This window comes from Nocardioides halotolerans DSM 19273 (assembly GCF_000422805.1).
GTDB lineage: Bacteria > Actinomycetota > Actinomycetes > Propionibacteriales > Nocardioidaceae > Nocardioides > Nocardioides halotolerans.
In genome coordinates this window covers 215327-270191 of the sequence record NZ_KE383922.1, presented here as the reverse complement: position 1 = coordinate 270191, position 54865 = coordinate 215327, and the positions used below count along the sequence as shown (strand labels likewise).

Sequence of the window (54865 nt, the reverse complement as noted above, 5' to 3'; positions counted from 1 at the left end):
GGGGTTGGACAGCGTCGGGGCGGTCGTGTCGACCAGCACCGTGTGGGCGGTCGCGTTGTCCGCGCTCGCGTTCCCGGCCTCGTCGACCGCGTGGTAGTAGACGGTGTTGGTGCCCTGCGGGAGCGTGATCGCCACGCCGTTGCCGACCTGGGTGTACGGGCCGCTGGTGCCGAGCCGGTACTCCACGTAGGCCACGCCGCTCCCGGTGTCGGCGGCCGTGATCGTCAGCTGGTTCGACGACCGCCAGACGGTGGTGCTGCTGGCGGGAGTCACCGTGGTGATCGACGGGTTCGTCTTGTCGAGCTTCACGGTGTAGGTGCGCACCGGCGACTCGAGGTTGCCGGCGACGTCGGTGGCGAAGACCTCCACGTCGGTGACGCCCTCGGCCGACACCGCGAGGGTGTACGGCGCCACGGTCAGCGCCGTCCAGCCGCTCCACGCGCCCGCGTTGACCCGGGTGCGGTACTGCACGTTCTTGATGCCGCTGCCGGGGGTGGCGTCGGTCGGCGCGAGGGTGAGCGTGGTGTTGGCCTTGATCCAGCCGTTGGCGTTGGGCGTCTGGCTGCTCGTGATGGCTGTCGTCCCGGGCGGCGTGGAGTCGACCTTGATGCCGGTGACGGTCACCGGGTCGCCGACGTTGCCGGCCGCGTCCACGGCCCGGGCCGTCACGGAGTGGGTGCCGTCGGCGAGCACGAAGCTGACGCCGTTGGCGCCGGAGGTGTACGCCGGCGCGCCGTCGATCTTGTACTCGACGTGGTCGACGCCGCTCGTCGCGTCAGTGCCGGAGACCGTCACCAGACCGGACGTGCGCCACCCGTCGGCGTTCGGCGCCTGGCTCAGCACGATGCTCGCCGTCGGCTTCACGCCGTCGACGCGGATCGTGGCGTTGACCGGGGTCGCGGACGTGCTCTTGCCGGCCACGTCGGTGGCGTAGGCGAAGACCGTGTGCACGCCGTCGGCAAGCGCGGGCGGCGAGACCGCCACGCCGTTGGTGGCGGGCAGGTCGAGGTAGCCCGCGGCGTCGACCTTGTAGGACACGTGGTGGATACCGCTCAGCGCGTCGTCGGCGGTGATCGACCAGGCACCCGTGCTGCGCCAGGCGCTGCCGCTGGGGCTGATGACGACCGAGAACGGCTCGACGGTGTCGAGGGTGACGACGAAGCCCGCGGAGGCGGCCGAGGTGTTGCCGGCGGCGTCGGTCGCGGTGGCGGTGAAGGTGTTGGTGCCGAGGGTGAGCGTGACCGGCCCGAAGGAGAAGACGCCCGAGCCGTTGGCGGTGGCCGTGCCGAGCACGGTGGCCCCGCGGCGGACGGTGACCGTGCTACCGGCCTCCGCACTCCCGGTCAGGGTCTGCGAGGCGGCGCTGGTGATCCGGTCGGTCGCGGACGCGCCGGTGTCGGAGCTGATGCCGGTGAAGGCCGGGGCGGCGGGCGCGGTCACGTCGGTGGTGACGGTCGCGCTCTTGGCGCTCTCGGCGCCGCGCCAGTTCGTCGCGAAGACCGGGGTCACGGTGTAGCGCCAGACCCCGTCGGGGACGCCGTTCTCCACGCAGGAGGTCGCGGCCAGCGTGCCGGCGCACCCGGGCAGGACGGTCTGGGCCGCCGAGGTGGTGGCGTCGTACCGCTTGACCAGGTAGCCGTTCACGGGCTGCCCGTTGGCCAGGGTGGTCGCGGCCCAGCTCACGGTGACGTTCGACGCTGACGCGCTGGCGGTGGGCGTCGCGCCCTGGTTGACCGTGGTGGCCGTGGCCGTGCCGTTGCTGCCCGCGACCGAGCCGGCGCTCCAGTAGGCCCACGCGGACGCGGCGACGAGGGTCAGCACGACCGCCGCGGCGAGGGTCATCAGGTGCCGCTTCATGACGCCACCCTCAGGTAGACGATGAACGCCGCACCCTGGCAGGCGTTGGCCGCGTTGGCGGCCATCGACAGCGCGTGGATGAGCGTGACGGAGATGGTCGAGCTGGCGGGGACGGTCCACCCGGCGCCGCCGTTCGTCTGCGTGGTGAAGGACAGTGCCGAGAGGGCGCAGCCCGCGTGGGCGCCGTCGACGGCGAACCCGCCCGCGCCCTGCGTCGTGTCGAGCGCCAGCGAGCCGATCGCGACGGTCGCGGCGTTCGGGTTGGTGACCGTGAGCGTCATCGACGCCTGGCCGCCCGGGTAGAGCGGGGCGGACGGCGAGCCGGGGCTCAGGGTCAGCGCCGAGGTGGTGCCGGTGGCCGCCGCCGCGGAGCCGGCGCCAGTGGCACGCCAGTAGGCCGCGGCGACGCCGGACACCAGGAGCACGAGCACGACGACGGCGGCGACGAGCGGCGCTCGCCTGCGCCTCGCGTGGGTGCGGACGGTGGTCACTTCCTCAGCCCCCGAGCCTTGAACCTGAGCCGCAGCTCAGCGCCCTTGCAGCCGTCCTGGTTGACGGGCCGGTCGAGCATCACCAGCACCGGCCAGTCCGAGACCGGCAGGCGCAGGGTGTTGAGGTCGACGGTCCGCCTGGCCGGCAGGTGGAACACGCGCCGTGACATCTGCCGGACCGCGAAGTCCGCGGTCGTGCATGCGTGCGTGGCGTCGGCGTACGGCGCGGTGATGCTGACGATCTTCACCCGGACCCGCTTCATCTGGACCAGTCGCCGGTTCGGGTTCTTGAAGGTGAGGAGGACCGGTGCCGTCGAGCCGGGCCTGAGCTGGCCCTGGGCCGTCCCGGTGACCTTCACCTTGACGCCGCGGTGGAGCTGGTGCGGACGGTGCACGACCCGGTGCTCGGCGCCGCCGAAGTGCTGGACGTCGGCGACCTTCTGCCAGTCGACGGCGGGCAGGGCGCCCGCGAGCGCGACCGGCAGCGCCAGTAGACCGACGAACATCCCCGCGGTTCGTGGGCGTCGCATGCGGTGTCCTCCCTCAGTGAGCGTGCCGTGACCGTGCAGTGACCGTGCAGACCTTCAGTGACAGGTGCCGCGTGGCGGCCCGGGGATCCCGGGCCGCCCGCGACGGGTCGTCAGTTGCTCGAGTAGACGAGCGGAACCGTGACGCCCTTGCAGTTGTCCTGGTTGGCGCTGCTGTTGGTGAGCGCGATCGAGCCGCCGCCCCACGTGCTGCCGGTGGTGACCTCTGCGTGGGTCGCCGTGGGCTGGACGAGGACGTAGTCGCCGGCCGTGCAGGCGGGCTTGCCGGAGTCGGCCTGGGCACTCCACCCGGCGGCGATCGACACGGTGACCTGCTCGACGAAGACCGGGCCGGAGTTCGAGTTGGTGAAGGTGCCGGACAGCGCCTTCGACGGCCCACCCGGGTAGAGGTCGGCGGCGGAGCTGGTCTGGTTGATCGTGATGCCGGTGACGGTGCCGGTCGTGGCCGAGCCGGTGCCGGAGCCGCCCGCGGTCCACCAGGCGAACGCCGCGCCGCCGGCGACGACGAGCGCCGCGGTCAGGGCAGCGACCTTGACGGCCCGCTTCTTCGTCTTGCTCTTCGTGTCTGCCTGAGCAGCCATGATGGTTCCCTTTCCCAAGGGGGAGGCCCCCCTCCCCTAGCGTGCCGAGATCGTTGATCGATCAACCGGCTTGGTGAAAACGCTAGGGACCGCGGGAGGCGGTACTCCCGCTTGTTACCGACCTGAGGAACCTGCGTGGACGTGACTGTTCGTACGTCGACGGACGGCATGACCCGTTCGGGCCATGCCGGAGTAGCCCGGGCGGCAGAATTCGCAGGTCACGACCCCAGCACCGGCACCAATTTGTGGATGGTCGATGGGTCAGCAGCGGTAGTCGAGGCCGCTGAGACCCACGCGGATGGTGCGGACGGTCGACGTCGAGGAGCGCCAGCCCCCGGTGGGCAGGTAGCCGCGGACGAAGACCTCCGCGGTGCCCGACCAGAGGAACGGCCGGTTGAGCTGTGAGTGCTCGATCTCGAGCTGGGTCGCGGTGAGCGTGAAGCTGGCCAGCAGGACCGGGTTGGTGAGCAAGGTGTCCTTGGTCCACACCTCGACCTGGTAGCCGTAGCCCGCGGGCGCGCCCGCCGGAGCGGCCCACGACAGCGTGAGCTTGCCGCTGCCCGCCGATCCGTTGGCGCACCCGACCTCGCCCGGCGGGCTGACGAGCTTGTACACCGCGAGGGACGGGCCCGTCACCGCTGCGCTGTCGCCCCAGCCCACCGCCAGCGCGCGCGGGGCACCGGCGACGCCGATGCCTGCCACGGCGACCGCCATCAAGGTGCCGCCGACGAGCAGGCGCGGCGTCGCGCGGCGTCGACCACCCCCGCGGTGCCGGGGCCGGGGCCCGGTGGCCGGCGCAGGCACCCCGCTCACCAGGCGACGCAGCAGCCACAGGACGTAGACCGCGCCGAGGAAGAGCCCGGCAGGACCGCCGATGCCGCCGAGGGCGTAGCCCACCCACGGTGCCGAGGCGACGACGCGCTCGGCGGACCCGACGCGGTAGAGGGAGGGGTCGGCGACGCGGTTCGCGTCGCCCTTCAGCTGCAGCATCGCCACGCCCTCACCGCGGGTGAGCTGCACGATCCGGTGGGTCACGAAAGTGTCACCGCTCGGCACCGTGACCACGTCGCCGACCTGCAGCTCGGCCGCAGGCACCCGGTGCACCAGCGCCGCACCGCCCGTCGGGATCGTCGGCGACATCGAGCCGGAGCGGAACGCCACCGGACGGGTGTGCGTGGCCCCGAGGACGACGAGCGCGACGGCCACCAGGGCGCCCAGCGCCGCGCTGACGGTGAGCGGGAGGTCCCGGCGGCGGGCGGTGACCCCTGAGGTCACGTCACGTCCGAGGTGGCCGTGAAGGCGAAGGCGACGCTGGTGGTCGCGCCCTGCAGGGACGACGCGGCCGTGGCGGGGAGGGTGACCTGGACGCACAGCGTCTCGGAGGCGCCGGCCGCGACCAGGCGGCCGGTGCCGACGAGGCCGCCGCCGAACGTCGTACCGGTGCCGGCGAGGGCGGTCCCGCCGCAGGTGGCCGAGGGCGCCGCGCCGGTGACGGCGGCCGCGCCGGTGACCTTGACGGTCAGCGCCGCGCCGAGGCCCTTGCCGTCGGCGTTGCCGGCCGTGGTCGTCGCCGTGTACTTCAGCGGCGCCGTCCCGGCGTTCTTGACGGTGAGGACGCCGGCCATGGTGTTGCCGGGCACCATCGTGGCCAGGTTGAGGTCGGTGTAGGCCGCGACGGAGTCCTGGCCCTGCACCTTCAGGTCGATGGTGCCGGCGGTGAACGTCGTCCCGGTCACCGGGACCGAGTCGGTCCACGCGGCGAACGTCGTGCCGGTCGCCCCGAGCACGCCGACCACGCCGAGGGCGAAGAGCGCGCGGAGCCGGACCGAGCCGACCCGGCGCCACAGCGGCACGTGGGCGGCGTGTGCGCGGGACCTAGCCCGCGAGCGGCGGGACCTGGACATGAGCCACCTCCTGGCTCCGGCGGCGCCTCCCGAGGAGGGCGCGGTCGAACATGATCAGTGCGTAGGCGGCCAGCAGCCCCGCGGCGGCGTAGACCGCGAGCTGGTGCTGGTGCCCGGTGAGGACGGTGTTGGCCCGGCCCAGCATCGGGACCGAGTACCAGGTGGTGCCGCGGACCTGCACCGGGCGCACCCAGCGCTCGTCGGCGACGTCGTTCGCGTCGCCCTTCGTCTGGAAGAGCCTGCGGCCGGCGCCGTCGACGGCGGTCGCGACGATGCGGTGGGTGACGACGGTGGGCTCACCCGACCGGAGCTGGTAGGTCACGACCGCGCCGACACCGAGATCGTCGGTGTCGGCCGGCCGGACCACGACCAGGGTGCCGGGGGGCATGCCGGGTCGCATCGACCCGGTCTCGATGGTGTACGGCGTGGCGCCGCCCACCCGAGGGACCAGGACCGCGACCGCGAGCACCCCGAGGGTCGCCAGCAGGACGGCCCAGGCGAGCGTCTGCACGACGCCCCGCCCGAGCCGGCCCGCGACGGTGTGCTCCGAGGACACGGTGGCGCGATGGATCAGGACGCGTCGTGCGTCTGGGTCGCTGTGATCGCCACTGTCTGCAGCGCGGCGCTGAGGTCCTGGGTGGTGTCGAGGGCCTTCTGGTCGAAGACGACCTCGATCGTCGCGTGGATCTCGCCGGTGCCGGTGTCGTCGACCGAGCGGATGTGGGTCGTCGTCTCGCCGTTGACGGTGAACACCGCGGTGGCGTCGAGCTCGGCGGTGAGGTCGTTCTCCTCGGCCCAGGTGGGGTTGCCGATGGCCAGCTCGGCGCCGAGGTGGGCGCCGGTGGCGGTCAGGTCGATGGTGCAGTCCTTGGTCAGGACATCGCCCGGCACGATCTTCTGGGTCGTGAACGGCGCGCCGCCGTCGAGCACCCAGCCGGGGCCGCAGTCGGGCGTGCCCAGGTCGAGCCGGCCGCTGGTCACCGAGACGCCAGGCATGGCCTCGGAGTCGTTCCAGTAGGCGAGCGAGCCCACGCCCCCGAGCAGGAGGATGGCGGCGGCGAGGGCGGCGAGCGAGCCCTTGAGAGAGTTCTTCACGGGATGTGGTTCCACTTTCGGGGGAGGGTGCTGGGGTCTCGCACCGAGGGACGATGTCCTTCCCATGAAAGCGTTTACGCAGCCCGGAGTCATCCAAGGATCAACCAAATGACCTGGTCTAGCCCCCTTTCCTGACCGAGCGGTCGGGAAGGGTCCCCGCCGGGTGAGCCGGACGTCCGCCGACGGGTCAGCCCGAAGGGGTGAGCCGGGCTCGGGCGGGTCAGCCCGAGGGGGTGAGAGGCGTGGCTACCAGCCGCGCTCGGCGAGGCGGTGCGGCTGCGGGATCTCCTCGACGTTGATGCCGACCATCGCCTCACCGAGGCCGCGCGAGACCTTCGCGACCACGTCGGGGTCGTCGTGGAAGGTGGTGGCCTTGACGATCGCCTCGGCGCGCTGCGCGGGGTTGCCGGCCTTGAAGATGCCCGAGCCGACGAAGACGCCCTCGGCCCCGAGCTGCATCATCATCGCGGCGTCGGCCGGCGTCGCGATGCCACCGGCGGTGAACAGCACCACCGGGAGCTTGCCGCGGCGCGCGACCTCCTTGACCAGGTCGTACGGCGCCTGCAGCTCCTTGGCCGCGACGTACAGCTCGTCGTCCTCCAGGGCGCCGAGGCGGCGGATCTCGCGGCGGATCGTGCGCATGTGCGTCACGGCGTTGGACACGTCGCCGGTGCCGGCCTCGCCCTTGGAGCGGATCATCGCCGCTCCCTCGGTGATGCGGCGCAGCGCCTCGCCGAGGTTGGTGGCGCCGCACACGAACGGCACCGTGAACGCCCACTTGTCGATGTGGTTCTCGTAGTCGGCGGGCGTGAGCACCTCCGACTCGTCGACGTAGTCGACGCCGAGGCTCTGCAGCACCTGCGCCTCGGCGAAGTGGCCGATACGCGCCTTCGCCATCACCGGGATCGAGACCTGCTCGATGATCCCGTCGATCATGTCGGGGTCGCTCATGCGGGACACCCCGCCCTGGGCGCGGATGTCGGCCGGCACCCGCTCGAGCGCCATCACGGCCACGGCCCCGGCGTCCTCGGCGATCTTCGCCTGCTCCGGCGTGACGACGTCCATGATCACGCCGCCCTTGAGCATCTCGGCCATGCCGCGCTTCACGCGGGTGGTGCCGGTGACGGGCGCCTCGGAGGTGTCGTCGGCGTGGGTCTCGGGGCGGGTCTCGGGGTGCTGCTCGGCCATGGCTCGATGCTAGTCGGCGGCAGGCCTCAGAGCCGATTCGATGTCAGGCGCCGTGACGCTCGGAACGTCCTCGCCTGTCGAGCAATTTCCGAGGTGGGGATGCCGGCCGCACCGATCTGCGGAGGAATCCCGGCACCAGGTGCCGGCAGGTCTCCCAAGACCGCGCGCGGGCGGCGGAGGAGCGTGGGGTGAGCAGCGGAGACGTGGCCGACGAGGAGGGCCGACGAGGAGGGCCGACGAGGAGGGCCGACGAGGAGGGCCGACGACCGTGGCCGGCGCCTACTCCGCGGTGGGGGCCTCGGGAGCGGCGGGAGCGATCGGGGCACGCGAAGCGAGGGCCTGGCGCCGCACCTTGAGGATGCGCTGCAGGACGGTGACGGTGCTGAGCACGGCGAGCAGCCAGAGCGCGACCTCGTAGAGGATCGGCAGGTCGAGCAGGTCGCCGAAGAACGTCGGCACCAGCAGCCCGACCAGCCGGTCGGGGCGCTCGGCGAGGCCGGTCTTCGCGTCGAAGCCGAGCTGCTCGCCCTTGCTCCGGGCGTACGACGTCACCGAGCCCATGGCGAGGCAGACGAGCGCGAGGACGAGGTAGAGCCGGTCCTCGGCCTGCCAGGCGAAGAACATCGCCATGCCGCCGAACAGCGCGGCGTCGGCGACCCGGTCGAGCGTGGAGTCGAGGAAGGCACCGAAGGTGTCGGTGCGGCCGATCTTGCGGGCCATCGCGCCGTCGACCAGGTCGCTGAACACGAAAGCCGTCACGACCAGCACGCCCTGCCAGAGCATGCCCTGGGGGAAGAACACCAGTGCGCCCGCCGAGACGCCGAGGGTGCCGACCAGCGTCACGGCGTCGGGGCTGATGCCGAGCCTGATGAACAGGTTGATGAACGGCGCGAGGGCCTTGCCCTGCCAGAAGGCCTTGAATCGGTCGAGCATGGTGGCCGCAGGTTAGTCGCCCGCGCCGACCCACGTGACATCACGATGCATGGGGCGGGCGTAGGGTCGGCCCACGGAGCCACCCAGGCAACCGATAGCGGAGAGATCCCGCATGAGCGACAAGTCGCCTCGTCAGAGCAAGACGCCCAAGACCGGGAAGTCCATCAAGGAGAAGCGCGCCGAGAAGCGCGTGGCGGCGTCGAAGAACGGCGCCGGCTCGATGACCGACCTCACCGGCAAGAAGCGCTAGCCAAGAACCGGTCGGGTCAGTCCCAGGCCGATGCCAGCAGCGCGCGGGTGTCGGCGAGCAGCTCGGGCAGCGTCTTGGTGCGGCCGATGATCGGCATGAAGTTCTGGTCGCCGGGCCAGCGCGGCACGACGTGCTGGTGCAGGTGCGCGGCGATGCCGGCACCGGCGATGTGGCCCTGGTTCATGCCGATGTTGAAGCCCTCCGCGCCGGAGACCCCGCGGATCACCGACATGGCGCGCTTGGTCATCGCGGCGATCTCGGCGGCCTCGGCGTCGGTGGTCTCGGTGTAGTCGGCGAGGTGGCGGTAGGGGCAGACCATGAGGTGGCCGGGCGCGTAGGGGTAGAGGTTGAGCACGGCGTACGCCGTCTCGCCGCGGTGCACGACCAGGCCCTCGACGTCGCTCAGCGTGGGCACGCGGCAGAACGGGCACTCCCCCGACGTCGCGTCGGCCGGCTTGTTCTCGCCGCGGATGTAGGCCATCCGGTGCGGGGTCCAGAGCCGGTCGAGATCGTCGGCCCGTCCGACGCCCGACTGGAAGATCGTCCCGCCCTCCTCGCGGCTCTCGTCGGCCGCGCTCACCCTGGCGCCCCGTCGAGCGCCGCCTCCAGCAGCGCCTCCACCGGCACGTCGGGGTCGAGCTCCACTCCCCGGCCCGACGCCATGCCGGCGATCTGCAGCCACACCGCCTCTGTCACCAGCTCGACGAAGCTCTCGCGGTCGGGCCGCTGGTCGGGCCGCGAGAGCCAGCGCCGGGTCGAGGTGAACACCGCGCCCACCAGCCCGAAGACCAGCGGGTCGAGCGCGGCCACGTCGTCCTCGGTGAGCCGGACGTGCAGCACCTCCACGCCGACGTTGATGAGGTCCTCGATCTGGCCGGCGATCTGCTGGATCGCGGTCTCCATCTGGCCCGGCCCCGGCCCGGGCGGGTCCTGCTGGGCGAACTCGTGGAGCGACGGGTGCTCGCTGGCCCACCCGACGTACGCCGAGACGATCCGCCGGATGATGTCGACCGGCGTGCCCTCGAACGACAGCGCCGGCACCAGCTCGGCGCGCAGGAGCTCGAGCGCCCGGCCCTGCACGGCGGCGTCGAGGTCGGCGCGGTCGGCGAAGTGCCGGTAGACGACGGTCCGGCTCAGCCCGGCGCGGTCGGCGATCTGCTGGACGTGCACCTCGGCGCCCGGCTCGGCGTCGGCGAGCACGCCGATGGCGGCGTCGAGGATGTGCTGCCGGCGCGCCTGGTTGTGGCTGTCCCAGCGCAGCTGCCGCCCGTCGGTCTTGCCCGCCATGCGGTCAGCGTATCCGTGACACCGCGTCCCGCCGGCGCTCCGGCACCCCGGCGTCGAGGTCGTCCAGCAGCATCGCCACGGTCTCCTCGGCGCACGACTTGTTGGTGCCGATGAACCCGCTCGGTCCGCGCTTCGCCCAGCCCACGACGTAGAGGCCCGGCCGCACCCGCCCGCGGTCGTGCTCGACGGTCGTCCACTCGTGGCCGATCGCGGTGACGACGAGGTCGGCGTCGAGGGCGGTGCCGTCGGCGAGGCGTACGCCGGACGCACGCGTGGTGCCGACCACCTCGGCGACCGGTGCGTGGAACTTGAGCACGATCCGCGGCCGTCCCTCGCGAGGCACGCGCCGGGCCAGGTCGGCCAGCAGCCGTGCGCGGACGCCGGTGCCCGCGGGCGGGTCGCCGTCGAGGAGGACGTCGACGTCGCGCAGGCCGGCGAGACCGATCAGCTCCGGCGTCGTGAACGCCGCGACGTCGGCGCCCCGTCGGCCGAGCACGACCACCTGGCGGGCGCCCACGAGCGGGCCGGTTAGCAGGCGCGCCATGTCGAGCGCGACGTTGCCCGCGCCGACCACCACGACGCGGCTGCCGGCTGGAGGCAGCTCGAGGTCGGGGAGGTCGGGGTCGCCGTTCGACCACCGCGCGAGCGCGGTCGCGCCGACCACGCCCGGCAGGTCCGCTCCGGGGACGTCCAGGCGACGGTCGGCGCTGGCGCCGGTCGCGTGGACGACGGCGTCGTACTCCCCGGCCAGCTGCTCGTGCGACACGTCGCGCCCGACGTCGAGCCCGAGCCGGTAGCGGAAGCCGGGCTGCCGCGCGATCGCCTCGAGCAGCCGAGCCACCTCGCGGGTCCGCTCGTGGTCGGGCGCGACGCCGTAGCGGACCAGGCCGTGCGGCGCCTCGCGCCGGTCGATCACGTCGACGGCGACCTCGGGGTGCTTGAGCAGCTCGTCGGCGGCGTAGAGCCCCGAGGGACCGGCGCCCACCACCGCCACCCGGAACGGACCCCGGCGCCGGAGCCGCCGCTGCCGCGGCACGAGCGCCACCGGGGTGCGGTCGGCGTGCGGGAACGTGTCGTAGTACTCCGCCGCCAGCGCCTCGAACGGCCGCTCCTCCTCGGAGAGCACGACGTCCGGCACGATCGCGCCGGCCGGGCACGCGGTGACGCACGCGCCGCAGCCCACGCAGGTCGAGGCGTCGATGTGGAGCATCTCCGCCTGGCCGAACCCCGGCTCGCCCGGCGCGGGGTGGATGCAGTTGACCGGACACGCGACCACGCACGACGCGTCGCTGCAGCACGACTGCGTGACGACGTACGGCATCGCTCAGGCGGCGGCGGACGACGGCTGGCTACGGAACCGGGAGGGCCGGCCCTCGATCTTCAGCAGCTTCCAGAGCACGCGGGACGCGCGGTTCACGAGGCCGGCGCGCTCGGCGAGCATCCGGACGTCGGCGAACAGGTCGCGCAGCATCTGCCGCGACTCCGGACGGCGCCAGTAGACCTCCCGGACGACCGACCGCGGGATGCCCATGTCGCGCCGCGCCTGGCGGCTCGGCACCAGGATCGCGTCGGCCAGCCACCGCATGATGACCGGGAACGCCAGCGCCAGCACGAACCGCTGGTGGCGTCTGAGCCGCGGCGCACGGTGCTCGACGTACTGGTGCGCGAACCCGATGTGCCGCGCCTCCTCGGCGACGTGGATCTGCATGATGCGGCCCAGCAGCGGGTGGATCTCGTTGCCGGAGCGGAGGATCGCCTTCTGCACGTGGTCGATCGGCTCCTCGCCGGCCAGCACCCCGATGAAGAACCCGACCGGCACCCGCCGGGCGGCCAGCGGCAGGAACGGTCCCAGCGCCCGGAACAGCCGTGGCGCCCCCGCGACGTCGACCCCGGCGCGGTTCACGAACTCCTGGAACATCTGCGTGTGGTGGCACTCCTCGGTCGCCTCGTGCGTCGCGTAGCGGAACTCGGGGCTGCCGTTCGGCAGCGCGAACGCGAAGTTCATCAGCCCCGCGATGAGCACCTGCTCGAACTGCAGCCCGACCTTGGTGACGTTCGCCTGCCGGTAGAGCCCGACCTCGATCTGCCGCTCCAGCGGCAGCGACCGGTACCACTCCGTGCTGCCCAGCACGTCGGCCTGCGGCAGCACCCACCGCTCGTCGCGCGGGTCGACGGCGTACGCCGGGTCGTCCCACGCGATGTCGACGAACGCGTCGAAGTGCTGCTCCACCGACGCCTCGCTGAGCGTCCGCAGCGTGTCGTGATAGCTCACCCGATGAGAGGTCGCGGTCATCCCCCTATTACTGCGACACCGTGTCGCATTGTCAAGGGATACACGCGACACGACGTCACATCACGACGGCGGCTGAGCTGCGAGGAGCCCCAGCGACGAGCCTCGAGGCCACCGCAAGGAAGGCACCCGCTCCCCCCGCTGGTTGAGGAGGTCGCGCTAGCGACCGTCTCGAAACCACCGCAAGGAAGGCACCCGCTCCACCACCGCGGATCGAGCCTGTCGAGATCCTCGCAAGGAAGGCACCCGCCGGACCCCCGCGGATCGAGCCTGTCGAGATCCCCGCAGGGAAGGCACCCGCTCCACCACCGCTGATCGAGCCTGTCGAGATCCCCGCAAGGAAGGCACCCGCCGGACCCCCGCGGATCGAGCCTGTCGAGATCCCCGCAGGGAAGGCACCCGCTCCACCACCGCTGATCGAGCCTGTCGAGATCCCCGCAAGGAAGGCACCCGCCGGACCCCCGCGGATCGAGCCTGTCGAGATCCCCGCAAGGAAGGCGCCCGCCGGGCCACGGCCGTACGCACACCTCGCCCTACAGGTTCCGGAAGTAGTCCCCCAGCTCGGACTCCGTCCCCGGACACGTGATGTTGCGATCACGGCCGTCCTCGACCCACTGCGCGAGCGCGGCGATCCCGCCCTGGATCAGCCAATCGCTGCCGCAGCGGGTCAGCGCCTCCTCCCGGGAGGTCTGCCCGGCCGCCCGCCACTCGGGCACACCCAGGCTGAGGTCGCCGACGAGGCCCGCCCAGATCGCCGGCGTCGAGTAGACGCCGACCCGGTAGCCCGCCTCGGCGTACCCGCGCGCCGCCCCCAGCACCACCTCGGCGTTCGCAGCCGTGCTCGTCGACCACTCGTAGAACGGGACCTGCTCGACGTCGAGCCAGATGATCGGCGAGTCGAGACCGGCGGCTTTCATGGTGCGCAGGTTGAACTCCGCCTGCGCCTGGCCGGCCTCCTGCAGTCCGCCGTACGTCGCCTGGGCCGCCTCGTCGGGCCAGCTGATCACGGAGTACGCCGCCACGAGCAGCCCGCGCTCGCGCGCGTAGGCGACCTGGTCGGCCAGGCAGGGGTTCGGGTGGAAGCCCGGCCCGTTGGTGAGGCCGAGGATGAGGTACTCGGTCTCCCCCGGGCCCTCCAGCGGCATCGGCTGGCCGGACGACTCCTTGTGGGGGATGCCCATCCCCGGCGGGCACTGCGGCCAGCTGACGTCCGCGCCGAGCACCGGCCCCTCCTGCGGCGGCACCAGCCCGCCGGCGGCGTTCAGCTCCGCGGCGGCCTCCTGGGCGCGCAGCGCGAGCGCGGTCAGCTCCTTCAGCCGCGCGAGCTCGGCCTCGTCGACGGCGGGGGCGGTCGGCGCCGACGCGGTCGGCTTCGACGTACGCGCGCCGTCGTCCCCCACAGGGCCGCCGCCGCACCCGGCGAGCAGCACCACGACCGCGGCGAGCGCCGCGCGCCTCACTCCTTCTCCCACACCGAGACGTGCGAGGGGCTGGCGGCGGTGAACGGCGAGCGGTCCCACCACGCCCACCGCTCGCGCAGTCGCATCCCCGCCAGCCGCGCCATCAGGTCGAGCTCCGCCGGCCACGCGTAGCGGAACGGCACGCTGTTGCGCCGGTAGGTGCCGTCGTCGGTGCGCGTGTAGTGGTGCGACCACATCAGCTGGGTGACCGGGTCGTACTCGTCGATGCCGTGGTGCTCGTCGGCGTGGTGGAACACGCGGTAGCGGTGGTCGTGCTGCGCGGCCAGGACGCCGGGCACCCCGGTCTCGACGACGAAGCAGCCGCCGGTGCGCAGGTGGCGGGCGGCGTTCGCGAACGTGGCGACCTGGGCGTCCTGGCTGGCGACGTTGCCGATGGTGTTGAAGACCAGGTAGACGAGGTCGAGGTCGCGCGCCCCCGCGTCGGCGGTGCTGAAGTCGCCGATGGTCACCGGCAGGTCGGCCCCGCCCGGCTTCGCCCGCAGCTGCGAGACCATCGCCTCCGACAGGTCGATGCCGCGCACCTCGACGCCGCGGGCCGCCAGCGGGAGCGCCACCCGGCCGGTGCCGATGGCGAGCTCGAGCGCCCGTCCCCGGTCCCCCGCCAGGCCGGCGAGGAACGCCGACTCGAGCGCCAGGTGCCGCTCGCCGAACCGGACGTCGGTGTCGTCGTCGTACGACGCCGCGACAGGCTCGCCGAAGAAGTCCTCGGGCACGGCTCAGACCTGCTCGCGCGACTCCACGGCGGCAACGACCCGGGCGATGGCGTCCTCGATCGACACGCCGTTGTCCTGGTGCCCGTCGCGGTAGCGGAACGAGACCGCACCGGCGGCCACGTCGTCGTCTCCCGCGATCATCATGAACGGCACCTTCTGGAGCTGGGCGTTGCGGATCTTCTTCTGCATCCGGTCGCCGGACTCGTCGACCTCGACGCGGATGCCCGCCTTGGTGAGCCGCCGCGCAACGTCGTACAGGTAGTCGACGTGCCGCTCGGCGATCGGGATCCCCTGGACCTGCACCGGCGACAGCCAGGGCGGGAACGCGCCGGCGTAGTGCTCGACCAGCACGCCGTAGAACCGCTCGAGCGAGCCGAACTTCGCGGAGTGGATCATCACCGGCTGCTGGCGCGACCCGTCGGGGGCTTGGTACTCCAGCCCGAAGCCGGCCGGCTGGTTGAAGTCGTACTGGATCGTGGAGAGCTGCCAGGTGCGGCCGATGGCGTCCTTGGCCTGCACCGAGATCTTCGGCCCGTAGAACGCCGCGCCGCCCGGGTCGGGCACCAGCTCGAGCCCGGTCTCGTGCGCGGCGTCCTCGAGGATGCGGGTGGCGGTCTCCCACTGCTCGTCGGAGCCCATGAACTTGTCGTTGGCGTCGTCGCGGGTCGACAGCTCGAGGTAGAAGTCGTCGATCCCGAAGTCGCGGAGCAGGCTCAGGCAGAAGCCGAGCAGGTGCTTGATCTCGTCGCCGGCCTGCTCGGGCATGCAGTAGGAGTGCGAGTCGTCCTGGGTCATGCCGCGCACGCGGGTCAGGCCGTGCACGACGCCGGACTTCTCGTAGCGGTAGACGCCGCCGAACTCGAAGAGCCGCAGCGGCAGCTCGCGGTAGGAACGCCCGCGGGAGCGGTAGATCAGGTTGTGCATCGGGCAGTTCATGGCCTTGAGGAAGTACCGGCTGTTCTCCAGCTCCATCGGCGGGAACATCGTGTCCTCGAAGTACGGCAGGTGCCCGGAGGTGTGGAACAACCCCTCCTTGGTGATGTGGGGGGTGCCGACGTACTGGAAGCCCTCCTCGATGTGCCGCTGCCGGACGTAGTCCTCCATCACCCGCTTGATGACGCCGCCCTTGGGGTGGAAGACCACCAGGCCCGAGCCGAGCTCGTCGGGGAAGGAGTAGAGGTCGAGGTCGCGCCCGAGCTTGCGGTGGTCGCGGCGCTCGGCCTCCTCGAGCCGGTGCAGGTGCGCCTCGAGCGCCTCCTTCGACTCCCAGGCGGTGCCGTAGATGCGCTGGAGCTGCTTGTTGCTCTCGTCGCCGCGCCAGTACGCCGCGGCGGTGCGCATCAGCTTGAACGCCGGGATCCGCTTGGTGGTGGGCAGGTGCGGCCCGCGGCACAGGTCGCCCCACGCGACCTCGCCGTCGCGGCGGATGTTGTCGTAGATCGTCAGCTCGCCGGCCCCGACCTCCGCCGACGCTCCCTCTGCTATCTCCTGGGCGGCGTCCTCGGCCATGCCCGCGCCCTTGAGCCCGATGAGCTCGATCTTGTAGGGCTCGTCCTGGAGCTCGCGCAGTGCGTCCGCGTCGGTGGTGACCCGTCGGGAGAACCGCTGGCCCTCCTTGATGATCTTGCGCATCCGGGTCTCGATCTTCTCGAGGTCCTCGGGCACGAACGGCGTCTCGACGTCGAAGTCGTAGTAGAAGCCGTCGCGGATCGGGGGGCCGATGCCGAGCTTCGCCTCCGGGAAGAGGTCCTGGACCGCCTGCGCCATCACGTGCGCGGTCGAGTGCCGCAGTATGTCGTGCCCGTCGGGGCTGTCGATCGCGACGCCCTCGACCTCGTCGCCGTCCTGGAGCTCGTAGGAGAGGTCCTTGAGCGCGCCGTTCACCCGCGCCGCGATGACGTCGGCGTCGTCCTTGAACGGCTCCCACGCCTTGGTGCCCGTCGTGACCGCCACGTCCTCACGCTGACCAGCGCGGACGAGGGCGATCTTGAGGTCGGACATGCGGTCGATCGTAACGACGGTCCCCGGGCTCCCGGCCACTGGTTTGCCGCTGGTGTGCCGGTGGTGTGCCGCGTCGACGGCGACGGTGTTCCCAAACGCGCCGCCCGGCGACATGCTCGGCCCATGACGGACGGCGCAGCCGCGGCGGGCAGGCGGATGGCGGTCCCGCTGGCGGCGTTCGCGGCCGGCGCGGCGGTCGCCGTGCTGATCGGCGTGTTCGGGCGGGTGCACGGCCCGACGCTCGACGCTACGACGACACTCGGCTTCCACACCGTGATCCAGATGAAGGTGGTGGTCACCACCGCCATCGGCGTGCTGGCGCTGTTGCAGGTCCTCGGCGCGCTCGTGCTCTACGGCAAGGTGCCCGTCATTGCGCCGCCCTGGCTCGGCACCGCGCACCGCGCCTCGGGCACGCTCGCGCTGCTGCTGGCGGTCTTCGTCGCCTACCACTGCCTCTGGGCACTCGGCCTGGAGTACGGCCACCTCCCCGATGGCGAGAAGGTCGGGCTGCGCACGGTCGTGCACGGCGTGCTCGGCTGCACGGTCTTCGGAGCGGCGTTCGTGAAGGTCGTGGCGGTCCGCTCGAAGCGCGCTCCGGGCTGGTTCCTCCCGATGGCCGGCGGCCTGCTGTTCACGCTGTTCGTCGCGGTCGTCCTGACCTCGGCGGTCTGGTACTACGCCAGCTACGGGCTGCCGGACTCGAACGGCTACTGAGGGCGCCGCGACTGCGCCCTACTGCCAGACCTTGACGTAGTCGACGTCCATCGTTGCCGGCAGCGGCGCGGTGCCGGTGTAGCTGTTGTCACCGGTGCCGAGCGCCTGGGTGAGGTTGAGGATGTACTTCTTCATGAACGCGGTGTTGCCCGAGGTGTTGAGCAGGCAGCTCTCGCCGTTGACGAACGCCTCGAGTGAGGTGGCCGTCCACACCAGCGTGTAGGTGTTGAACACCCCCCGCCGTGCCTCGCAGTCCCAGGAGGTGTTCAGGCCCGGCACCGGGCCCCCGTTGTCGTTGCCGGTGTAGTGGAGGAAGGGGATGCCGAGCCCGGGGTACTTCGAGTAGGTCTCGACGATGTCGATCTCACCGGCGAGCGGCCACGAGGCGAGGATGCCCTCGCGGTCGTCGGGCCACAGCCACCAGGACTCCTGCAGCCCGGGCTTGTCCGTCCTGGTCGTGCGGAAGCGAGCCTCGAACCGCCCGTACTGCTGGCTGAACAGGTGGTAGGTGCTGACCATCCCCGCGCCGTACGACGTCGGGAGCAGCGGGACCACCTCCATGCACTGCCGGGGCGGTGCCAGCCCGCGCACCGTGAGGTGCAGCGCCCCACCGCTGACCGAGATGAGCGACGGGTCGTCGTAGTAGCAGGCGTAGGGGCCCACGAGGAAGTTGCCGCTGGAGAAGATGGTCTGCGGCACCCACTTCGTGCGGTCCAGGGCGGACCCCGCGAAGTCGTCGTTGAAGGTGCACGACCACCGGGTGCCGTCGGCCTTCAGCGGCTGCGGGCCGCACGCGTCCGACGGCGCGAGCGCCGGCAGCGTGCGCGGCTTGCTCCTGGCCTTGCCCACCACGGCGCGGATCTTCTGGGGCTGGTCGAGAAGTGGCAGCTTGGTCTTGAACGAGTGGTGGCGCACCTTCACGGCGCGCACCTTCTTCCACCTCTTGCCGGCCTTGCGCTGGATGACGACCTTCGTCGCCTTCATCGCCACGCGCCCCGTGAGCTGGGCGTGCTCGCCCTTGACGGCGGGCTGGGCGAGGACAAGGGGCCGGTGAGCGGCCGCGTCCGCCGGAACCGGGGCGCACGGGCTCAGTGCCAGGACCAGGATGACCGGAACTGCGTCGCGTACGCGCACGAAGCACCTCCAGGGTCCACGAGGGAGCGCCGAGGGCGCTCGTCGGACCTCGTCGGGCACCTGTCAGAGCCAACGCAGGCGGCGTCAGGAGGTTATGGACGCGGCCGGGCCGTATGGACCGGGATGGGTGGGCGATACTGGGTTCGAACCAGTGACCTCTTCGGTGTGAACGAAGCGCGCTACCACTGCGCCAATCGCCCCTGCTTTGCAGCCGCTGATGCTAGCCCATCAGGTGAGAGCTTCCAGCATCGTGTCCTCGCGCTCGCGCCAGGCCTCGTGGGCAGCCTTCGTGATCGGCCCCGGCACCGGCAGCTCGAGGTCGTCCCAGTGGCTCACGGGCTGCACGTCGCGGGTGGTCGAGGCGAGGAACACCTCGCTCGCCTCGTGAATCACCTCGATCGGCTCGTCGACCTCCCGGCCGCCGTACCACTCCAGCACGAGCGCCCTGGTCACCCCCGCCAGGCAGCCGCTCCCCAGCGACGGCGTCCGCAGCTCGCCGTCGATGACGTAGAACACGTTGGAGCCGGTCCCCTCGCAGAGGTGCCCCGCGAGGTTGGCCATCACCGCCTCCCCCGCTCCCCTCGCCTGGGCGTGGGCGAGCATCACGACGTTCTCGCCGTACGACGTGGTCTTGAGCCCGGCCAGTGCCCCCCGCTCGTTGCGCGGCCACGGCACCGTCGCGACCCGGCTGCTCTCGGCCGCCTCCGGCAGCGGCGCGGCGACCACGACCAGCGTCGGCTCGCCATCGCCCCGCCCGCTCCCCAGCGGCGCCGGCCCACCCGTGTAGGTGATCCGGATCCGCGTCAGCGGATCGGTCGTTCCCTCGAGCACCGCTCGCACACCGCGGCGTACGTCGTCCAGGTCGGGCGTCGGCAGACCCAGGCCCTCCGCGCTCGACGTCAGACGCTCCAGGTGCCGCTCCAGCGCGAACGGCCGTCCGTTGACGGCCTTGACCGCCTCGAAGACACCGTCCCCCACCGTCAGCCCGTGGTCGCTCACCGCCACCGCCGGCCCCGCCGGGTCGTCGAGGATCTTGCCGTTCACCCACGCGCGCACGCAGCACATCCTTCCACCGGCCCTCTCCACGGTGGTTGAGGTGCGAGGAGCGCCAGCGACGAGCCTCGAAGCCTCCGCAGCCGAGGCACCCAACCCGCCCGAACCGCGTGCCAAGTTTGTACGCCGGAGAGCATCGGCTAAGGTTCTGACGCACTTCGACGCCGGGAGACCGGTCGCCGGAGGCAGGCGGACGTAGCTCAGTTGGTAGAGCGCAACCTTGCCAAGGTTGAGGTCGCGAGTTCGAGCCTCGTCGTCCGCTCGGAGCGGGTCTCGGCGGACCCATCCAACGGTGGGTTGGCCGAGAGGCGAGGCAACGGACTGCAAATCCGTTTACACGGGTTCAAATCCCGTACCCACCTCGAAACAACTCCACAACGGGCGATTGGCGCAGCGGTAGCGCGCTTCCCTGACACGGAAGAGGTCACTGGTTCAAACCCAGTATCGCCCACCAGCCTCACCGCAGATTTGAGGCCGGCTCCCACATCAACCCGGCCTGGGTGCCACGCCTCTGCCAGGTGAATCAGCGGTCATCCTGGTCATCGTTTTCTTGAGGGCCGGGGACCCAATTCTGACCCTATGCTCGAGCCGCCCGTCGGAGTGATCAGGTGGCCTCTTGACCCCCGCGTAGCGCTGCACCCGTGACCGCAGTGTTGAGGCCGTCGAATCGAGTTGTCTCGGGCTCGAGGGTCAACAGCCGCGCCAGGCTGATCCTGCGCTGCGCGGCGAGCTGCCGGTCGAGCGTCGCTGTCGGCAGCACGTAAAAGACCCACTGGTCTAGGTCGAGCGGGTCGACGGTGGCTTTGCTCAGGTGCTCGAGCAGTGCGAACACGTAGACATCCGACTGGCGCCTCAGATCAGGCGACACGGTGTTCGTCCCGGCGTCCCAGCCCCGAGTTGGCTGGATCCCGAAGCCGATCTTGGACAGAGCCGACTGCGTCCAGGTCTGCAGATAGGCGGCCGACTTCACCTCGACGCGGATGTTGTCGTCCGTCAGCAGATCGGCCGCGTCCCATTCACGACGAGTTGCTGTGACACAGCCGAGCGCAAGGCCGACGATGTACTCGGCGAGGATGCCCCGCGTGGCGTTGCTCAGGAGGTCCGACTGGGACCAGCGCCAGAAGTCGAGCAGCGTGTGGTCAGTGATGTCCTCTGACCGGCGCAACCGCTCATCGCCGGTCTTGCGATTCACAACGAGGGCGAGCAGGTCTTCATGCACGACTGCAGACTACGAACTCCGCGCGCTGACCCCGCCGATCACGGATGTGAATCGAGTGACCTTCTCTCGCGCTCGGTCCGCGCGGATGCGGCGCGAAACTTGTCGAGGTTGTCGAGGAGCTCTGTACCGGCCTCCTTGGCCACCGGCTCCGCGTCGAGCCGACGCAGCCACCTGCGCAGGTGGCTCCCCGCCACGAAGTCGATGCCTCCGATGCAAGCACCGTCCTTCGGCAGACGTTGTTGCTCTGCCCCCCAGATGACCACTACAGGCCGCACAGTGACCGATCCGCCATACGCCCGGTGTCGAGCGCCTCGTTCTGAGCTGAGGAGCTGGCGAGTCAAGTGTTCGGCCCGGAGCCGGACCTTGCCTGCAGCGGCGACCATCGCCTGGAGGTCTGCCCCGTCGACGCCGTTGCGCCATTTCGAATCGATCGCGAGTACGCCCCCACGCCGCGTCACGACGACGTGGTCGAGGTCGCCCCGCTCGAGAGTGATGCTGTCGACCCATCCCCAGATCAACCGTCTACGCCTGGCCGTCCGCAGCTCCGTGCGGGTGTTTTCTTCTCCGTAGGCGCCGCGGAGCTGCCGGATGCCGTCGGGATCCTGGAGCAGGAACCCGATCTGCATCCCGTACAACACAATGCTCACCATCGCCGCGTGAACGATGCCGAGCAGGTACCACCCTGCGCGGTTGTCGGCACTGGTCAGCGTGATCAACGCTGTCATGGCGATCATGAAGCCGGCCGTTATCGATATGGCTCCGATGACGAACCACAGGTGGCGGCGCAGCCACGCGTGTCGGAGGTCGCGCAGCACCGTGCGTGAGTAGGGCTGGAAATTGACCACGCGACCCCCGCTCGATGAGGAGCCGTCATTGAACGACATGAAGCGCTGCCCCGTCTCGCGATTGCTCTGGATCCACGTACCGCTGGCAGTTCGTAAGCTGCCGCTGCCCCGACCGGAGCACGCTCATGTGGCGGCATAGCCCATTCGTGCGCCGGGCCGATGATGCATCGGGGTCATTTCCAGGTCACTCCGTCCGATGCTGGTTACATCGATCCCGAAGGTCTGCGAGCGTGCCTCAGTTGCAGGGAGGCAATGGCATGGGGAGAACGGGCGGCATTCCGGGCCCACCACCGAACTGGTACGCGGATCCGACAGATCCCAAGTTGCTGCGCTACTGGGACGGCGGCGGGTGGACCTCCCACACGTGGCCGAGGCCGGAGGCTGGACCGCCACGGGCTCCTGGCGGCGTCGCGTGGTGGCAGACGTGGTGGGCCGTGATCCCCGGGCTTTTCCTCTGCCTGCCGTTCGGGCTGGTCGGACTGTGGCGTCGACCGGCAGTGGCGACGTGGCTCCGTGTCGGCCTGACCGTCGCGACCGCAGTGCTCTACGGCGCCGCGCTGCTACCCAGCGACGACAGCCCCCCGACCGAGCCAGCGGCGTCGGAAACTGCGCCAGACACTCCCCCTACGAGCAAGCAACCGTCCTTGAGTCCGACACCAGACTCGGCGCCTGCCGAACCGGCTTCCAGCCAGGCTTCGCAATCGGCTTCCACGGCCAGCGAGACCGCCGCCTCAGCTGAGAGCGACGCCGCGGCATCCGAATCGGCGACGCCTGAGCCACCCAGATCGGTCATGCCTCAACTGGAAGGGCTGACTCGGGAGCAGGCCGAGCAAGCGCTCGCGAACGCAGGGCTCGTTGTACGCGAGGTCAAGGAAGTCCCCGCTGCGCAGCCGGCCGGCACCGTGCTCCGGCAGGGCACGGCGGCCGGGGCGTCCCTGCTGGCTGGCACGGCCATCGTCCTAGTCGTGGCGGTCTCCTACCCACAGGTGCCGTCTGTCGTGGGCCTGGCCAAGTCGGCGGCGCTGAGCCAGCTCCAAGCTGCCGGGTTCGAGGTCGCCGTCAAGACCGAGACCCGCAGCAGTGGGAAGAACGGCGTGGTCCTGCGCCAAACCCCGGCTGGCGCAGAACTCGCCAAGCCGGGCGTGACGGTCACCGTCGTGGTCTCGTCGGTTGTCCGCCCGTTCTCGCCGCCGACCCAGAGCTGCACGCCGGGCTACCGTCCGTGCCTCTCGCCCGCGTCGGACTACGACTGCGCCGGTGGATCCGGGAACGGACCTGAGTACGCCTACGGACCCATCTACGTGACTGGATCGGACCCTTACGACCTCGACGCAGACGGTGACGGGATCGCTTGCACGGACTGAGCCAATCCGAGGCAGAGCCCATGTTGCCGGAGCCGTGCACGCACCTCGCGCTACGGTGCTTCTGATTCGGAAGTGCCGGGACCAGCGGGAGGAGCCACGAGATGACCGCGACGCCGAAGCCGGGCACGCCGGTCCGCGGGTCCACGACCGGCCGGCCGTTCATGGCGGCGCTGGACCTGCTGGGGCGGCGCTGGACAGGACGCGTGATCTGGGAGCTCCACCAGCAGCCGGCCGGGTTCCGCGAGCTGCAGCGTCGGTGCGACCAGATGTCCTCGAGCGTCCTCACCACCCGGCTCAACGAGCTGGTCGAGGTCGGGCTGGTCGCCGACGGCGAGGCAGGCTACGAGCTGACCAGGCTCGGTGAGGAGCTGGTCGAGGCGATCAGCCCGTTGCAGGCGTGGAGCAGGCGCTGGGCCCGGACGCTCGCGAGGAGCGGCTAGCGAGGAGTCACGGACGCGGCCGGGAGCGCCTCCTGGCGGCGTACGGCGCCCCGACCGGTGACCAGGTAGCCGAGGAAGCCGAGCACCAGCGCGGCCACGACGCCCAGGCTCGAGTAGGCCCAGTCGCCGTCGCGGCCGCCGAGCCCGAGCGGCCCGAGCAGGTAGCCCTGCCACGACAGCGACTCGGAGTAGGTGTTGGTCACCAGCCCCCAGCCCACGACCGTGCCGACCGCCATCAGGACGACCGAGTCCCAGCGCACCGACCCGTAGCCACGAGGTGCATCGGGCTCGAACAGCTTCGTCTCGTCGTACGGCGCCCGGCGCAGCAGGAGGTCGGCGAGGAAGATGCCGCACCAGGCGGCCAGCGGGACGCCGAGGGTGATGAGGAAGCCCTGGAACGGCAGGAAGAAGCTGTCGGCGACCCACACGACGTAGATCGTGCCGAGGATCATCAGCACGCCGTCGAGCGCCGCCGCCGCCCAGCGCGGGGCGGGGAGCCCGACCGCGAGCAGGGTGAGGCCCGAGGAGTAGATGTCGAGGACCGCGCCGGCGACCAGTCCGCCGACGGCCACCACGGCGAAGGGCAGGAGGTACCACGTCGGCAGCACCGTGGTCAGGGCACCGACCGGGTCGGCCGCGACGGCCTCGCCGAACGCCGGGTCCGACGCGCACAGGAGGAGGCCGTAGACCACCAGGACGACGACGGGGAGGCTCGCGCCGAACGTCGTCCAGCCGACCACGCCGGCGGTCGAGGAGTGCCTCGGGAGGTACCGCGAGTAGTCGGCCGCGGCGTTGACCCAGCTGATGCCGAAGCCGGTGAGCACCATGACCAGGGCGCCGATGAACGCCGTCGTGCCGGCGGCGTCGCCACCGGTCGCCGCCGACCAGTCCACCTCGTCGACCGTCAGGGCGATGTAGCCGACCGTGATCGCCACGGTGAGCAGCGTCAGCCAGCGCTGCAGGCGCATGATCGCGTCGAACCCGCGGATGCCCGCGACGACGATGACGGCGACCAGCACGAGGAACGCGGCCACCTTGGTCGTCGTGCCGTCGCCCCACCCGAGCCGGCCGAACACCGTGGCGGTCGCCAGGGTCGCCAGTGCGAGGAGCACGATCTCCCAGCCCACCAGGAGCAGGTAGGAGACCAGCCCCGGCAGGAGGTTGCCCCTGACGCCGAACGCCGCGCGCGACAGCACGAGCGTGGGCGCCGAGCCGCGCTTGCCGGCGGCCGCCACGAGGCCGACGAGCACGAAGCCGGCGACGATCCCGATCGCCCCCGAGGCCACGGCCTGCCAGAGGTTCAGCCCGAAGCCGAGCACGAAGGCGCCCCAGCTGACCCCGAACACCGAGATGTTCGCCGCGCACCAGGGCCAGAACAGGTCGGAGGGAGTGCCGCGGCGCTCGGCGGGCGCGATCACGTTGACGCCGTTGGCCTCGATCACCGGTCGGGGACCGGACTCCCCCGACTCCACGGTCGACGCTGACCGACGGGTGCGCTCCATGCGGAAGATCCTCTCCTCGGACCGCGTCCGACTGCTTCTGATTCAGCACCACGCTAGTGAAGAGATCGACAGGCGCGCAATCGGGAATTCTGCTTCTACTTCCGAAGCAGTGGGGGGTAGGGCCGCGCCATGGTCTCTGAGCTCGTCGCCCTCCTGCGGCAACCGGATCGAGATCGGCTCGAGCTCGTGCTGGCCGATGACGTCCGGTTCCACAGCCCGGTGGCCGACTACCGCGGACGTGACGACGTCGCGCACCTCTTCACGACCATCGCGAGGGTGCTCGAGTCGCTGGAGCCGGTGCGCGAGCTGACGGCGGGTCGCGAGCGGGCGACGTTCGTCTCCGGAGCGGTGAGGGGACGAACCGTCGAGGGAGTGCTCGACGAGCACCGCGACCCGGCGGGCCGGGTCGTCGAGGTCACGCTGATGCTCCGGCCGCTGTCCGTGTTGCGGGTCGCCGTCGGGGAGATGGCGGCGGCCCTCGAGGCCGACCCGCTGCCCAGCCGGGTCGGTCGCCGCGAGCGGTCAGCCTGAGAGGACGCCCTCGAGCAGGTCGGCGCTGCGGACGACCTCGGCGAACTCCCCGTGCAGGTTCACCCCGGTCACGCGGGAGAGCTCGTCGGCGCTCACCACGTCACCGTCGGGACCGCGACGGTCGAAGGTGTGCGTGGCGTCGAGGGCGAACAGGACGCGGTGGCCCAGGTTGCCGCCGACCCGGGCCGTGGTCTCGCAGCAGTGGTTGGTCGTGATCCCGCAGACCACGATCCCCTCGACCCGCTGCGAGACCAGCCACGCGTGCAGGTCGGGCGACCCGTGGAAGGCCGAGTTCACCGACTTGGTCACCAGCAGGTCGGGCTCGGCCCTCAGGTACGGCTTGAGCGCGTTGCCCGGCGAGGAGGGACGCAGCGGCGACCGGGGACTCTCGGAGTCGTGGCGGACGTAGACCAGGGGCCGGGACGCCGCGGACCACGCCTCGACGAGCGCCTCGATGTTCGCGTCGCACTGCGGGTTGTTGCGGCTCCCCCACGACGGGTCGTTGAAACCCTGCTGGGCGTCGACGACCACGAGCGCGAATCTCGAGAGCTGATCGTCCATGGCCCGAACCTAGCCCGGGGGGACGGCCGTCAGCGGCGGAAGATCGCCCGGAAGACCATTCGGAGGATGAAGAAGATGATGGCGCGCACGCCCCAGGAGACCGCGGCCTGACCGACGCCCTTCGCGACGCCCTGGGCGGTGATCGGCGCCGACACCGTGGCCGGGTCGACCGGCGTGACCGCGCCGCCGTACGGGACGGCGGGGGCGGGCTGGCCTGGCGCAGCCGGCGGGACCGTGGACGTCGGCAGGCCCGTCGGCGGCGGCGGGTCGGCGGGCTGCGGTGCCGGGGAGCTCATGGCAGGAGTGTGCAGCACGCCGGCGGCGTACGTCTGCGGTTGGCGGGTTGGATGGGTGGGTGCCTTCGTTGCGGAGGTTTCGAGACGGTCGCTGCGCGACCTCCTCAACCAGCGGTGGAGCAGCGGGTGCCCTCCTCGCAGAGGCTTCGAGGCTCGTCGCTGGCGCTCCTCGCACCTCAGCCACCGTCGGGACGTGGGAAGGCCCCCGACCAGCGGGCTGGTCGGGGGCCTTCTCGTGGGACTACTGGTGGATCACTTGAGCTTGACCGGCTGGCGCACGGCCACGCGGACCTTGCCCACGCGCACGATGCACTTGACCCAGATCTTCTTGGACTTCGAGTACTTCGCGACGTACGCCGGCTTGATGCGGATCTTGACGGTCCGCTGCTTGCCGGCCTTGATCTTGACGACCTTGCGCGCCGTGGCGGGCTTGGAGAACCGGCCCTTCTGGAGACCCTGGAGCTGGATCTGGCAGGCACGCGGGGACGCGATGGCCGGGCACCGCAGGCGCGCCTTGAGGAACCGGCCCTGGACCTTCATCGTGCCCGGCAGGATGTAGGTCTTGACGAGCTTGCGCAGCTGCTTGATGTCGGTGATGCCGGAGCCGCCGTTGGCGCCGTTGCCGCCGCCGTTGCCATTGGCGGCCTCGGTCGTGAGTCGCACGTTGTCATAGCCGACCGAACCGTTGGCCACCGCCGCGACCGCCGAGGTGAGCGTCGTGGTGATGCGGATCTTGTACTGGTGACCGAGCTGGAGCAGCGCCGGGTTGACCGACGCGGACTGGACGGCCGTCCAGCCGTGATCACTGGTGATCGGCGTGGTCGGGGTCGCCTCGACGGCGGTTGACGTCGCCTGGTCCACGAGGTCGACGCGATAGGACGCCGAGTTCAGCAGCGACGCGACCAGCAGGGGCGTCACGTCCGTCATCATGTTGAGGTCGAGGCGGACCGCCCCGGGCACCTTGCCTGCGTTGCCGTTGTAGGCGAATGAGGGGCTCTCCCACATACCGGTCGAGAAGCCGGCGCCAGTGGTGAGGAGCGTGGTGAACGACGTCTGGATGTAGCCGTTGCCGTCGGCGCCGCCCGCCGACCAGCCGTTGCTCACGACCGGGCAGAGCAGAACCGGCAGGCAGAGGCCGTCGCTGGCGGTCGACGAGGTCCAGCCGCCCTGGCTCCCGGCGAAGTCCTGGTTGACGGCGTCGGGTGCGTAGGTGTCGGCGTGCGCGGACGGGACCGGCATGGTGAAGAGGAGCGCCGAGGCGATGACGGCCCCGAGCATTTTCTTGAGGTGCATGGTGGGGATCTCCCATGTGGGGGTTGGAAGGGAACGGATCGAGGATCCGACTCCGAAAACGGCGCCACCCCACGAACGTCACGAGTCCCACCCGCCGCACTGGTCCACTTGAAACTCGCTAGTGTCCTTTTGGTGCTTCGCTCGTTACTGGCCTCGCTGACCGGCGTCCTGGCAGCCGTGCTGCTCCCCCTGGGCCTGCTCTCGGTGTGGACCCACGGCGTGGTGAGCGACACCGACACCTACGTCGAGACGGTCGCGCCGCTCGCCGACGACGACGTCGTCAAGGCCGCCGCGGTCACCGAGCTCGAGCGCGAGGCGCTGCAGCTGGTCGCCGGGAGGGGTACGCCGCCGCGCGGCGTCGAGGCCGTCGTCCACCTGGTGGTGCAGCACGTCGTCGACGGGCCGGCGTTCCGCGACGCGTGGATGCGGGCCAACCGCGCGGCGCACGAGCAGCTGGTCGCGGTGCTCGACGGCCGGGCGAGTGCCCGGCTCGACGCGCAGGGCCGGGTGAGCATCGACCTGGCCGCCGCCTTCGCCGCCATCGCGCAGGATCTCGCTGCCCAGGGGCTCGTCGACGCCGAGCGCGCGGCCGAGGTGGACGCGTCGTTCGCGGTGATGGACGGCGACCGCCTCGGCAAGGTGCGGCACGCCTACGACTTGCTCGACGCGCTGGGGTTCTGGCTGCCCCTGGCGTGGGCGGCGATGGTGCTGCTGACGCTCCTGCCGGCCCGCCGCCGGGCGAGCGTCGTCGCGAAGCTCGCCGTCGCGTCGCTGGTCGCCACGGCCGTGCTCGCGCTGGCGGTGGTGTCCGCCCGCGACCTGCTCACCGACGACCTCGCCCAGCGCGACGTGGCGCGGGCCGTCTGGTCAGTGGTGGTCGCGGACCTGTGGCGGGCGATCGAGGTCGCCGGCGTCGCGCTGGCGATCGTCGCGCTCGGCGCCGCGGTGGTGGCGGGCGTGACAGGACGCGTCCGCCCACCGTCCGGGCCGGGCCCGGACGGCGAGCGGTCGTTCGCCTAGCTCGCCTTCGGCCGGAGCGCTGTCACGTTGGTGACGGGCGCGTCCGCTCGCTTCGGCAGCCGTACGACGTGGATCCGCGACGGCTGGCTGGACGCCACCGTGCGATCCACCTTGACCGGCACGGAGCTCGCCGTGCGCGGTTTCCCCCCAAGCAACAAGGTCCCCACCTGGTCCTTCGGTCGAGCTCTGGCCCCCACGACCAGTGCTCAGTTCGTCCAGCATGCCCGTCCGAGCAGGTGTTGGCAAGCATCACCGCCTGTGGAATCGGTGCCAACGCGCGCCGGATCCGGAGGTTCTCGACCGTCCTGCGCGCGCCGACCTACTGAGACCGCAGGTTTTGCAGCCGGCCTGCTAGCAGCCGTCCGGGCTGGTCGAGCGGCTCTCCGCGGCGACGCCGTACGCCGTCCGGACGGCGACGGGACCCGCCCTGACCAGCAGAAACAGACCGAAAGGATGATGCCTCGACGCTCGCCTGACCGGGCGCCGGTGACCGCCGGCAGGCGGCGAGACGGTCGACGAGTGCGTGGGCGCGCTCCCACGGTCGGGGTCGTGCTGCCGCGTCCGAGCGAGCGGCGTCCGACCCGGCTCCCGGTCTAGAACACGCTCGAGCCCCGGCCCTGAGGACCGGGGCTCGAGACGACTCGCGTCAGGTGCTTCTCGGGGAGGCTGGGGTCAGGCCGCGATGCGGGTGCCGGCCGGCGCAGTCTTGGCGACCGACGGCTCGGCGAGCTTGCGCTCCATGCGGCGCACCCCCCTGGCCCGGCGCCACTCGGTGAACAGCGTGCGGAGCACGCGGATGCCGTCGTGGACGGCGCGCAAGTTGGACTCGCCGAACATCCGCAGCTTCTCCACCGAGGGCACCTCGGTGATCGAGACCTTCGCGGCGGCGAAGCGGCAGTTGATGACCGTTTCGATCTCGAAGCCGTCGCCCCAGACCATCTTGCCGTTGCCCGGCGGCGGCGCGCTGTGCTCCGGCAGGTCGAGCAGCGGGATCAGGTCGGCCCAGAAGGCGTTGTAGCCGTAGCAGAGGTCGGTGTAGCGGGTGCGGAACCCGAGGTTGAAGACGCCGTTGAGGAACGCGTTGCCGGCGCGGCGCACCGTCGTGATGTCGGCGGACCCGCCGCCCGCGGTGAACCGCGAGCCCTTGGCGAAGTCGGCGCCGGCCTTGAGCGCCTCGACGAACCGCACGATCTCGGCCGGGTCGGCGGAGCCGTCGGCGTCGAACATCACCACGATGTCGCCGGTGACGCGTGCGAACCCGGCGGCCAGGGCGTTGCCCTTGCCCTTGCGGGTCTGCAGGACCGTGACGATGCTGGGCAGGGCCCGGCGGGCCGCCATGACCGTGCCGTCGACCGAGCCGCCGTCGACGAGGATGACCTCGTGGACCTGCGGAAGCTGCGGCAGGACCACCGACAGGTTGAGTGCCTCGTTGAGCGCGGGCACCACGATGCTGATCAGCGGGTCCTCGGTGTTCCGTTCCGGAGTGCCGAAGTAGACCGTCATTGCTGTGATGAACCCCCATGTCGTAGCCGACCCCCCCACGGGTCCGGCTGCGTGAGAGAACCTATGCCCTCCGGGGTGTCCGGAAAAACTCAACAGGGCAGTAACAGACGCTGTGTTTTCGCAGGTCAGAGGCCCCTTATGGGCCGTTCGTACTAGTCCGAACTGTTGCCCATTCGTGGATGGGGTTGACACGTGTCACCAACCCTTTACCACCTCCGGGAGACGGCCGTCACACGCCGCGGCCCGGGTGCGGGCGGCGCCCAGGCGTTTGAGAGGATCAGCGCCATGGTCGAGCTGAGCCCGCGCGAGCGCGCGATCCTCACCTTCGAGCGGGAGTGGTGGAAGTACTCCGAGGCGAAGGAGGCGGCCGCCCGCGCGCGCCTGGGGCTCAGCCCCGAGGAGTACTACCGCGCACTCACCGCGATCATCGACCTGCCCGGCGCGCTGGCCCACGACCCGCTCCTCGTACGCCGGCTGCGCCGCCAGCGACTGACCCGCCAGCGGCAGCGCCACGCCACCCGCTCCGGGCGGTTCGGAGACCCCGCGGGGCACTGATCCGCCGTCAGGTAGGCCGGTCGGATGGTTGGGGTAGTCCGTTCGGGGCATTCTCGTCCGAGAGGGCCTCCAGCACTTCCCTGAGCGGCGACCGGTCGTCTAACGTTCCACTTGTTGAACCGCTGGTGACCCGAGACTCCAGCGGTTCAACTCATTTACGGCCACTTCCGTCAGGAGGTGGCCGTTCTTGTTTCCGGCGACAAGAGCGGGGCCGAGCTCGCCGGGCTTGAAGCGCAATTGAAGCGTTGGGAGCGCAGCGACCCGGCTCTTCCGAGCGAAGCGAGGCGCCCCGCGATCGGCCTCCGAGCCGCGGCGACCGCGCCGAAGCGAGTGCAGCGAGCGAGGCGCCGCGAGCGCAGCGAGCAGTCGCCGCGGATTGGGGGCCGAAGCTCGCGGGGGTATCAAAGCGGCGTGAGCAGTTCCGCCGGCAGCCACTCCTCCACGACCGCCCAGCCGCCGTTCGCCTCGAGCGGCCGCAGCCGCGCCACGTAGGTCACCCGCCCCTCCCATCGGCCGGCGACCTGACGCCACTCGAGCAGCAGGCCCGGCCGCTTCACGCCCTCGGCGTCGACGGCGCCGGAGACCCAGCAGTGCCGGCCAGGACAGTAGGCGCCGGGTCGCTCCGGCGCCGGCGCCGCGCCACCACGCACGCGCTGCGCGAGGGGCACGCCGCTGCCGCGCCTGGCCCAGCCGCCGCCCATGCCCCCCGCCATGCTGCATGGTGACACAGGTCCGAACACGTGTTCGACAGAGCCATCAAGGCCGATTCGGCGCGAATGCGCTGATTCGGCCTTGTTTCACGCGTGGAACAAGACCTCACGGGCGCGAATGCGCTGGATCGGCCTTGGGGGGCCTACTCCTCGTCGGTGGAGATCTGCTCGTCGTGGGTGCCCGGGCGGGGCGCCCACGGCAGTTCCTTCGCTGGGCGTACGACGACCAGCCGGTCGCCGCGGGCCAGCTGGGTCACCACCGGGTCGAAGTAGCGGTAGACCTTCTCGTCGCGGACCACCGCGATCACCTGGTCGGGCAGCGACTGCGGCTGCTTGCCGACCTCGGTGACCAGCAGGTCGCGCTCGGCGACCTCGAGCCCCTCGCCGTAGGTGAGCAGGTCCTCCATCACCGAGCCGAGGGTCGGCGAGATGGACGAGACGCCGAGCAGCCGGCCGACCGCGTCGGAGGAGGTGATCACCGAGTTGGCGCCGGACTGCTTCATCAGCGGCGCGTTCTCGTGCTCGCGCGCGGAGGAGACGATGTAGACCTCGGGGTTGAGCTGGCGCACGGTGAGGATCGCGAGCACGTTGGAGTCGTCGCGGTTCGTCGTGATGATCACCTGGTCGGCGTCGGCCGCCCCGGCCCGGCGCAGGACCTCGCGCCGCGTCGCGTCGCCGGTGACGACCGCGAGCCCGTCGGCGTGCGCATCGGCCAGCGCCGCCTGGCCGGGGTCGACGACCACGATCGACTCGCGGTCCTGGCCGTTGTTGACGAGGGTCTCGACCGCGCTGCGGCCCTTGGTGCCGTAGCCGACGATGACGACGTGATGGCCCATGTGCTTCCTCCAGCGTGAGACGCGGAACATCTCGCGGCCCTGCGAGGCGAGCACCTCGAGGGTGGTCCCGATCAGCAGCACCAGGAACCCGATGCGAGCCGGCGTGATGACGAACGCGTTGACCAGCCTGGCGCCGTCCTTGTACGGCGCGATGTCGCCGTAGCCGGTCGTGCTCAGCGTCACCGTCGTGTAGTAGATCGAGTCGATCAGGCTGACCGTGCCGGCCGGGTCGTTGTTGTCGCGGTAGGCGTCGCGGTCGAAGTAGACCAGGCACACCGTGCCGACCAGGATCGCGAGCGCGGCGAGCAGCCGGCGTCCGAGCTCCCACCAGGGCGACCGGACGCGCTCGGGGAGCGAGATCTGCCCGCGGCCGGCGGTGGCCTGGGGCCACGACTCGCTGCTCTGCTCGGACACAGCCTGACGCTATCGCTCGCCGACGAAGATCTTGTCGAACGCCGCGTTGACCGCGGCGCCGATCAGTACGGCGATCGCGACGAGGTAGAGCCAGAGCAGGATGGCGATCGGCGCGGCGAGCGGACCGTAGATCGAGCGGGAGTCGGCGGCGGTGACGGTGAGGATCCAGCGGAGCAGGTAGCTGCCGACGATCCAGGCGACGAGCGAGAACACCGCTCCCGGCAAGTTGAACCGCCAGCGGGTCCGCACCGGCACCGAGAGGTGGTAGAGCGTCGCGAGGAAGCAGATGCAGATCACGCCGACGACCGGCCAGTAGAAGTGCAGCAGGAAGTCGAACCGGCCCGGCAGCGCGTCGTCGACCAGCCGCGGGCCCGCGAGCATCAGCGGGATCGCCGCGACGCCGGTGACGAGCGCGAGCACGTAGAGGACGAACGCCAGCGCCCGCGTACGGACGATGCCGCGGTGGCCGCCGAGGCCGTGCATCACGGTGATGGTGTCGATGAAGACGTTGAGGGCGCGGCTGCCCGACCAGAGCGCGAGCACGAAGCCCAGCGAGATGATGTCGAACCGGCCGCCCTTCAGCACGTCGTCGAGGGTCGGCTCGATGACCTTGTTGACGGCACGCTCGGTGAGCAGCCGCCCGGAAAAGTCGAGGACGGCGTCGCGCATCTGGTCGACCTGGCTGGGGTCGAACTGGTTGGTGACATAGCCGATGCCGCCCGCGAGCCCGAAGACCAGCGGCGGGACGGACAGGACGGCGAAGAACGCCGCCTCGGCCGCGAGGCCCGTGACCCGGTAGCGCAGGCACGAGCTCACGGTCGTGACGACGAGCCGCCAGACGATGTCGAGGACGCGGCGCCACCACGGTCCGCGCCCGGCCTCGGCAGAGGCGGAGTTCCGCAGGGGCTCCGCCACCATGGGCTCTACGGTAGAGGCATGGGGACTGAGGACCGCGCAGCCTTGCGGGCGGCCGCCAACCAGGTGCCGCCGCTGGTCGGCCACAACGTGGTCGCCGCCGACCTGGCGCTGAGCGAGGGCGTCGTACGCCACGGCTCGGCCGACGTGCTCGAGAGCCTGCTGCCCCTGGGCGCCGAGGCCGGCACCGCCGAGGCCCGGGAGCAGGGCTGGCTCGCCAACGCGCACCACCCCGAGCTGCGGACCTACGACCGCTACGGCCACCGCGTCGACGAGGTGGAGTTCCACCCGGCGTGGCACTGGCTGCTGGAGAGGGCGATCGGCCACGGGCTGGCGGCGACGCCGTGGGAGCGGCAGGCCGACGGCGACCCCGACGCGCACCTGCGCCGGGCGGCGGGCTTCCTGGCCTGGTCGCACACCGAGCCCGGCCACGGCTGCCCCGTCTCGATGACGTACGCCGCGGTGCCGGCGCTGCGGGTCGACGACGCGCTCGCCAAGGAGTGGACGCCGCTGCTGGCCTCCACGACGTACGACCCCGGGCTGCGGCCGGTGAGCGAGAAGCTCGGCGCGCTGTGCGGCATGGGCATGACCGAGAAGCAGGGCGGCTCCGACGTCCGCGCCAACGTCACCACCGCGCTCCCCCGGGCCGACGGCACCTACACCCTGCACGGCCACAAGTGGTTCACCTCCGCGCCGATGAACGACGTGTTCCTCGTGCTCGCGCAGGGACCGGGCGGACTCCCCCATACGTCCCCGACGTGCTTCGTGGTGCCGCGGGTGCTGCCCGACGGCAGCCGCAACCAGCTCGACGTCGTCCGCCTCAAGGACAAGCTCGGCAACCGGTCCAACGCGTCGTCCGAGCTCGAGTTCGACGGCACGGTCGCGCTGCGGCTCGGCGACGAGGGCCGCGGGGTGCGCACGATCATCGAGATGGTCGCCGCGACCCGGCTCGACTGCGTGCTCGGCTCGGCCGGGCTGATGCGGCGCGCGGTGTCGGAGGCGTCGTGGCACGTCGCGCACCGCTCGGCGTTCGGCTCGCTGCTGGTCGACAAGCCGCTGATGCAGAACGTCGTCGCCGACCTCGCCGTCGAGTCCGAGGCCGCGACCGTGCTCGCGCTGCGGCTCGCGTCGGCGGTCGACGACCTCGCCGACCCGCACGAGGCCGCGCTGCGGCGGATCGCGCTGCCGCTGGCGAAGTTCTGGGTCTGCAAGCGGACGCCCGCGGTCACGGCGGAGGCGCTGGAGTGCCTGGGCGGCAACGGGTACGTCGAGGAATCGCTGATGCCGCTCCTCTACCGCGAGGCGCCGCTCAACTCGGTCTGGGAGGGCTCCGGCAACGTCAACGCCCTCGACGTGCTGCGAGCGCTGGCCCGCGAGCCTGAGGCCCTCGACGCCTGGATCACCGAGGTCGGTCTCGCGCGGGGCGCGGACGGGCGGCTCGACGCCGCGATCGACTCGACGCTCGCGCTGCTCGGTGAGCTGATGGGTGACCCGGCCGCCCTCGAGGTCGGCGCCCGGCGGCTCGCGGGCCGCATGGCCGCGGTGCTGCAGGGCTCGCTGGTCGTGCGGTTCTCACCGCCCGAGGTGGCCGACGTCTTCTGCGCGTCGCGGCTGGGGTCGTCGTACGACGGCACGTTCGGCGCGCTGGCCGGCGGCGACCTGCGCGGCATCGTCGAGCGGACCACGCCGACGATCTGAGCGTCGGGTTGCTGGCTGAGTGGTCGGCTGGCTCGCGGGTCGCGCCCGGGCAGCGGTCAGCAGGCAACCTGTATCGCTCCCGATCGCGGCCGCGAGGTTGCTGACTGACCGCTCCCCAGGGCCGACTCAGGGCGGCGGTCAGCAGGCAACCTGTATCCCTCACGATCGCGGCGCGCGCGGTTGCTGACTGACCGCTCCCCCGGCCCGGCCCAGGGCGGCGGTCAGCAGGCAACCTGTATCCCTCACGATCGCGGCGCGCGCGGTTGCTGACTGACCGCTCCCCCGGCCCGGCCCAGGGCGGCGGTCAGCAGGCAACCTGTATCCCTCACGATCGCGGCGCGCGCGGTTGCTGACTGACCGCTCCCCCGCCCCGACCCAGGGCGGCGGTCAGCAGGCAACCTCGATCCCCTTGACTCCCGTCCGCGAGGTTGCTGACTGACCGCTCCCCCGGCCCGACGCCCGGTAACGGCTTGACGGACTCGACAGGTAACCTTACGTTCTGTCTCATGACCTCACGCGAGCCGCTCGGCGCTGCCGACGTCAGCGACGCCGAGCTGACGGCGATGGTCGCCGACCTCCTCCACGAGGACGCGAGCGACGTCGAGCTGGTCGACACGCGGGTGGAGCCGGTCGACTACGACCTGCCGGCGATCACGACCGGCGGGCGCTGGTGGGTGAGCGGCGAGGCGGCGGTGCGGGGCGAGCGGTCGCAGTTCCGGATGTTCGTCAAGCAGGTGCAGTCGTGGGAACGCCACCCGTTCTTCGCGTCCGTCCCCGAGGAGTTCCGAGAGCTGGCGGCCTCGGGCGTGCCGTGGAAGACCGAGGCGGAGGTCTACCGGTCCGACCTCGCGAGCCGCCTGCCCGAGGGGCTGAGCGCCCCACGGACGCTGGGCGTCTTCGACCTCGACGCCACGTCGTCGGCGATCTGGCTCGAGGAGGTGCCGGTGCGGCCGGCCACGTGGGACCGGGCGCGGTACGAGCGCGCGGCGTACCTGCTCGGCCGGCTCGCGGGCAGCCCGGACCTGGCTCCGCTCGCGGGCCTCCGCGACGTCGAGTGGTCGCTCGAGACCTACGTGACCGGCCGGGTGACGGTGCAGGTGGCGCCGATCCTGATGAGCGACGAGGTCTGGCAGCACCCGCTGTGCGCCGGGTTCGACGCGGACCTGCGCGACCGGCTGCGGGCCGTGGTCGCCGACGTCACGGCGCTGGCCGCCGAGGGCGACGCGCTCCCCCGGCTGCTGAGCCACGGCGACGCCTGCCCCAACAACCTGCTCGCCGGCGAGCGCGACGACGAGCTGGTGATGATCGACTTCGGGTTCTGGGGCGCGGCACCGGTGGGGTTCGACCTGACCCAGCTGCTGGTCGGCGACGTCCAGATCGGCAAGCGCCGCGCCGGCAACCTCGCCGAGCTCGACGAGGCGAGCCTGGCGGCGTACGTCGCCGGGTTGCGCGCCGAGGGCTGCGAGATCCCCGAGCACCAGGTCCGGCGCGGCCACGCGCTCTGCCTGCTGGTGATGACCGGACTCTCGACGATTCCCTTCGACCTGTTCGAGGGTCCGGTCGACGACCGCACGAAGCAGGTCGCGGCCGACCGAGCGGCGATCGCCCGCTACGCCCTCGAGCTGCTCGAGGCGACCTCGACCCGGGCCGGCTCCCGCTCGTCGTCGATGTAGTCGGTCTCGTCGAACGGCAGGTCACCCGCCAGGACCTGGTCGAGGCGCTCGCGGTCGAGCCCGTCGGTCCAGTGCCCGACCAGGACGGTGGCCACGGAGTTGCCGGCGAAGTTGGTCAGCGCGCGGGCCTCGGACATGAACCGGTCGATCCCGACGATGATTCCGACGCCGTCGACGAGCTCGGGGCGGTGCGAGTTGAGGCCGGCCGCCAGCGTCGCCAGGCCGGCGCCCGTCACGCCGGCGGCGCCCTTCGACGCGATGACCATGAAGACCAGCAGCGAGATCTGCTCCCCGATCGACAGCGGGTCGCCGAGCGCCTCGGCGATGAACAGCGACGCCATGGTCAGGTAGATCGCCGTGCCGTCGAGGTTGAACGAGTAGCCGGTCGGCACCACGACGCCGACCGTCGTCCGCTCGACCCCGGCGTGCTCCATCTTGGCGATCAGCCGCGGCAGGGCGGTCTCCGACGACGACGTCGACAGGATGAGCAGGAACTCGCGACCGAGGTAGCGCAGCAGCGAGAGCAGGTTGACGCCGGTGACCAGCTTGAGGATGGCGCCGAGCACGACGAAGACGAAGATCACGCAGGTCAGGTAGAAGGCCAGCATCAGGATCGCCAGGCTCTTGAGCGCCTCGAGGCCGGTCTCGCCGACCACCGCGGCCATGGCGCCGAACGCGCCGATCGGCGCGGCCCACATGATCATCGCGAGCACCCGGAACACCAGGCGCTGGAGCACCTCGATGACGCGCAGGACGGGCTTGCCGGTCTCGCCCATCCGCTGCAGCGCGAAGCCGATCAGCAGCGCGACCAGCAGGGTCTGCAGCACCTCGCCGCTGGTGAGCGCCGAGAAGAGCGAGTCGGGGATGATGCCGAGGAGGAACTCGGTCGTGCTCCCGTGACCCTCGGCCGCGGCCGCCTGACCGGCGCTCTTGGCCGCGTCGTCGACGTGCAGGCCCTCACCGGGCTTGATGAGGTTGCCGACGACCAGGCCGATCGCGAGCGCGACGGTCGACATCACCAGGAAGTAGCCCAGCGCGAGCCCACCGACCTTGCCCACCCGCGCGGCACTGGCCACCGACCCGACGCCGATGACGATCGTGCAGAAGATGACCGGCTGGATCATCATCGTGATCAGCGAGACGAAGCCGGTGCCGAGGGGCTTCAGCTCCTTGGCGAAGTCGGGGAACAGCAGCCCCACCGCCACGCCGAGCGCCACCGCCACGATCACCGCGAGGTAGAGGAAGTGGGTGCGGTCCCTGCGGGTGTCCGCGCCGTCCGTGGCTGTCGTGCTCATGCTGCCTCCTGTGCCGAGTCACCGTCTGCGAGCGACCGCTCGGTACCCCGCGAACGACGACAGCGGCACGGTCACTGTCGAGACTGTCGATCGTCGGGACACGCAGCGCGACGGGCGGGGCCGCACTCGGCCCCGCCCGCCGCCGACGGCGACTCCGGGCTCAGAGGTCGACGGGGCGCAGAACCCGGTCGATGGCGTGCGCGACCTGCTTGTTGCCCCGGTTGATGTCCACGACCCGCACCACCGCGTTGCGGTCGTCCTTGTCGCGGTCGATCAGCGTGACCTTGCCCTTGAGGACGTGCACCTTGATCTTGCCGCCCTGGGCCGTCGTGAGCTTGGTGCCCTCCGCGGCGACGACCTTGCCCGAGGTCAGCGTGCGGCCCGCGACCACGTGGTAGAGCAGGACCGTCTCGACCGTGTCGATGCCCAGCGACGCGACGGCCTCGAACGTCGCGGCCTCGGTCTTCGGGGCCGTGCCCGTGAGGTCGCGCACCAGCGAGCGGAAGGCGGCGTCGGTCGGGACGAACGCCGTCGCGCGCTTGCCGCCCTGGGTGAGCAGGCCGACCGCGCTGTCCGGCTTGGCGCCGAGCACGGCGAGGACGGCCGCCTCGGTGATGTCGAAGTCCTTCCAGTTCCGGTCGAGCCTGGTGCCGTCGGCGGCCAGGACCGCGGCCAGGCTCTTGGTGCCGGCCTTGCCGGCCGGCGGCTGGGCGGCCTGCGCGGGCGCGACCGTCCCGAGGGCCGCGGTCGAGGCGGCCAGGGCGGCGACGACGGCGGCAGCGATGCGGTGCTTCATGGGATCTCCCTCTCCGTGGGTGTGCTTGCAGAGAGGGTTCGGCGCTCGATGCGAGGTGGATTGGATGAATCTTCCACTACTTTCGCGGACGCCGACCAGCCGCCGTGCGGGGTAGTCCGTGACGCGGGGGCCCCGGAACAGGGGCCCAAACGTCACGGACTACCCCGCCACCGCCCTCAGCCCAGGTCGAGACCTGGGTAGAGCGGGTGCTTGTGGAGCATCTCGGCGGAGGCGTCCTTGACCTTGTCGGCGATGCCGTCGGCGAGCACGTACGACGCCTTCGAGGGCTTGCCGTCCTTGGTGGTGCCGGGCTGAGTGTTGTCGAGGACGTGCACGATCAGCTCGGCGACGGTGTCGAACTCGTCATGCCCGAAGCCGCGGGTGGTGAGCGCGGGCGTGCCGAGCCGGATGCCGGAGGTGTACCACGCGCCGTTCGGGTCGGCCGGCACCGAGTTGCGGTTGGTGACCACCCCGGCGTCGAGCAGCGCGGACTCGGCCTGCCGGCCGGTCAGGCCGAACGACGACACGTCGAGCAGCACGATGTGGTTGTCGGTGCCGCCGGTCACGAGCTCCGCGCCGCGGTTGAGGAACCCCTCGGCGAGCGACTTGGCGTTGTCGGCGACGTCCTGCGCGTAGCCGCGGAACGACTCCTGCCGGGCCTCGGCGAGCGCGACCGCCTTCGCGGCCATGATGTGCGAGAGCGGGCCGCCGAGGACCATCGGGCAGCCGCGGTCGACCGACGGCGCGTACTCCTCGGTCGCCAGCACCAGCCCGCCGCGCGGGCCGCGCAGCGACTTGTGCGTGGTGGTCGTCGTGATGTGGGCGTGCGGCACGGGGTCCTCGTCGCCGGTGAACACCTTGCCGGCGACGAGTCCGGCGAAGTGCGCCATGTCGACCATCAGCGTCGCGCCGACCTCGTCGGCGATCTCGCGCATCGTGGCGAAGTTCACGCGCCGCGGGTAGGCCGAGTAGCCCGCCACGATCACCAGCGGCTTGAACTCGCGCGCCTTCTCGGCGACCACGTCGTAGTCGAGCAGCCCGGTCTCCGGGTCGGTGCCGTACTGCTGCTGGTGGAACATCTTGCCGCTGATGTTGGGCCGGAAGCCGTGGGTCAGGTGGCCGCCGGAGTCGAGGCTCATGCCGAGCAGCCGCTGGTTGCCGAGTTCGTGGCGCAGCGACTCCCAGTCCTCGTCGGTGAGGTCGTTGACGTTCTTGGCGTCGTGGTTCTGCAGCCACGGGCCCTCGACGCGGTGCGCGAGGATCGACCAGAACGCCACCAGGTTGGCGTCGATGCCGGAGTGCGGCTGCGCATAGGCGTACGGCGCGCCGAACAGCTCGCGGGCGTGCTCGGCGGCGAGCGCCTCGACCGTGTCGACGTTCTGGCAGCCGGCGTAGAACCGGTGGCCGATGGTGCCCTCGGCGTACTTGTCGCTGAACCAGGTGCCCATCGTCAGCAGCACGGCGGGCGAGGCGTAGTTCTCGCTCGCGATGAGCTTGAGCGAGCCGCGCTGGTCGGTCAGCTCCTGGCGGGTCGCCTCGGCGATCCGCGGCTCGACCGAGGCGATCACCTCGAGGGCCTGCTGGTAGGCGGAGCTGGTCAGCGCGTCGAGGTTCTGGTCGGCCATGGCCCAACCCTAGAGCCGATCAGCTCGGCGCGCGTACGGCGTAGGTCCCCTCGAGGATGCACGTCCCGGAGTCGCACATGAACTGGAGCTCGAAGCCGTCGCGGTTGACTCCGGGGAACGTGGTGGCCGGGTCGAAGACGTTCATGCCGGAGACCTTGAAGGCGTTCGCCTGGTAGATGCACAGCCAGCCGTTGGGCGTGACCTGGCCGGCTCCCGGACACTGCACTGTGGAGCCTCCGGGCGGCACGACCGTCGTTCGGGAGGCGGGCAGGGCGGTCGAGAGCGCAGCCGGGAAGTTCGCCGCCGTGCCCTCGGGGGACGTGGCCGCGTGGGTCGTCACCAGGGCGAAGACACCGGTCATGACTTCGCCCGCCCCTGCCGTGCGTGGCCGGAACGCCGAGGAGTCCTGTCCGTCGAGCCGGTCGGCGTCCGGTGCCTTGACGATGATGTCTCCGGGCAGGTGGCCGGACCGGTCGGTGGCCACGAGCTTGCCGGCTCGCTTGGCCGGGCTCGCCTTGGCGGCCACCGCATGCTTGCCGTCGACGCGGTCGGCGTTCTTGACCTTGGCAGCGATGCTGGGCGTCGCGGTGAGCAGGAGCGTGGCGAAGACTGCGATGGCCGTCGTGCGCAGGTCGCGAGCCAGGCCAGGTGTGAGCGAGCGGGACATGGGTGAACCTCCGAGCGTCCAGGGTGTCCTGCGCCACACTCACAGCCACGCCACGCGGTGGACCATGGCCCGATCAGGTCATGCTGTCCACATCCCGGACGAGCGTCTCGCATCACGAGATTCGTGTTTGTGGACGGCGCGTCCACGGTCTGAGACTGGTCCACATGATCAGTGCTGCGACGCACGCGCACCTCGTGGTCCGACGCCACGTGGACTTCATGCGCACGCGCAGCTCGATCTGTCGGTCCCGCTGAAGTCCGCCAGCACCCGTCGAGCAGGCCGCTCGCACTCATCGTCGAGTGCGGCCCCTCCTCCCAGCGAAGGACCACCCACCGCATGTCAGATCTTGCCCCTTCCGATCAGCGCTGGAGCGCCAAGAGGGCCCAGCACACCGAGATCCCGCGCCCCAAGCGCGGTGAGGGCCAGTGGGCGCTCGGCTACACCGAGCCGCTGAACAAGAACGAGCAGTCCAAGAAGGACGACGACCCACTCCACGTCCGCGACCGCATCCTGCACATCTACAGCAAGCGCGGCTTCGCCTCGATCGACCCGGCCGACCTGCGCGGGCGGTTCCGCTGGATGGGGCTCTACACCCAGCGCGCGCCGGGCTTCGACGGCGGCAAGACGGCGATGCTCGAGGAGGAGGAGCTCGACGACGAGTTCTTCATGATGCGGGTCCGCTCCGACGGGCGGCTGCTGCCGGCCACGACGGTGCGGGCGCTGGGCGAGATCGCGCAGGAGTACGCCCGCGACACCGCCGACGTCACCGACCGGGAGAACATCCAGTTCCACTGGATCCGGATCGAGGACGTCCCCGCGATCTGGGAGCGCCTCGACGCCGCCGGGCTCGACAGCCTGGAAGCGTGCGGCGACGGGCCGCGACCGTTCCTCGGCTCTCCCGTCGCCGGCGTCGCGAAGGACGAGATCATCGACGGCTCCTCGGCGCTGGAGGAGATCCGGCGCCGTGCGCTGGACAACCCGGCGTACTCCAACCTCCCGCGCAAGTACAAGACCGCCCTGACCGGCCACCCGAGCCATGACGTGGCGCCGGAGATCAACGACATCGCGTTCGTCGGCACGGTGCACCCCGTGCACGGTCCGGGCTTCGACGTGTGGGTCGGCGGCGGCCTGTCGACCAACCCGATGCTCGCCCAGAAGCTCGGCGTGTGGGTGCCGCTCGACGAGGTGCCCGACATCTGGGAGGGTGTGACGTCGATCTTCCGTGACTACGGATACCGGCGGCTGCGCTCGCGGGCGCGGCTGAAGTTCCTGGTCGCCGACTGGGGGGTGGCGAAGTTCCGCGAGGTGCTCGAGAAGGAGTACCTCGGCCGCGAGCTCGTCAGCTGCGAGTCGCCGCCCGCCCCCACCGGTCACCGCGACCACGTCGGCGTCCACGAGCAGAAGGACGGCAACTTCTACGTCGGCCTCGCGCCGGTCGCCGGCCGCATCTCCGGCACCAAGCTGGTCGCGCTCGCCGACGTGATGGAGCAGCACGGCGTCGCGGGCGCCCGGCTCACGCCGTACCAGAAGATCGTCCTGATCGGCGTCGCTCCCGAACGGGTCGACGCCGTCGTCGCGGCCGTCGACGCGCTCGGGCTGCCCGCCCGCCCGTCGAGCTGGCGGCAGAACACGATGGCGTGCACCGGCATCGAGTTCTGCAAGCTCGCGATCGTCGAGACGAAGGCGCGGGCGCGCGACCTCGTCGAGGAGCTGGAGCGCCGCTTCCCCGACCTCGACGTGCCGATCACGGTCAACGTCAACGGCTGCCCCAACGCGTGCGCCCGCACCCAGGTCGCCGACATCGGCCTCAAGGGTCAGCTGGTCATGCACGAGGGCGAGCAGGTCGGCGGCTTCCAGGTGCACCTCGGCGGCGCCACCGGGCTGCAGGCGAACTTCGGCCGCAAGCTGCGCGCGCACAAGGTGACCAGCGAGGGCCTCGACGACTACGTCACCGTCGTGGTCACGAACTTCCTCGCCGACCGCGAGCCCGGTGAGTCGTTCGCGTCCTGGGCCGCGCGCGCCGACGAGGAGCTGCTGCGCGGCGAGCGCACTCTTGAAGCGACCCCCGCATGAGCGGCCCCACCCCACGAAAGCGCCCGGAGGAGGCGCTCCGCGCGGAGACCGACCGCTTCCGCGAGGTCCCCGGAAATGACTGAGCGCGCGTTCCCCCAGCAGTGCCCCTACTGCGGCGACCAGGACCTCTGGCCGCACGACGAGGCGCACGGCTCGTGGGAGTGCCGCGGCTGCCTGCGGGTCTTCTCGCTGAAGATGCTCGGCCTGGTCCGGCCGGCTGGCACTGAGGTGCGAGCGCAGCGAGCCTCGAAGGGCGCTCCGACGCCGGAGGGTGCGTCCTCGTGACCGCCGCGACCACCAACACCGCTCGGGCGTCGCGCGGCATCGAGACCTCCGACCGGTCGCCCGAGGAGCTGCGCGAGCTGGTCTCGCACTGGGGCGCCGAGCTCGAGCTGGCCCCCGCCGAGACGATCATCGAGTGGGCCGCGGCCACCTTCGGCGAGCGGTTCTGCGTGACGTCGTCGATGGGTGACGCGGTGCTCGCCGACGTGGCGTCGAAGGTCGTGCCCGGGATCGACGTGGTCTTCCTCGACACCGGCTACCACTTCATCGAGACGATCGGCACCCGTGACGCGGTCGCCTCGACCCTCGACGTCAACCTGCTCACGATCACGCCGGTGCAGAGCCCGGCCGAGCAGGACGCGGCGTACGGCAAGGACCTCTACAAGACCGACCCCGACCTGTGCTGCGCGCTGCGCAAGGTCAAGCCGCTGACCGACGCGCTGGCGTCGTACGACGCCTGGGCCACCGGCCTGCGCCGCGCCGAGACGCACAACCGCGTCATCGCGCCGGTGATCGGCTGGGACGCCAAGAAGGGCAAGGTCAAGGTCTCCCCGCTCGCGCGATGGAGCGACGAGCAGGTGGAGCGCTACATCGCCGAGAACGGGGTGCTCGTCAACCCGTTGGTCTACGACGGCTACCCGTCCATTGGCTGCGCTCCGTGCACCCGCCGTGTCGCTCCGGGCGAGGACGCCCGCAGCGGCCGGTGGGCCGGCACCAACAAGACCGAGTGCGGGATCCACTCGTGAACCAGTCACCTGTGGACCCGACCCGGACGCTCAACCCGAATGAAGGGAGGCCCTGAGATGGCCGCTCCTGCCCTGGTGGCCCTGGCGCACGGAAGCCGGGACCGCCGTTCCGCCGCCACGATCAAGGCGCTCGTCAGCGAGGTCCGCGCGATGCGGCCGGACCTCAAGGTCGAGGCCGCGTTCCTCGAGCTCTCCAAGCCGGACTTCCACACGGTCGTCGCCCGGCTGGTGAAGGCCGGCCACGACGAGATCGTCGTCGTGCCGCTGCTCCTGACGGAGGCCTACCACGCCAAGGTCGACGTGCCCTCCGCCGTCGCGGAGGCGTCCGCGGCCCACCCGCACGTGCGCATCCAGGCCTCGGCGATCCTCGGGCTCGAGTCGTCGTTCCTCGAGGTGCTCGACGAGCGCCTGCGCGAGGCCCTCGCCGCCGTCCGGTGCCGCGAGCTCGACGCGCTGGTGCTGGCCGCCGCGGGCTCGAGCGACCCGCTGGCCAACCAGGCGGTCGCCCGCCTCGGCCGGCTGTGGGGCACCCACCACAAGCTCCCGGTCACCGCGGCGTACGCCTCGAGCGCGCCGCCCGCCACCGGTGAGGCCGTCCGCGCGTTCCGGGCCGAGGGCCGCCGCCACATCGCGGTCGCCTCGCTGTTCCTGGCGCCTGGCTTCCTGCCCGACCGGGCCGCCGAGCTCGCCCTCGAGGCCGGCGCCATCGCCGTCTCCGAGCCCCTCGGCGCGCACCCCCACCTGGCCCGCGCCGTCCTGGCCCGCTACGCCGTGGGCGCCGTCGAGCTGGTCCCCGTCTGACCGTCGACCCGGCGCGAACTTCGCGCCGGGTCAACCGTGCGCACCCTGGGTGTCGTCGACCCGGCGCGAAGTTCGCGCCGGGTCGACGTCTAACCCACCAGCTGCTCGCGGAGGCGTTCGAGCTGGCGGGCGGGGTCGGAGGTGACGCCGCCGTGGACGGGGCCGGGCTGGAGGACCGTCGAGCGAGGGGCCTTGAGGAAGCCGAAGCGCTGGGTCAGCGGCTCGGCGGCGGGGGCACCGGCGGTCGGGTGGCCGGCGCAGACGGCCTCGACGAAGGCCAGCGACTCGCAGACCTGGTCGACGTCGATGCGCGGGTCGAGCGCGAGCAGGCGGTCGCGGTCGACGTGCCAGGCGAGGTCGAGGAAGTCGGCCATCTGGCAGTGCAGCACCACCCCGACGTTGACGAACTCCTCGCGGTCGACCCGCGGCACGCAGCGCAGGACGACGTACTCGTAGGCGAGCCTGGCGTCGGTCATGCTTCTCGTGGGGTGGTCATGCCGCCGCCTGCGGGAGCCACTGGCGGGTGCCGAGGCGCGCGGTGAGGAAGTCGACGTACGCCGCTCGCACGGCGGCCGGGTCGTCCGCTCCGGGCACCGGCTCGAGCCACTCGTCGGGGACCTGGGACAGGAGCTCGGAGAAGACTCGACTGTCGAGCAGGTTCCGCAACTCGACGTCGACGCTCGGCAGCTCAGCGGCGTGGTCGCGGAAGATGTGGTCGTCGGCGCTCCACGGCTGAGCGGCGAACCGGCCGGGGTCGGTCACTCCCCCGCCCCAGCCGTGGTGGAAGTAGAGCGCCGCGCCGTGGTCGATCACCCACAGGTTGCCGTGCCACAGCAGCAGGTTGGGGTTGCGCCAGGAGCGGTCGACGTTCGCGACGAACGCGTCCAGCCAGAGCACCCGGACGGCGTCGGTGCTGCCCCCCGGCACGTGGCCGTCGAAGCCGAACGAGCCGGGCAGGAAGTCCGTGCCGAGGTTGAGGCCGGCGCTGGCGTTGAGCAGGTCCTGCACCTCCTCGTCGGCCTCGTAGCGCGCGATCGCCGGGTCGAGGTCGAGGGCGACGAGCCGGGGCGTGCGCAGGCCGAGCCGCTCGGCGAGCCCGGCCACGATCACCTCGGCCACCAGCACCCGCATCCCCTGGCCGGCGCCGCGGAACTTGCAGACGTAGGTGCCGAGGTCGTCGGCCTCGACGATGCCGGGCAGGCTGCCGCCCTCGCGCAGCGGCGTGACGTAGCGGGTGACCCCGACGACGGGGAGTCCGGTCGAGGTCACGCGACCGGGACCTCCTCGACCAGCCGCCGCTTCTGCTCGTCGACGTCGAAGTCGGCAGCCGGCCACTGCGGATTCATGTGGGACAGGGTCTCGTGGAGCAGGTGGCCGATGGCGAGGTTGCGGTACCACTTGCGGTCGCTCGGCACGACGTACCACGGCGCGACCTCGGTGTTGGTGCGCTCGAGCGCGATCTCGTAGGCCTCGCGGTACGCCGGCCAGTGGCCGCGCTCGTCGATGTCGTTCGGGTTGAACTTCCAGTGCTTGGTCGGGTCGTCGAGCCGCGCGAGCAGCCGCTCCTTCTGCGTCTCGGCGGAGATGTGCAGCATGCACTTGACCAGCGTGATGCCGGCGCCGGCCACCTCGGCCTCGAAGGCGTTGATCGCGTCGTAGCGGCGCTCGATCTCGTCGGCCGGCGCGAGCTGGTGGACCCGCCCGATGAGCACGTCCTCGTAGTGACTGCGGTCGAAGACCCCGATGAAGCCCTTGGGGGGCAGCGCCTTGCGGATCCGCCAGAGGAAGTCGTGCTTGAGCTCCTCCTCGGTGGGCTTCTTGAACGAGCTGATCCGCAGCCCCTGCGGGTCGACCAGGCCGACCGTGTGGCGCAGGGTGCCGCCCTTGCCGGAGGTGTCCATGCCCTGGAGCACGAGCAGCACCGCCCGCCCGTGCCCGACGTCGGCAGCGCCCTCGGCCCAGAGCCTCTCCTGCAGCTCGGACAGCTCGTCGCCGAGCGCCGCCAGCGCCTCCTTGCCCGCCTTCTTGTCGGCGTCGACGCCCGGCGTCGCGCCGCTGTCGATGGCGGACAGGTCGACCGGACCGGGCGGCAGCCGCAGGTCGGCGGCGCTCAACGTGATGCTCACGGTGCTCAACCTATGACCCTGGGCCGATGACCGGCACCGATGACCCGGGCAACGTCGAGCGTGTGCCCGACCATCGTCGTCACGCGGCCGTCGTCCTGGGGCTCGTCGAACCACACCCCCTCGACGAACCCGGCCTTGAGGAGGATCCGCCTGCTGGCGCCGTTGCGGTGGTCGGGCGCCGCGCAGAACGTGCGTGCGGTGTCGAACCGGGTGCAGGCCCTGCTCATCCACGCCCACAGCATCCGGGCGCCGAGGCCGTGGCCGACCCACGCCGGCTCGCCGATCAGGTAGTCGATGCCGATGGCGTCGGGGTCCGGGCCGAGCACGGCGTAGTCGGGGTAGTCGCCGATGCGGTAGTCCTGCACGAACCCGACGGACCGCCCGTTGACCTCGACCACCCACATCCGGGTCGGGCTCATGCCGTCGATGCGGTCGCCGTACTTGGCCTCGAGCGCCTCCATCGTGGGCTCGGTGTCGGTGAACCACGGCCGCACGTGCTCGGCCGCCCGCCACCGGACCACGTCGGGCAGGTCGCCGCGGGTCATCGCCCGGATCGCGATGCGGGTGTCGTGGTCGACGACGAACCGCTTCACCTCGCCCGAGAGGTCGACCGGCTCGGGGTCTGCGTGCAGGCTCGCGCACGTACGCCGCGCCGCGACCGCCCACGACTCGCCCTCGTGGACGACGCCGCTCAGCTCGCGGCCGCGGTCGAGCACCACGAGACGGACCGGACCCTCGGCAGGCACGCGCTCATTGTGGCGCTGTCGTCAGATCGAGTGCGGCTCCTGGGGCTCGTCGCGGCCGGCGGCGGCGAGCTCGTCGCGGACCACCGCGAACGCGAGACCGGACGAGTAGCCCTTGCGGGCCAGCATGCCGACCAGCCGGCGGGTGGCCGTCTGGTCGTCGACGCGGGCGAGGCTGCGGAGCTTGCGCTTCACGAGCTCGCGCGCCGCGGCCTCCTCGTCGGCGGGGTCGACCTCGTCGAGCACCGCGCGGGCGGTCTCGTCGTCGACGCCCTTGCGGCGCAGCTCCTGGGCAAGCGCGCGCGGCGCGAGCCCCTTGCCGCCGGCCGCCGACTGGCGCTGGCTCACCCACAGCCGGGCGAGCGCCTCGTCGTCGACCAGCCCGACCTCCTCGAACCGGTCGAGCAGCCGGGTGGCGATCTCGGCCGGCACCCCCTTGGAGGCCAGCTTGTCGCTGAGCTCGTGGCGGGACCGGGCGCGGCCGGTCAGCTGGTCGAGCAGGATCTTGCGGGCGACCGCCTCGGGGTCGGCGTCGGGGCCCTGCGCGACCGGGTCGGGCGGCAGGTCGGGCGTCAGGTCGGGCGGAGGTGCAGCCGGGTGGTCCTCTCCCACCCAGGCCCGCACCCCCGTCTCGACGCCGCCCGTCCAGGCGTCGGTCGACCCCGAGGTCGACCCGGGCGCCTGTCGGGACGTCATCGCGGTGCTTCCGAGCCGACCGGGGTTTCGAGACGGTTGCTGCGCAACCTCCTCAACCACCGGTCGCGAGGGTTGCTGCGCAACCTGCTCACCCCCCGGTCAGGTCTCCACCCCACCGTCGAGGCTCAGAAGTCGTCGACGCCGACCGGCGCGGCCGGCGCCTCGTCGGTCACTGCCGGGCCGACGCCGAGCTTCTCGAGGATCTTCTTCTCGATCTCGTTGGCGAGGTCGGGGTTGTCGCGGAGGAAGCCGCGGGAGTTCTCCTTGCCCTGACCGAGCTGGTCGCCCTCGTAGGTGTACCAGGCACCGGCCTTGCGGACGATCCCCGCCTCGACGCCGACGTCGATCAGGCCGCCCTCGCGGCTGATGCCGCGGCCGTACATGATGTCGAACTCGGCCTGCTTGAACGGCGGGGCCACCTTGTTCTTCACGACCTTGACCCGGGTGCGGTTGCCGACCATGTCGGTGCCGTCCTTGAGGGTCTCGATGCGACGCACGTCGAGGCGGACCGAGGAGTAGAACTTCAGCGCCCGGCCACCCGAGGTCGTCTCGGGCGAGCCGAACATGACGCCGATCTTCTCCCGCAGCTGGTTGATGAAGATCATCGTGGTGCCGGAGTTGTTGAGGGCACCGGTCATCTTGCGGAGGGCCTGGCTCATCAGCCGCGCCTGGAGGCCGACGTGGCTGTCGCCCATCTCGCCCTCGATCTCGGCCCGGGGCACCAGCGCGGCCACCGAGTCGATGACGATCAGGTCGAGCGCGCCCGAGCGGATCAGCATGTCGGCGATCTCGAGGGCCTGCTCACCGGAGTCGGGCTGGGAGACGAGCAGCGCGTCGGTGTCGACGCCGAGGGCCTTGGCGTAGTCGGGGTCGAGCGCGTGCTCGGCGTCGATGAAGGCCACGATGCCGCCGGCCCGCTGCGCGTTGGCCACCGCGTGGAGGGCGACCGTCGTCTTGCCGGAGGACTCCGGCCCGTAGATCTCGACGACGCGCCCGCGGGGGAAGCCGCCGATGCCGAGGGCGATGTCGAGCGAGATCGCCCCGGTGGGGATCACCTCGAGCGCGGCGCGGGACTCCTCGCCCAGCCGCATCACCGATCCCTTGCCGAACTGGCGCTCGATGTTGGCGAGGGCGGCGTCGAGTGCCTTTTCGCGGTCTGCAGCCATGCTGTGTGCCTCCTGGGGCGTCGTGAGGTCGAGGTGCTCATTCGACGTTAGGGATCGCCACCGACATCCGGTCCTACCGGTCGTCGGGTTGTGGAGAAGCTGCCCCGGCGTCGCACCTGTGGACAGAACCTAGCCGAACAGGTGTTCGATCGACGCACGACACGCCGACGCGGCGGCTCAGGCGGCTCCGGCGGGCAGCCGCACCAGGAACCGGCATCCCGACGGCGTCCCGCCGGCGGGCGAGGCGACGTTCTCGACGTGTACGACCCCGCGGTGCGCCTCGACGATCCCCTTGACGATCGCGAGCCCGAGCCCCGCGCCGGGGCCGACCAGCTCGTCGGAGCGGTCCGGCGTCCGCGCCGCCGCGCCGCGCCAGGCGAGGTCGAAGACGCGGTCCATGTCGTCCTCGGGGATGCCACCGCACTGGTCGCTGACGCTGAGCTCGACCCCGTCGGCGACCTGGCGCGGCGGCGGCGTCTGGTCGCCATGCTCGGGGCAGCGGTAGCGGCCTTCGCCGTAGACCACCATCGAGGACGCGAGGACCAGCCGGTCGACGCCCACCTCGTGCATGGCGGCCAGCAGCGCGGCGGTGCCGAGGTCGTTGTGGCCGGCGTAGTCGGGCAGGTCGCCGACGCGGACACCGGCGCCGACCACCGCGGCCTGGTCGCACACCGCGTCGACGCCGCGCAGGAGGCCGCTCCACGTCGCGGCGTCACGCACGTCGAGGTGGTGCGTGCCGGGCGGCGGCGCGCCGACCCCGTGGGCCATCGGCAGCATCAGGTCGACGCGGACCACCTCGTGGCCGTCCGCCTCGAGCAGCTCGCCGACGGCGGTGCCGATGAACCCGGCCGAGCCCGTCAGCAGGATCCTCACGGCACCTCGTAGGTCAGCTCGAGGCCGTCGGCCCACGTCGAGCAGGCGCAGCCGTCGGGGTCCGGCAGCGCGGCGATCGCCGCGGTGAGCAGCCCGGTGAGCCGGTCGAGGTTGCTGCGGAACAGCGCGAAGACCTCCTCCTGGCCCACCCCCTCGCCGTCCTCGGCACCGGCGTCCATGTCGGTCACCAGGGCGAGCGCGGCGTAGCACATCCGCTGCTCGCGGGCGAGCGCCGCCTCGGGTGCGCCGGTCATGTTGATGAGCGTGCCGCCCTGGGCGGCGTACCACCGCGACTCGGCGCGCGTGGAGAACCGCGGACCCTCGATCACGACCATGGTGCCGCCGCGCCGCACGCCGGGGTCCGCCGCGACGAGGGCGCCGGAGACGCGCGGGCAGTAGGGGTCGGCGAACGGCAGGTGCACCGCGCCGCGCTCGACGTACGACGAGGCGCGGCCGCTCGTGCGGTCGACCAGCTGGTCGGGGACGACGAGGTCGCCCGGCGCCACGTCCGTCGAGAGCCCGCCGACCGCGCACGGCGCCAGCACCTGGCGCACGCCCAGCGAGCGCTGCGCCCAGAGGTTGGCGCGGTAGTTGATCAGGTGCGGCGGGAAGTCGTGGTGCGCGCCGTGCCGCGGCAGGAACGCCACGCGCCGCCCGGCGACGGTGCCGACGCGACCGGTGCCGACGGGTCGCCGTACGGCGTGGTGACGGCGTGCTGCTCGACGCCGTCCGAGGCGTCCTCGAGGAAGGCGTAGAACCCCGTGCCGCCGATGACGGCGACATCCGCGACGACCTCCGTGGCGCTCACCGTTCGCGGGCCGGGAGCTCGAGCGCCCGCCACACGGCGGCCCAGACCTGCTTGGGGGGTACGCCGGCGTCGAGCGCCTCCTGGGCGGTCCGCTCGCCGAGCTCCGCCATCACGAACTGGCTCGCCCAGGACCGGTGGTAGGCCGGCCCGAGGGCCTGCTCCATCCGCTCCCAGAACTCGGTGTGCCTCATCGCGTCAGAATCGCACGGCCCTGGTCGTCAGCCACTCCTGGCCGGTGGTGCCGACGTCGTGGGTGAGGTCCTGCACCCGCCAGCCGGCGTCGGCCAGCACCGCACGCAGCGGCGCCTCGCGCCAGTAGACGAACCGCCGCGGCGCTCGCACGTGTCCGTGCACGGACCACTCCTCGCCGTCGCCCTCCTTCAGGGTCATGGCCAGCGCGCCGCCTGGGCGCGTGGCGCCGGCGAGGTTGCGGAGCACGGTCGGCAGGTCCTCGCGCGCGACGTGGAGGAGGCAGGCGTTGGCCCAGACCCCGTCGTAGGGCCCGTGCCGCTCGTCGACGAGGTCGTCCGTCAGCGGGTCGAGCAGCTCGGCGTCGTGCCCGCGGCTGCGCATCAGCTCGACGAACGCCGGCGTGACGTCGGTGCGCCGGACCACCAGCCCGCGCTCCTCCAGCGCGAGCGCGTCGCGGCCGCCGGCGCTGCCGATCTCGAGCACCCGGCCGCCCGGCGGGAGCACCGACGCGAGCCAGTCGAGCTCCGCGCGCACGCCGTCGTTGACGTCGGCGACGGCATCGCTGTACTCGGTCGCGTTGCCGTCGTAGGCGGAGACAGTCGCCCGCGCGGCCGAGCGGCGCACGTCGTGGCTGTGGTGCACGACGTCGTGCAGGTGGTAGCGCGCGATCGAGTCGACGGTGAACTCGCTGCCGTTGTCGCGCAGCCCGCGGCGCGCCCAGGTGTCGTCGCTCGCGCCGCGCAGGCCGTCGTACGTCGCCGCCACCGCCTCGGCGGCCTCGAGCAGCTCCTCGGCGACGACGGCCGGCTCCTGCAGGTCGTAGCGCGACTCGACCGCCGTGACGTCCTGGTCCCAGTTGGCGAACGTCGGCTCGTCCTCGTCGAGCATCAGGCGGACCCGCGCGCCGAAGATGCGGTGCACGTCGCGGACGTGGCAGGCGTACTCCAGCGGCGACCAGGTGCTCCCGTCGGGCCGCTGCCGCGCGTCGGGCTGGGCGAGGACGGCGGCCCAGCCGGCGGCGTCGGTGCGGAGCAGGCGGCCGAGGTCGGCCCGGTCGAGGTGCGCCGCGACGAAGCCGCACTCGGGGCAGGGCTCGCGCAGCACCCACGTCCAGTCCTTGGTGTCGGGCTCGATGCTGGTGGGCTCGACTCTGTCGGGGTCGATGCTGGGCTCGATGCCGGCGCCGGTCATGCGGGCCATCATCTTCGAACGCGTCCTGCTGCGCAGGTCGGTTCCTGCCGACCTGCCACGAATCGCGGCCACGTGCCGGCGGCGTACGTGCTCAGGCGGCCGGCGCGGCGAGCTCGGCCAGGAACGCCGCGGGCTCGGCCAGGCTGACCCGAAGCCGGGTCAGCCGGACCGGGACGCCCAGGCAGCGGGCGCGGGCGGGTCGATGGTCAGGACGACCAGGCCCCGGGTGCTGGTGTTGACCAGCCAGTCGCCGCGCCAGCCGTGGGCGCCGATGCTGATCCGGCGCGTCGGGTCGGGCGCGGCGCTGGTGATCGAGGCGCGAGGGATCTCGGCGTGCCAGGTGAGGCCGAGGCGGACGGTCAGCGTGTCGGCGGTCAGCTCGACGGTGGCGTTGCGGGACGCCGTGACGGCGAGCAGCGCCCCGATGGCCGGGTGGGGGTCCGGCATCGCGAACGTGGTCATGCACAGATGCTCCCACCGGGCTGCGCGGCGACGGCCGGCACGTCACACTCGGGGCATGGAGCGGGTACGACGCCTCTGATGGGTAGGCATCCTGCTGCCCGGCCTGGCCTGGGCAAGCGGCGGCCTCGGCGTCGCCCTGGCCTCGCTGGCGTCGTTCCTCGCGGTGGCGGCGTTCCTGGTCTGGGTCGAACGGCGCGACGCCGACGGCCGGGTCGGCTGAACCCGCGCGCGGGCCATGGCAGCGGTCCTGGGCAGCGGTCCTGGGCAGCGGTCCTGGGCAGCGGTCAGCAGGCAACCTGGCGACACCCGAACCGCCCGGCTCAGGTTGCTGACTCACCGCCGCACCGAGGCGGGACGGGGCAGCGGTCAGCAGGCAACCTGCCGACACCCGAACCGCCCGGTTCAGGTTGCTGACTCACCGCCGCACCGACGCAAGCCCGCCCAGCGGTCAGCACGCAACCTCCGGGCGTCCCGAGCCGGCCCCGTCAGGTTGCTGACTCACCGCCGCACCGGCGCAAGCCCCGTCCAGCGGTCAGCACGCAACCTCCCACCCCCGACCCCCGGCCACGCCGCGCCGCGCTGCGCCGGGATAGTCCCAGACGTTCCCGACACGTCTGAGGTACGTCGAGAACGTCTGGGACTATCCCGAGACAGGAGCGCCGGCGACCCACGTCCCCGCGACGTCCGCGGGGGTGGCGAGGGCGAAGGCCTTCGCGAGCGCGTCGTCGTGGTCGTCGGCGTGGCGCAGCGCGACGTCGAGGGTCGAGTCGGCCGCGGGGCGGAGCCAGAGGGCGTCGAACTCCTTGCCGACCGAGAAGTCACCGATCACGTCGGAGAGGCCGAGCACGTCGGCACCCGCGGCGGTGGCGAGGTGCAGCAGGTGCCGCGACGAGAGGCGGTGACCCTCGCGGCCGAGCAGCTGCTGGGCGAAGTAGGCCTGCAGGCCCTCCTTGAACAGCGAGAAGCCCGTGCCGGCACCCACGTCCGACCCGAGCGCGACCCGGACCCCGAGGGCGAGGTGCGAGCCCAGCGGGAACAGCCCGCTCCCGAGCGCGGCGTTGGACGTCGGGCAGTGCGCGACCGCGGCGCCGTGCCGGGCCAGCATCATCAGCTCCTGGAGCGAGGGGTGCACGTTGTGGGCGAGGACGCTGCGCGGGCCGAGCAGGCCGGAGCGCTCGTACGACGACGCGTAGTCGCAGCCGAACAGCTGCCGGACGCCCTCGATCTCCTCGACGTTCTCGTTGAGGTGGGAGGTGAACCACAGCTCCGGCCCGTCGGCCAGCAGCGACCCGGCCGAGTCCATGAGCGCGTCGGAGCACGACAGCGAGAAGCGCGGCGTGACGGCGTAGCGGGTCCGGCCCTGGCCGTGCCACCGCTTGGCGAGCTCGAGGCCCTCGGCATAGGCGCGCTCGGGCGTCGTGAAGAGGT

60 protein-coding genes, 4 tRNA genes and 1 pseudogene (2 of these 65 cut by a window edge) are annotated in these 54865 nt (G+C 71.6%); 17 read left to right on the top strand and 48 right to left on the bottom strand.

What is annotated here, in order from left to right; all coding sequences use genetic code 11:
* From G514_RS0111915 to pgsA, 10 genes are all read right to left on the bottom strand, one after another.
* Positions 1-1857, bottom strand: the 5' portion of a protein-coding gene (locus G514_RS0111915) for an OmpL47-type beta-barrel domain-containing protein (protein ID WP_028651918.1). 735 nt of this gene lie to the left of the window's left edge; the window shows 1857 of its 2592 coding nt (coding positions 1-1857); its start codon is at positions 1855-1857; its stop codon lies beyond the left edge, outside the window.
* Positions 1854-2348, bottom strand: coding sequence for a hypothetical protein (locus tag G514_RS0111910; protein WP_028651917.1), 495 nt, complete (start codon positions 2346-2348; stop codon positions 1854-1856). The genes G514_RS0111915 and G514_RS0111910 overlap by 4 nt, the downstream gene beginning before the upstream one ends.
* Entirely contained in the window at positions 2345-2878 is a 534-nt protein-coding gene (locus G514_RS0111905) for a hypothetical protein (protein ID WP_157544760.1), read from the bottom strand. The genes G514_RS0111910 and G514_RS0111905 overlap by 4 nt, the downstream gene beginning before the upstream one ends.
* A gap of 110 nt (positions 2879-2988) precedes the next feature.
* Positions 2989-3477 (bottom strand): hypothetical protein, encoded by a 489-nt coding sequence (locus G514_RS29240; protein ID WP_051247394.1) that lies wholly within the window; start codon positions 3475-3477, stop codon positions 2989-2991.
* A gap of 261 nt (positions 3478-3738) precedes the next feature.
* Complete coding sequence (locus G514_RS29235) at positions 3739-4752, bottom strand: signal peptidase I (RefSeq protein WP_051247393.1); 1014 nt, start codon at positions 4750-4752, stop codon at positions 3739-3741.
* Complete coding sequence (locus G514_RS30695) at positions 4749-5381, bottom strand: TasA family protein (RefSeq protein ID WP_084152064.1); 633 nt, start codon at positions 5379-5381, stop codon at positions 4749-4751. The genes G514_RS29235 and G514_RS30695 overlap by 4 nt, the downstream gene beginning before the upstream one ends.
* Entirely contained in the window at positions 5353-5937 is a 585-nt protein-coding gene (locus tag G514_RS26440; protein ID WP_051247392.1) for a signal peptidase I, read from the bottom strand. Before G514_RS26440 ends, G514_RS30695 begins: the two co-directional genes overlap by 29 nt.
* Positions 5938-5951: 14 nt before the next feature.
* Positions 5952-6476: an alternate-type signal peptide domain-containing protein gene (locus G514_RS29230; protein ID WP_051247391.1), complete on the bottom strand. Its 525-nt coding sequence runs from the start codon at positions 6474-6476 to the stop codon at positions 5952-5954.
* A gap of 246 nt (positions 6477-6722) precedes the next feature.
* Positions 6723-7664, bottom strand: coding sequence for a pyridoxal 5'-phosphate synthase lyase subunit PdxS (pdxS, locus tag G514_RS0111875; protein WP_028651914.1), 942 nt, complete (start codon positions 7662-7664; stop codon positions 6723-6725).
* 279 nt (positions 7665-7943) lie between these two features.
* The gene (gene pgsA / locus G514_RS26430; protein ID WP_051247390.1) at positions 7944-8597 is read right to left on the bottom strand and encodes a phosphatidylinositol phosphate synthase; all 654 of its coding nucleotides are present in this window, start codon (positions 8595-8597) and stop codon (positions 7944-7946) included.
* Between the two features lie 112 nt (positions 8598-8709).
* Here pgsA and G514_RS30690 point away from each other — a divergent pair, with 112 nt between their 5' ends.
* Positions 8710-8847: a hypothetical protein gene (locus G514_RS30690; RefSeq protein ID WP_169576419.1), complete on the top strand. Its 138-nt coding sequence runs from the start codon at positions 8710-8712 to the stop codon at positions 8845-8847.
* A gap of 16 nt (positions 8848-8863) precedes the next feature.
* Here G514_RS30690 and G514_RS0111860 read toward each other — a convergent pair whose 3' ends face one another.
* From G514_RS0111860 to thrS, 7 genes are all read right to left on the bottom strand, one after another.
* Entirely contained in the window at positions 8864-9427 is a 564-nt protein-coding gene (locus G514_RS0111860) for an HIT family protein (protein WP_028651913.1), read from the bottom strand.
* Positions 9424-10134, bottom strand: coding sequence for a TetR/AcrR family transcriptional regulator (locus tag G514_RS0111855; RefSeq protein WP_028651912.1), 711 nt, complete (start codon positions 10132-10134; stop codon positions 9424-9426). Before G514_RS0111855 ends, G514_RS0111860 begins: the two co-directional genes overlap by 4 nt.
* 4 nt (positions 10135-10138) lie before the next feature.
* Entirely contained in the window at positions 10139-11410 is a 1272-nt protein-coding gene (locus G514_RS26425; protein ID WP_245582183.1) for an FAD-dependent oxidoreductase, read from the bottom strand.
* A gap of 48 nt (positions 11411-11458) precedes the next feature.
* Positions 11459-12406: an AurF N-oxygenase family protein gene (locus G514_RS0111845; RefSeq protein WP_245582182.1), complete on the bottom strand. Its 948-nt coding sequence runs from the start codon at positions 12404-12406 to the stop codon at positions 11459-11461.
* Positions 12407-12957: 551 nt separating this feature from the next.
* Positions 12958-13884 carry a glycoside hydrolase family 25 domain-containing protein gene (locus G514_RS26420; protein WP_051247388.1) on the bottom strand — a complete coding sequence of 309 codons (927 nt, stop codon included), beginning with the start codon at positions 13882-13884 and terminating at the stop codon, positions 12958-12960.
* Positions 13881-14618: a class I SAM-dependent DNA methyltransferase gene (locus G514_RS0111835; protein ID WP_028651910.1), complete on the bottom strand. Its 738-nt coding sequence runs from the start codon at positions 14616-14618 to the stop codon at positions 13881-13883. Before G514_RS0111835 ends, G514_RS26420 begins: the two co-directional genes overlap by 4 nt.
* Before the next feature lie 3 nt (positions 14619-14621).
* Positions 14622-16619: a threonine--tRNA ligase gene (thrS, locus tag G514_RS0111830; protein ID WP_028651909.1), complete on the bottom strand. Its 1998-nt coding sequence runs from the start codon at positions 16617-16619 to the stop codon at positions 14622-14624.
* A gap of 123 nt (positions 16620-16742) precedes the next feature.
* On the opposite strand from thrS, the gene G514_RS0111825 reads away from it, so the two are divergent.
* A complete protein-coding gene (locus G514_RS0111825) occupies positions 16743-17333 on the top strand; it encodes a DUF6529 family protein (RefSeq protein WP_028651908.1) in 591 nt (196 codons plus the stop codon).
* 18 nt (positions 17334-17351) lie between these two features.
* Here G514_RS0111825 and G514_RS0111820 read toward each other — a convergent pair whose 3' ends face one another.
* The 3 genes from G514_RS0111820 to G514_RS0111810 form a co-directional block, all read right to left on the bottom strand.
* Complete coding sequence (locus G514_RS0111820; RefSeq protein WP_028651907.1) at positions 17352-18467, bottom strand: glycoside hydrolase family 16 protein; 1116 nt, start codon at positions 18465-18467, stop codon at positions 17352-17354.
* Between the two features lie 128 nt (positions 18468-18595).
* Positions 18596-18667, bottom strand: a tRNA-Val gene (locus G514_RS0111815).
* A gap of 28 nt (positions 18668-18695) precedes the next feature.
* Positions 18696-19523, bottom strand: coding sequence for an aminotransferase class IV (locus G514_RS0111810; RefSeq protein ID WP_028651906.1), 828 nt, complete (start codon positions 19521-19523; stop codon positions 18696-18698).
* A gap of 186 nt (positions 19524-19709) precedes the next feature.
* Between G514_RS0111810 and G514_RS0111805 the strand changes: the two genes are divergently transcribed.
* The 3 genes from G514_RS0111805 (at position 19710) to G514_RS0111795 (ending at position 19974) form a co-directional block, all read left to right on the top strand.
* Positions 19710-19782 (top strand) — tRNA-Gly (locus G514_RS0111805).
* Between the two features lie 29 nt (positions 19783-19811).
* A tRNA-Cys gene (locus tag G514_RS0111800) sits at positions 19812-19882 on the top strand.
* Between the two features lie 17 nt (positions 19883-19899).
* A tRNA-Val gene (locus G514_RS0111795) sits at positions 19900-19974 on the top strand.
* A 150-nt stretch (positions 19975-20124) separates the two neighbouring features.
* Here the strand turns inward: G514_RS0111795 and G514_RS26415 are convergent.
* Complete coding sequence (locus G514_RS26415) at positions 20125-20739, bottom strand: hypothetical protein (protein ID WP_036564621.1); 615 nt, start codon at positions 20737-20739, stop codon at positions 20125-20127.
* Positions 20740-20777: 38 nt separating this feature from the next.
* Entirely contained in the window at positions 20778-21623 is an 846-nt protein-coding gene (locus G514_RS0111785; protein WP_157544756.1) for an NERD domain-containing protein, read from the bottom strand.
* Positions 21624-21709: 86 nt separating this feature from the next.
* On the opposite strand from G514_RS0111785, the pseudogene G514_RS31370 reads away from it, so the two are divergent.
* Positions 21710-21961, top strand: a pseudogene (locus G514_RS31370) (DUF2510 domain-containing protein); the annotation flags it as partial.
* Between the two features lie 167 nt (positions 21962-22128).
* On the opposite strand, the gene G514_RS31145 reads toward G514_RS31370, so the two are convergent.
* Positions 22129-22377 (bottom strand): hypothetical protein, encoded by a 249-nt coding sequence (locus G514_RS31145; RefSeq protein ID WP_245582181.1) that lies wholly within the window; start codon positions 22375-22377, stop codon positions 22129-22131.
* Here G514_RS31145 and G514_RS31140 point away from each other — a divergent pair.
* Together G514_RS31140 and G514_RS0111775 are read left to right on the top strand one after the other, a co-directional pair.
* Complete coding sequence (locus G514_RS31140) at positions 22376-22948, top strand: PASTA domain-containing protein (protein ID WP_245582180.1); 573 nt, start codon at positions 22376-22378, stop codon at positions 22946-22948. The two genes, G514_RS31145 and G514_RS31140, sit on opposite strands and share 2 nt — an antisense overlap.
* Positions 22949-23049: 101 nt before the next feature.
* Entirely contained in the window at positions 23050-23388 is a 339-nt protein-coding gene (locus G514_RS0111775; protein ID WP_028651903.1) for a winged helix-turn-helix transcriptional regulator, read from the top strand.
* On the opposite strand, the gene G514_RS0111770 is transcribed toward G514_RS0111775, so the two are convergent.
* Positions 23385-24890 carry a purine-cytosine permease family protein gene (locus G514_RS0111770; RefSeq protein ID WP_051247386.1) on the bottom strand — a complete coding sequence of 502 codons (1506 nt, stop codon included), beginning with the start codon at positions 24888-24890 and terminating at the stop codon, positions 23385-23387. The two genes, G514_RS0111775 and G514_RS0111770, sit on opposite strands and share 4 nt — an antisense overlap.
* A 129-nt stretch (positions 24891-25019) precedes the next feature.
* On the opposite strand from G514_RS0111770, the gene G514_RS29225 reads away from it, so the two are divergent.
* Positions 25020-25421, top strand: a complete 402-nt coding sequence (locus G514_RS29225) for a nuclear transport factor 2 family protein (protein WP_051247385.1) — start codon at positions 25020-25022, stop codon at positions 25419-25421.
* Here the strand turns inward: G514_RS29225 and G514_RS0111760 are convergent.
* From G514_RS0111760 to G514_RS30685, 3 genes are all read right to left on the bottom strand, one after another.
* Positions 25413-25982, bottom strand: a complete 570-nt coding sequence (locus G514_RS0111760; RefSeq protein WP_028651901.1) for a cysteine hydrolase family protein — start codon at positions 25980-25982, stop codon at positions 25413-25415. The genes G514_RS29225 and G514_RS0111760 overlap by 9 nt on opposite strands.
* Before the next feature lie 29 nt (positions 25983-26011).
* The gene (locus G514_RS0111755; protein ID WP_028651900.1) at positions 26012-26278 is read right to left on the bottom strand and encodes a hypothetical protein; all 267 of its coding nucleotides are present in this window, start codon (positions 26276-26278) and stop codon (positions 26012-26014) included.
* 252 nt (positions 26279-26530) lie between these two features.
* Positions 26531-27571 (bottom strand): hypothetical protein, encoded by a 1041-nt coding sequence (locus G514_RS30685; RefSeq protein WP_169576415.1) that lies wholly within the window; start codon positions 27569-27571, stop codon positions 26531-26533.
* Positions 27572-27703: 132 nt separating this feature from the next.
* Here G514_RS30685 and G514_RS0111745 point away from each other — a divergent pair, with 132 nt between their 5' ends.
* Positions 27704-28591 carry a hypothetical protein gene (locus tag G514_RS0111745; RefSeq protein ID WP_157544755.1) on the top strand — a complete coding sequence of 296 codons (888 nt, stop codon included), beginning with the start codon at positions 27704-27706 and terminating at the stop codon, positions 28589-28591.
* 672 nt (positions 28592-29263) lie between these two features.
* Here G514_RS0111745 and G514_RS26405 read toward each other — a convergent pair.
* On the bottom strand, positions 29264-30094 hold the full coding sequence (locus G514_RS26405; RefSeq protein ID WP_084152061.1) for a glycosyltransferase family 2 protein: 831 nt from the start codon (positions 30092-30094) through the stop codon (positions 29264-29266).
* A gap of 285 nt (positions 30095-30379) precedes the next feature.
* On the opposite strand from G514_RS26405, the gene G514_RS0111730 reads away from it, so the two are divergent.
* Entirely contained in the window at positions 30380-30649 is a 270-nt protein-coding gene (locus G514_RS0111730; protein WP_051247384.1) for a DUF3263 domain-containing protein, read from the top strand.
* Between the two features lie 401 nt (positions 30650-31050).
* On the opposite strand, the gene G514_RS26400 is transcribed toward G514_RS0111730, so the two are convergent.
* The 3 genes from G514_RS26400 to G514_RS26395 all read right to left on the bottom strand — a co-directional run bounded on the left by G514_RS26400 (position 31051) and on the right by G514_RS26395 (position 33527).
* A complete protein-coding gene (locus G514_RS26400; protein ID WP_245582179.1) occupies positions 31051-31362 on the bottom strand; it encodes a hypothetical protein in 312 nt (103 codons plus the stop codon).
* Positions 31363-31502: 140 nt separating this feature from the next.
* On the bottom strand, positions 31503-32609 hold the full coding sequence (locus tag G514_RS0111720; RefSeq protein ID WP_028651896.1) for a potassium channel family protein: 1107 nt from the start codon (positions 32607-32609) through the stop codon (positions 31503-31505).
* Between the two features lie 9 nt (positions 32610-32618).
* Positions 32619-33527, bottom strand: a complete 909-nt coding sequence (locus G514_RS26395; protein ID WP_084152060.1) for a YihY/virulence factor BrkB family protein — start codon at positions 33525-33527, stop codon at positions 32619-32621.
* A gap of 18 nt (positions 33528-33545) precedes the next feature.
* Between G514_RS26395 and G514_RS0111710 the strand changes: the two genes are divergently transcribed.
* Both G514_RS0111710 and G514_RS0111705 read left to right on the top strand, forming a co-directional pair.
* The gene (locus G514_RS0111710; RefSeq protein ID WP_051247382.1) at positions 33546-35222 is read left to right on the top strand and encodes an acyl-CoA dehydrogenase family protein; all 1677 of its coding nucleotides are present in this window, start codon (positions 33546-33548) and stop codon (positions 35220-35222) included.
* A 506-nt stretch (positions 35223-35728) separates the two neighbouring features.
* A complete protein-coding gene (locus G514_RS0111705) occupies positions 35729-36895 on the top strand; it encodes a phosphotransferase (RefSeq protein WP_028651894.1) in 1167 nt (388 codons plus the stop codon).
* Here the strand turns inward: G514_RS0111705 and G514_RS26390 are convergent.
* The 4 genes from G514_RS26390 to G514_RS0111685 form a co-directional block, all read right to left on the bottom strand.
* Positions 36832-38190: a cation:dicarboxylate symporter family transporter gene (locus tag G514_RS26390; RefSeq protein ID WP_051247381.1), complete on the bottom strand. Its 1359-nt coding sequence runs from the start codon at positions 38188-38190 to the stop codon at positions 36832-36834. The two genes, G514_RS0111705 and G514_RS26390, sit on opposite strands and share 64 nt — an antisense overlap.
* A gap of 160 nt (positions 38191-38350) precedes the next feature.
* The gene (locus tag G514_RS0111695) at positions 38351-38986 is read right to left on the bottom strand and encodes a fasciclin domain-containing protein (RefSeq protein ID WP_028651893.1); all 636 of its coding nucleotides are present in this window, start codon (positions 38984-38986) and stop codon (positions 38351-38353) included.
* Positions 38987-39162: 176 nt separating this feature from the next.
* Entirely contained in the window at positions 39163-40611 is a 1449-nt protein-coding gene (locus G514_RS0111690) for a glycine hydroxymethyltransferase (RefSeq protein WP_028651892.1), read from the bottom strand.
* A 19-nt stretch (positions 40612-40630) separates the two neighbouring features.
* Positions 40631-41278 (bottom strand): hypothetical protein, encoded by a 648-nt coding sequence (locus tag G514_RS0111685; RefSeq protein WP_028651891.1) that lies wholly within the window; start codon positions 41276-41278, stop codon positions 40631-40633.
* Positions 41279-41614: 336 nt separating this feature from the next.
* On the opposite strand from G514_RS0111685, the gene G514_RS0111680 reads away from it, so the two are divergent.
* From G514_RS0111680 to G514_RS0111665, 4 genes are all read left to right on the top strand, one after another.
* Complete coding sequence (locus tag G514_RS0111680; RefSeq protein WP_028651890.1) at positions 41615-43351, top strand: nitrite/sulfite reductase; 1737 nt, start codon at positions 41615-41617, stop codon at positions 43349-43351.
* 75 nt (positions 43352-43426) lie between these two features.
* Entirely contained in the window at positions 43427-43636 is a 210-nt protein-coding gene (locus G514_RS0111675; protein ID WP_028651889.1) for a hypothetical protein, read from the top strand.
* Entirely contained in the window at positions 43633-44379 is a 747-nt protein-coding gene (locus G514_RS0111670) for a phosphoadenylyl-sulfate reductase (protein ID WP_157544753.1), read from the top strand. Before G514_RS0111675 ends, G514_RS0111670 begins: the two co-directional genes overlap by 4 nt.
* A gap of 39 nt (positions 44380-44418) precedes the next feature.
* Entirely contained in the window at positions 44419-45180 is a 762-nt protein-coding gene (locus G514_RS0111665) for a sirohydrochlorin chelatase (RefSeq protein WP_342662579.1), read from the top strand.
* A gap of 89 nt (positions 45181-45269) precedes the next feature.
* Here the strand turns inward: G514_RS0111665 and G514_RS0111660 are convergent, their stop codons facing one another.
* The 13 genes from G514_RS0111660 to guaD all read right to left on the bottom strand — a co-directional run.
* Positions 45270-45656, bottom strand: coding sequence for a DUF3037 domain-containing protein (locus G514_RS0111660; RefSeq protein ID WP_028651886.1), 387 nt, complete (start codon positions 45654-45656; stop codon positions 45270-45272).
* A 16-nt stretch (positions 45657-45672) separates the two neighbouring features.
* Positions 45673-46449: a HipA family kinase gene (locus tag G514_RS0111655; RefSeq protein WP_028651885.1), complete on the bottom strand. Its 777-nt coding sequence runs from the start codon at positions 46447-46449 to the stop codon at positions 45673-45675.
* Positions 46446-47306, bottom strand: coding sequence for a PPK2 family polyphosphate kinase (locus tag G514_RS0111650; protein WP_245582178.1), 861 nt, complete (start codon positions 47304-47306; stop codon positions 46446-46448). Before G514_RS0111650 ends, G514_RS0111655 begins: the two co-directional genes overlap by 4 nt.
* Before the next feature lie 5 nt (positions 47307-47311).
* The gene (locus tag G514_RS0111645) at positions 47312-48052 is read right to left on the bottom strand and encodes a GNAT family N-acetyltransferase (protein WP_028651883.1); all 741 of its coding nucleotides are present in this window, start codon (positions 48050-48052) and stop codon (positions 47312-47314) included.
* A gap of 21 nt (positions 48053-48073) precedes the next feature.
* Positions 48074-48745: a regulatory protein RecX gene (locus tag G514_RS26385; RefSeq protein ID WP_084152059.1), complete on the bottom strand. Its 672-nt coding sequence runs from the start codon at positions 48743-48745 to the stop codon at positions 48074-48076.
* 125 nt (positions 48746-48870) lie between these two features.
* On the bottom strand, positions 48871-49911 hold the full coding sequence (gene recA, locus G514_RS0111635; RefSeq protein ID WP_028651882.1) for a recombinase RecA: 1041 nt from the start codon (positions 49909-49911) through the stop codon (positions 48871-48873).
* Between the two features lie 177 nt (positions 49912-50088).
* Positions 50089-50784 (bottom strand): NAD-dependent epimerase/dehydratase family protein, encoded by a 696-nt coding sequence (locus G514_RS31300; protein WP_051247380.1) that lies wholly within the window; start codon positions 50782-50784, stop codon positions 50089-50091.
* Positions 50781-51431, bottom strand: coding sequence for an S-methyl-5'-thioadenosine phosphorylase (locus G514_RS26375; protein WP_245582177.1), 651 nt, complete (start codon positions 51429-51431; stop codon positions 50781-50783). The genes G514_RS31300 and G514_RS26375 overlap by 4 nt, the downstream gene beginning before the upstream one ends.
* On the bottom strand, positions 51380-51592 hold the full coding sequence (locus tag G514_RS31125) for a hypothetical protein (protein WP_245582176.1): 213 nt from the start codon (positions 51590-51592) through the stop codon (positions 51380-51382). The genes G514_RS26375 and G514_RS31125 overlap by 52 nt, the downstream gene beginning before the upstream one ends.
* A complete protein-coding gene (locus G514_RS0111620; RefSeq protein ID WP_028651881.1) occupies positions 51589-51783 on the bottom strand; it encodes a DUF3046 domain-containing protein in 195 nt (64 codons plus the stop codon). Before G514_RS0111620 ends, G514_RS31125 begins: the two co-directional genes overlap by 4 nt.
* A gap of 4 nt (positions 51784-51787) precedes the next feature.
* Positions 51788-52975, bottom strand: coding sequence for a class I SAM-dependent methyltransferase (locus tag G514_RS26370; RefSeq protein WP_051247379.1), 1188 nt, complete (start codon positions 52973-52975; stop codon positions 51788-51790).
* Positions 52976-53134: 159 nt separating this feature from the next.
* Positions 53135-53437, bottom strand: a complete 303-nt coding sequence (locus G514_RS30295; protein WP_051247378.1) for a hypothetical protein — start codon at positions 53435-53437, stop codon at positions 53135-53137.
* 640 nt (positions 53438-54077) lie between these two features.
* Positions 54078-54865: the 3' portion of a guanine deaminase gene (guaD, locus tag G514_RS0111605; RefSeq protein WP_028651880.1), read on the bottom strand. The gene runs 490 nt beyond the window's last position; the window shows 788 of its 1278 coding nt (coding positions 491-1278); its start codon lies off the right edge, out of view — the gene reads right to left on this strand; its stop codon occupies positions 54078-54080.

Coding starts and splice junctions, on each gene's coding strand:
- G514_RS0111905 (WP_157544760.1), bottom strand. CDS start 2,878: ATGCGACGCCCACGAACCGCGGGGATGTTCGTCGGTCTACTGGCGCTG.
- G514_RS29240 (WP_051247394.1), bottom strand. CDS start 3,477: ATGGCTGCTCAGGCAGACACGAAGAGCAAGACGAAGAAGCGGGCCGTC.
- G514_RS30695 (WP_084152064.1), bottom strand. CDS start 5,381: ATGTCCAGGTCCCGCCGCTCGCGGGCTAGGTCCCGCGCACACGCCGCC.
- pdxS (WP_028651914.1), bottom strand. CDS start 7,664: ATGGCCGAGCAGCACCCCGAGACCCGCCCCGAGACCCACGCCGACGAC.
- pgsA (WP_051247390.1), bottom strand. CDS start 8,597: ATGCTCGACCGATTCAAGGCCTTCTGGCAGGGCAAGGCCCTCGCGCCG.
- G514_RS30690 (WP_169576419.1), top strand. CDS start 8,710: ATGAGCGACAAGTCGCCTCGTCAGAGCAAGACGCCCAAGACCGGGAAG.
- G514_RS0111855 (WP_028651912.1), bottom strand. CDS start 10,134: ATGGCGGGCAAGACCGACGGGCGGCAGCTGCGCTGGGACAGCCACAAC.
- thrS (WP_028651909.1), bottom strand. CDS start 16,619: ATGTCCGACCTCAAGATCGCCCTCGTCCGCGCTGGTCAGCGTGAGGAC.
- G514_RS0111825 (WP_028651908.1), top strand. CDS start 16,743: ATGACGGACGGCGCAGCCGCGGCGGGCAGGCGGATGGCGGTCCCGCTG.
- G514_RS0111785 (WP_157544756.1), bottom strand. CDS start 21,623: ATGTCGTTCAATGACGGCTCCTCATCGAGCGGGGGTCGCGTGGTCAAT.
- G514_RS31140 (WP_245582180.1), top strand. CDS start 22,376: ATGCCTCAACTGGAAGGGCTGACTCGGGAGCAGGCCGAGCAAGCGCTC.
- G514_RS31145 (WP_245582181.1), bottom strand. CDS start 22,377: ATGACCGATCTGGGTGGCTCAGGCGTCGCCGATTCGGATGCCGCGGCG.
- G514_RS0111775 (WP_028651903.1), top strand. CDS start 23,050: ATGACCGCGACGCCGAAGCCGGGCACGCCGGTCCGCGGGTCCACGACC.
- G514_RS0111770 (WP_051247386.1), bottom strand. CDS start 24,890: ATGGAGCGCACCCGTCGGTCAGCGTCGACCGTGGAGTCGGGGGAGTCC.
- G514_RS29225 (WP_051247385.1), top strand. CDS start 25,020: ATGGTCTCTGAGCTCGTCGCCCTCCTGCGGCAACCGGATCGAGATCGG.
- G514_RS0111760 (WP_028651901.1), bottom strand. CDS start 25,982: ATGGACGATCAGCTCTCGAGATTCGCGCTCGTGGTCGTCGACGCCCAG.
- G514_RS0111755 (WP_028651900.1), bottom strand. CDS start 26,278: ATGAGCTCCCCGGCACCGCAGCCCGCCGACCCGCCGCCGCCGACGGGC.
- G514_RS30685 (WP_169576415.1), bottom strand. CDS start 27,571: ATGCACCTCAAGAAAATGCTCGGGGCCGTCATCGCCTCGGCGCTCCTC.
- G514_RS26405 (WP_084152061.1), bottom strand. CDS start 30,094: ATGACGGTCTACTTCGGCACTCCGGAACGGAACACCGAGGACCCGCTG.
- G514_RS0111730 (WP_051247384.1), top strand. CDS start 30,380: ATGGTCGAGCTGAGCCCGCGCGAGCGCGCGATCCTCACCTTCGAGCGG.
- G514_RS26400 (WP_245582179.1), bottom strand. CDS start 31,362: ATGGCGGGGGGCATGGGCGGCGGCTGGGCCAGGCGCGGCAGCGGCGTG.
- G514_RS26395 (WP_084152060.1), bottom strand. CDS start 33,527: ATGGTGGCGGAGCCCCTGCGGAACTCCGCCTCTGCCGAGGCCGGGCGC.
- G514_RS0111710 (WP_051247382.1), top strand. CDS start 33,546: ATGGGGACTGAGGACCGCGCAGCCTTGCGGGCGGCCGCCAACCAGGTG.
- G514_RS0111705 (WP_028651894.1), top strand. CDS start 35,729: ATGACCTCACGCGAGCCGCTCGGCGCTGCCGACGTCAGCGACGCCGAG.
- G514_RS26390 (WP_051247381.1), bottom strand. CDS start 38,190: ATGAGCACGACAGCCACGGACGGCGCGGACACCCGCAGGGACCGCACC.
- G514_RS0111695 (WP_028651893.1), bottom strand. CDS start 38,986: ATGAAGCACCGCATCGCTGCCGCCGTCGTCGCCGCCCTGGCCGCCTCG.
- G514_RS0111690 (WP_028651892.1), bottom strand. CDS start 40,611: ATGGCCGACCAGAACCTCGACGCGCTGACCAGCTCCGCCTACCAGCAG.
- G514_RS0111685 (WP_028651891.1), bottom strand. CDS start 41,278: ATGTCCCGCTCGCTCACACCTGGCCTGGCTCGCGACCTGCGCACGACG.
- G514_RS0111680 (WP_028651890.1), top strand. CDS start 41,615: ATGTCAGATCTTGCCCCTTCCGATCAGCGCTGGAGCGCCAAGAGGGCC.
- G514_RS0111675 (WP_028651889.1), top strand. CDS start 43,427: ATGACTGAGCGCGCGTTCCCCCAGCAGTGCCCCTACTGCGGCGACCAG.
- G514_RS0111665 (WP_342662579.1), top strand. CDS start 44,419: ATGAAGGGAGGCCCTGAGATGGCCGCTCCTGCCCTGGTGGCCCTGGCG.
- G514_RS0111660 (WP_028651886.1), bottom strand. CDS start 45,656: ATGACCGACGCCAGGCTCGCCTACGAGTACGTCGTCCTGCGCTGCGTG.
- G514_RS26385 (WP_084152059.1), bottom strand. CDS start 48,745: ATGACGTCCCGACAGGCGCCCGGGTCGACCTCGGGGTCGACCGACGCC.
- recA (WP_028651882.1), bottom strand. CDS start 49,911: ATGGCTGCAGACCGCGAAAAGGCACTCGACGCCGCCCTCGCCAACATC.
- G514_RS0111620 (WP_028651881.1), bottom strand. CDS start 51,783: ATGAGGCACACCGAGTTCTGGGAGCGGATGGAGCAGGCCCTCGGGCCG.
- G514_RS26370 (WP_051247379.1), bottom strand. CDS start 52,975: ATGACCGGCGCCGGCATCGAGCCCAGCATCGACCCCGACAGAGTCGAG.
- G514_RS30295 (WP_051247378.1), bottom strand. CDS start 53,437: ATGACCACGTTCGCGATGCCGGACCCCCACCCGGCCATCGGGGCGCTG.